42 protein-coding genes and 1 riboswitch are annotated in these 57,671 nt (G+C 45.3%); of the genes, 21 read left to right on the top strand and 21 right to left on the bottom strand.

Going from position 1 to position 57,671, the window contains the following annotated elements:
• Positions 1–332 precede the first annotated feature (332 nt).
• Positions 333–2,312 (top strand): glycogen debranching protein GlgX, encoded by a 1,980-nt coding sequence (gene glgX, locus RXX31_RS11880; protein ID WP_317589581.1) that lies wholly within the window; start codon positions 333–335, stop codon positions 2,310–2,312.
• A gap of 321 nt (positions 2,313–2,633) precedes the next feature.
• Here glgX and RXX31_RS11875 read toward each other — a convergent pair whose 3' ends face one another.
• A complete protein-coding gene (locus RXX31_RS11875; protein WP_317589579.1) occupies positions 2,634–3,620 on the bottom strand; it encodes a LacI family DNA-binding transcriptional regulator in 987 nt (328 codons plus the stop codon).
• Between the two features lie 388 nt (positions 3,621–4,008).
• Between RXX31_RS11875 and RXX31_RS11870 the strand changes: the two genes are divergently transcribed.
• From RXX31_RS11870 to RXX31_RS11860, 3 genes are all read left to right on the top strand, one after another.
• Positions 4,009–5,448: a sucrose-specific PTS transporter subunit IIBC gene (locus RXX31_RS11870; RefSeq protein ID WP_317589577.1), complete on the top strand. Its 1,440-nt coding sequence runs from the start codon at positions 4,009–4,011 to the stop codon at positions 5,446–5,448.
• Positions 5,449–5,705: 257 nt separating this feature from the next.
• Positions 5,706–6,350 carry a recombinase family protein gene (locus RXX31_RS11865; protein ID WP_317589576.1) on the top strand — a complete coding sequence of 215 codons (645 nt, stop codon included), beginning with the start codon at positions 5,706–5,708 and terminating at the stop codon, positions 6,348–6,350.
• Entirely contained in the window at positions 6,347–7,558 is a 1,212-nt protein-coding gene (locus RXX31_RS11860; protein ID WP_317589575.1) for a multidrug effflux MFS transporter, read from the top strand. The genes RXX31_RS11865 and RXX31_RS11860 overlap by 4 nt, the downstream gene beginning before the upstream one ends.
• 72 nt (positions 7,559–7,630) lie before the next feature.
• On the opposite strand, the gene RXX31_RS11855 is transcribed toward RXX31_RS11860, so the two are convergent.
• Positions 7,631–9,661, bottom strand: coding sequence for a TonB-dependent receptor domain-containing protein (locus tag RXX31_RS11855; protein ID WP_317589574.1), 2,031 nt, complete (start codon positions 9,659–9,661; stop codon positions 7,631–7,633).
• 137 nt (positions 9,662–9,798) lie between these two features.
• On the bottom strand, positions 9,799–10,737 hold the full coding sequence (locus RXX31_RS11850) for a LysR family transcriptional regulator (RefSeq protein WP_317589572.1): 939 nt from the start codon (positions 10,735–10,737) through the stop codon (positions 9,799–9,801).
• Between the two features lie 197 nt (positions 10,738–10,934).
• Between RXX31_RS11850 and RXX31_RS11845 the strand changes: the two genes are divergently transcribed.
• From RXX31_RS11845 to RXX31_RS11815, 8 genes are all read left to right on the top strand, one after another.
• Positions 10,935–11,855 (top strand): siderophore ABC transporter substrate-binding protein, encoded by a 921-nt coding sequence (locus RXX31_RS11845; protein ID WP_317589570.1) that lies wholly within the window; start codon positions 10,935–10,937, stop codon positions 11,853–11,855.
• Between the two features lie 89 nt (positions 11,856–11,944).
• The gene (locus RXX31_RS11840; RefSeq protein WP_317589569.1) at positions 11,945–12,901 is read left to right on the top strand and encodes an ABC transporter permease; all 957 of its coding nucleotides are present in this window, start codon (positions 11,945–11,947) and stop codon (positions 12,899–12,901) included.
• Complete coding sequence (locus RXX31_RS11835) at positions 12,894–13,844, top strand: iron chelate uptake ABC transporter family permease subunit (RefSeq protein WP_317589567.1); 951 nt, start codon at positions 12,894–12,896, stop codon at positions 13,842–13,844. The genes RXX31_RS11840 and RXX31_RS11835 overlap by 8 nt, the downstream gene beginning before the upstream one ends.
• A gap of 11 nt (positions 13,845–13,855) precedes the next feature.
• Positions 13,856–14,617 (top strand): ABC transporter ATP-binding protein, encoded by a 762-nt coding sequence (locus RXX31_RS11830; protein WP_317589565.1) that lies wholly within the window; start codon positions 13,856–13,858, stop codon positions 14,615–14,617.
• Between the two features lie 348 nt (positions 14,618–14,965).
• Positions 14,966–15,040 carry a tryptophanase leader peptide gene (gene tnaC, locus RXX31_RS24825; RefSeq protein WP_411197981.1) on the top strand — a complete coding sequence of 25 codons (75 nt, stop codon included), beginning with the start codon at positions 14,966–14,968 and terminating at the stop codon, positions 15,038–15,040.
• 276 nt (positions 15,041–15,316) lie between these two features.
• The gene (gene tnaA / locus RXX31_RS11825) at positions 15,317–16,777 is read left to right on the top strand and encodes a tryptophanase (RefSeq protein ID WP_317589563.1); all 1,461 of its coding nucleotides are present in this window, start codon (positions 15,317–15,319) and stop codon (positions 16,775–16,777) included.
• Positions 16,778–16,844: 67 nt separating this feature from the next.
• Positions 16,845–18,059 carry an aromatic amino acid transporter gene (locus tag RXX31_RS11820; RefSeq protein WP_317589562.1) on the top strand — a complete coding sequence of 405 codons (1,215 nt, stop codon included), beginning with the start codon at positions 16,845–16,847 and terminating at the stop codon, positions 18,057–18,059.
• Positions 18,060–18,343: 284 nt separating this feature from the next.
• Complete coding sequence (locus RXX31_RS11815) at positions 18,344–18,691, top strand: RidA family protein (protein WP_317589561.1); 348 nt, start codon at positions 18,344–18,346, stop codon at positions 18,689–18,691.
• Between the two features lie 57 nt (positions 18,692–18,748).
• Here the strand turns inward: RXX31_RS11815 and RXX31_RS11810 are convergent, their stop codons facing one another.
• Positions 18,749–19,174, bottom strand: a complete 426-nt coding sequence (locus RXX31_RS11810; RefSeq protein WP_317589560.1) for a DoxX family protein — start codon at positions 19,172–19,174, stop codon at positions 18,749–18,751.
• Positions 19,175–19,346: 172 nt separating this feature from the next.
• Entirely contained in the window at positions 19,347–20,234 is an 888-nt protein-coding gene (locus tag RXX31_RS11805; protein ID WP_317589559.1) for a LysR family transcriptional regulator, read from the bottom strand.
• 95 nt (positions 20,235–20,329) lie between these two features.
• Here RXX31_RS11805 and RXX31_RS11800 point away from each other — a divergent pair, with 95 nt between their 5' ends.
• Complete coding sequence (locus RXX31_RS11800) at positions 20,330–20,644, top strand: multidrug efflux SMR transporter (RefSeq protein ID WP_317589558.1); 315 nt, start codon at positions 20,330–20,332, stop codon at positions 20,642–20,644.
• A 70-nt stretch (positions 20,645–20,714) separates the two neighbouring features.
• Here RXX31_RS11800 and RXX31_RS11795 read toward each other — a convergent pair whose 3' ends face one another.
• The gene (locus RXX31_RS11795; protein WP_317589557.1) at positions 20,715–21,548 is read right to left on the bottom strand and encodes a LysR family transcriptional regulator; all 834 of its coding nucleotides are present in this window, start codon (positions 21,546–21,548) and stop codon (positions 20,715–20,717) included.
• Positions 21,549–21,666: 118 nt separating this feature from the next.
• Here RXX31_RS11795 and RXX31_RS11790 point away from each other — a divergent pair, with 118 nt between their 5' ends.
• A complete protein-coding gene (locus tag RXX31_RS11790) occupies positions 21,667–22,314 on the top strand; it encodes a glutathione S-transferase family protein (protein ID WP_317589555.1) in 648 nt (215 codons plus the stop codon).
• A 65-nt stretch (positions 22,315–22,379) separates the two neighbouring features.
• On the opposite strand, the gene RXX31_RS11785 is transcribed toward RXX31_RS11790, so the two are convergent.
• Entirely contained in the window at positions 22,380–23,876 is a 1,497-nt protein-coding gene (locus tag RXX31_RS11785; RefSeq protein ID WP_317589554.1) for a CoA-acylating methylmalonate-semialdehyde dehydrogenase, read from the bottom strand.
• Positions 23,877–23,901: 25 nt separating this feature from the next.
• Entirely contained in the window at positions 23,902–25,242 is a 1,341-nt protein-coding gene (locus tag RXX31_RS11780; RefSeq protein WP_317589552.1) for an aspartate aminotransferase family protein, read from the bottom strand.
• Between the two features lie 83 nt (positions 25,243–25,325).
• On the opposite strand from RXX31_RS11780, the gene RXX31_RS11775 reads away from it, so the two are divergent.
• Both RXX31_RS11775 and RXX31_RS11770 read left to right on the top strand, forming a co-directional pair.
• On the top strand, positions 25,326–26,240 hold the full coding sequence (locus tag RXX31_RS11775; protein WP_317589551.1) for a LysR family transcriptional regulator: 915 nt from the start codon (positions 25,326–25,328) through the stop codon (positions 26,238–26,240).
• 263 nt (positions 26,241–26,503) lie between these two features.
• Complete coding sequence (locus tag RXX31_RS11770) at positions 26,504–27,703, top strand: type III PLP-dependent enzyme (protein WP_317589549.1); 1,200 nt, start codon at positions 26,504–26,506, stop codon at positions 27,701–27,703.
• A 121-nt stretch (positions 27,704–27,824) separates the two neighbouring features.
• Here RXX31_RS11770 and RXX31_RS11765 read toward each other — a convergent pair whose 3' ends face one another.
• Positions 27,825–28,712, bottom strand: coding sequence for a LysR substrate-binding domain-containing protein (locus tag RXX31_RS11765; protein WP_317589548.1), 888 nt, complete (start codon positions 28,710–28,712; stop codon positions 27,825–27,827).
• Between the two features lie 137 nt (positions 28,713–28,849).
• On the opposite strand from RXX31_RS11765, the gene RXX31_RS11760 reads away from it, so the two are divergent.
• Both RXX31_RS11760 and putP read left to right on the top strand, forming a co-directional pair.
• The gene (locus tag RXX31_RS11760; protein WP_317589546.1) at positions 28,850–29,236 is read left to right on the top strand and encodes an ectoine synthase; all 387 of its coding nucleotides are present in this window, start codon (positions 28,850–28,852) and stop codon (positions 29,234–29,236) included.
• Positions 29,237–29,285: 49 nt separating this feature from the next.
• Complete coding sequence (gene putP / locus RXX31_RS11755) at positions 29,286–30,737, top strand: sodium/proline symporter PutP (RefSeq protein WP_317589544.1); 1,452 nt, start codon at positions 29,286–29,288, stop codon at positions 30,735–30,737.
• 224 nt (positions 30,738–30,961) lie between these two features.
• Here putP and RXX31_RS11750 read toward each other — a convergent pair whose 3' ends face one another.
• The 5 genes from RXX31_RS11750 to RXX31_RS11730 all read right to left on the bottom strand — a co-directional run bounded on the left by RXX31_RS11750 (position 30,962) and on the right by RXX31_RS11730 (position 36,950).
• A complete protein-coding gene (locus RXX31_RS11750) occupies positions 30,962–31,885 on the bottom strand; it encodes an OmpA family protein (protein WP_317589542.1) in 924 nt (307 codons plus the stop codon).
• Between the two features lie 631 nt (positions 31,886–32,516).
• Positions 32,517–33,917 (bottom strand): APC family permease, encoded by a 1,401-nt coding sequence (locus tag RXX31_RS11745; RefSeq protein WP_317589541.1) that lies wholly within the window; start codon positions 33,915–33,917, stop codon positions 32,517–32,519.
• 52 nt (positions 33,918–33,969) lie between these two features.
• On the bottom strand, positions 33,970–35,262 hold the full coding sequence (locus RXX31_RS11740) for an FAD-binding oxidoreductase (protein WP_317589540.1): 1,293 nt from the start codon (positions 35,260–35,262) through the stop codon (positions 33,970–33,972).
• Positions 35,263–35,355: 93 nt separating this feature from the next.
• A complete protein-coding gene (locus tag RXX31_RS11735; protein WP_317589539.1) occupies positions 35,356–35,775 on the bottom strand; it encodes a RidA family protein in 420 nt (139 codons plus the stop codon).
• Positions 35,776–35,810: 35 nt separating this feature from the next.
• Positions 35,811–36,950, bottom strand: a complete 1,140-nt coding sequence (locus tag RXX31_RS11730) for a tyramine oxidase subunit B (protein WP_317589538.1) — start codon at positions 36,948–36,950, stop codon at positions 35,811–35,813.
• 253 nt (positions 36,951–37,203) lie between these two features.
• Between RXX31_RS11730 and RXX31_RS11725 the strand changes: the two genes are divergently transcribed.
• On the top strand, positions 37,204–38,037 hold the full coding sequence (locus RXX31_RS11725) for an AraC family transcriptional regulator (protein ID WP_317589537.1): 834 nt from the start codon (positions 37,204–37,206) through the stop codon (positions 38,035–38,037).
• 156 nt (positions 38,038–38,193) lie between these two features.
• Positions 38,194–38,652, top strand: a complete 459-nt coding sequence (locus RXX31_RS11720; protein ID WP_317589536.1) for an exoribonuclease R — start codon at positions 38,194–38,196, stop codon at positions 38,650–38,652.
• A gap of 236 nt (positions 38,653–38,888) precedes the next feature.
• On the opposite strand, the gene RXX31_RS11715 is transcribed toward RXX31_RS11720, so the two are convergent.
• The 3 genes from RXX31_RS11715 to RXX31_RS11705 all read right to left on the bottom strand — a co-directional run bounded on the left by RXX31_RS11715 (position 38,889) and on the right by RXX31_RS11705 (position 46,794).
• Positions 38,889–42,665 (bottom strand): S8 family serine peptidase, encoded by a 3,777-nt coding sequence (locus tag RXX31_RS11715; protein ID WP_317589535.1) that lies wholly within the window; start codon positions 42,663–42,665, stop codon positions 38,889–38,891.
• A gap of 858 nt (positions 42,666–43,523) precedes the next feature.
• Positions 43,524–45,146: a glycoside hydrolase family 32 protein gene (locus tag RXX31_RS11710; RefSeq protein ID WP_317589533.1), complete on the bottom strand. Its 1,623-nt coding sequence runs from the start codon at positions 45,144–45,146 to the stop codon at positions 43,524–43,526.
• 73 nt (positions 45,147–45,219) lie between these two features.
• Positions 45,220–46,794: a glycoside hydrolase family 68 protein gene (locus tag RXX31_RS11705; protein ID WP_317589532.1), complete on the bottom strand. Its 1,575-nt coding sequence runs from the start codon at positions 46,792–46,794 to the stop codon at positions 45,220–45,222.
• A 264-nt stretch (positions 46,795–47,058) separates the two neighbouring features.
• Positions 47,059–47,143: riboswitch (cyclic di-GMP riboswitch) on the bottom strand.
• Between the two features lie 591 nt (positions 47,144–47,734).
• Between RXX31_RS11705 and RXX31_RS11700 the strand changes: the two genes are divergently transcribed.
• Positions 47,735–48,832, top strand: a complete 1,098-nt coding sequence (locus RXX31_RS11700; protein ID WP_317589531.1) for an AarF/UbiB family protein — start codon at positions 47,735–47,737, stop codon at positions 48,830–48,832.
• Positions 48,833–48,890: 58 nt separating this feature from the next.
• On the opposite strand, the gene RXX31_RS11695 is transcribed toward RXX31_RS11700, so the two are convergent.
• From RXX31_RS11695 to RXX31_RS11680, 4 genes are all read right to left on the bottom strand, one after another.
• Positions 48,891–51,644: a M16 family metallopeptidase gene (locus tag RXX31_RS11695; RefSeq protein ID WP_317589530.1), complete on the bottom strand. Its 2,754-nt coding sequence runs from the start codon at positions 51,642–51,644 to the stop codon at positions 48,891–48,893.
• Between the two features lie 181 nt (positions 51,645–51,825).
• The gene (locus RXX31_RS11690) at positions 51,826–53,844 is read right to left on the bottom strand and encodes a polysaccharide lyase 8 family protein (RefSeq protein ID WP_317589529.1); all 2,019 of its coding nucleotides are present in this window, start codon (positions 53,842–53,844) and stop codon (positions 51,826–51,828) included.
• A gap of 107 nt (positions 53,845–53,951) precedes the next feature.
• Complete coding sequence (gene gnpA, locus RXX31_RS11685) at positions 53,952–56,138, bottom strand: 1,3-beta-galactosyl-N-acetylhexosamine phosphorylase (protein ID WP_317589528.1); 2,187 nt, start codon at positions 56,136–56,138, stop codon at positions 53,952–53,954.
• 66 nt (positions 56,139–56,204) lie between these two features.
• Positions 56,205–57,374, bottom strand: coding sequence for a glycoside hydrolase family 88 protein (locus RXX31_RS11680; RefSeq protein WP_065303149.1), 1,170 nt, complete (start codon positions 57,372–57,374; stop codon positions 56,205–56,207).
• Positions 57,375–57,671 lie beyond the last annotated feature (297 nt).

The raw sequence follows: 57,671 nt of genomic DNA, 5'->3' as shown, positions 1-57,671 counted from the left end.
ACACAATCGAGATTACCGGAGGCGTACAAGGATGACTTCCTCCGCCCTAAACTAAATTAAGGGGGATGAGAAAGGCGTAGAAAATATACCGCATGGCGTTTCATCTAGCTATATCACGGATATAGGGCGTAGTTCGTAAGTATTTTCATTTATGGACAGGTACAAAATGATAGGAAGGTCAAACTTTAAACAAAAAAGTGATAAATTAAAGTAATTAAATTACATGAATATTTTATCTTGTTTTGTAATTAAGGCTGTTGACCTTAGTAAGACAAAGTTTTTAACTTATAGTTTCCTATAGGTAGCAATAATTATTAAATAAAGAATCTCAGATGACGCAAATTCGATCTCGCCCATATCCCTTGGGTGCAACACTGAATAAAGAAGGCTGTAACTTCGCTATTCACTCGCCCGAGAATAAAGACATAAAACTGGCGTTGTTTTCCGACGACGGCAAGTACACGCTGTACGATCTACCTGGCGAATACGCGGGTATACGGCACACCTTTATTCCAAAAGTTAAGGCTGGTCAGAAGTACGGCTACATCGTCTCCCATAATGACGAACCGCTGCTCATCTCGGACCCTTACGCCAAATCCATCGATAAGGCACTCCATTACCAACCGCCTTACTCTGCAAAGAAAAGCTTTGATATGCCAAAGTGTGTGGTTATCAAGGATGACTTTGACTGGCAGAAAACAGAACACCCACGTATCCCAAGAGAAGAGATGGTGCTATTCGAGACCCACGTAAAAGGTCTGACTCAGCTAAACCCGAAGGTCGAAGCGGCTAAGAAAGGTCGCTATTTGGGGTTATCCTCTCCAGAGATGCTCGCTTTCTATAAACAACAGAACATTAACACGTTGCAGCTGCTACCTGTCGCCGCGTGTATGCACGAGCCTCATCTTTTGGAAATGAAGAAGGTAAACTACTGGGGCTATAACCCTTACCTGTTTATGACACCAGACCCTCGCTATGCGAAGAAAGACGCGGTCAACGAGCTAAAAGAAACCATTCGTGAATTGCATAAAAACGGCATCGAAGTCATTCTGGATGTGGTCTATAACCACACCGCTGAAGGTGGCGAAGGACCAACGATTTTTAACCTGAAGGCTCTGGATTCTCGTTTTTACATAAAGCATGGCACTCACTTTGCTAACTATACCGGCTGTGGCAATACCGTTGACCTCACTTATCAGCCGGCATTGAACTTAGTCATGGACACGCTTCGTTACTGGGTGAGTGAATTCAAAGTGGATGGCTTCCGCTTCGACTTGGCCGCGACACTTGGACGTCAGGGAGACAATTACAATCCAGAAGCGGCGTTTTTTAAAGCGGTGGCGCAAGATCCCGTTCTCCGTGAGACAAAGTTAATCGCTGAGCCCTGGGATATCGGCCCTAACGGCTACCAAGTGGGTAACTTCCCCTTTGGCTGGAATGAGTGTAACGATAAGCTGCGTGACATCTCTCGTAGCTTCTGGCGCGGCGACCAAGGCTACTTAAAAGAGTTTGCGACACGCCTAATGGGATCAAGAGATATTTATAGCGCCGCCAATTGGCCTTACAAACTGACGGTCAACTACATCACTTATCATGATGGCTTCACACTGCAAGATTTAGTGTCTTATAAGCACAAACATAATGAAGCCAATGGCGAAGAAAACCGCGATGGACACGGTGATAACCGTTCAGAGAACTACGGTGTCGAGGGTGAGACGGAAAACTTGATAGTCATTGCGACTCGCGAAAAGCAAAAACGCAATCTTATCGCAAGTTTGTTGTTTTCATTTGGTATTCCTCACATCCTGACGGCTGACGTGTTGTCTCACACACAGGAAGGCAATAACAATGCCTACTGTCAGGACAACGAAACCAGCTGGTTAAACTGGGGCCAAACAGAACGCAAACAACATTTCAAAATCTGGATGTCGCAAATGGTTGCTAACCGCAACAAGTACATGGTGCCGTTTATTCGCTCATTCAGTGGTGATAACCGCAATAACAACCGGATCTTCTGGCGAAGAACGGATGGTCACCTAATGGAGCACGACGACTGGAACCGCCTTAGCTCTGTGGCACTACACCTTGGGATTGGCAAAGATGGCCAAGAGCTGGTGTACTTAATCAACCAGACCAATGCGACTGCACGCTTTAAGTTGCCAAATGACCGTAAACAGAATTGGGTTACGATTTGTGATACCAACGTACGTAACTTAAATCCTGGCCATGCTGAGGGCGAAGTGCTACTTTCACCGACTTCCATGGTGATACTGCATTACCAGCCAAACTCTAAAGCGAAACCCACTGTGTAATGATAATGCCAATCGCTTAACGACTTCATCTGTGTCATTCCAGCGAGCTCTAGCGAGACTAGGAATCTAATAGCAGCGCGCTGACCAGTTAATGAAATAATTTCGACCATAAAGTGCTTGGAAATTAGATCCTGAATCACACTCCTTCGTCGTTGTTCAGGATGACTGGAGGCTTAAAGACACCGTTAGCTGCTAAACGAACGGCATTTCTGCGTAATGAGCGGTTCTTTAGGGTAGAACGAGAAGCAAAAAGCCGATGCTTTTAAGCGCATCGGCTTTTTATTCTCTTGCCAAGGGAACGTTCCCCAAAATTATAATCGGCTAACAGGTTTCACGTTCGATGTTTTGGAAAGTAAGCACCACTTTGCTCATTTCCTCGCCACGACCTTCAATACGTTCAAGCAGCATTTTTGCGGCATTTTCCCCTGCTTTATCAAACGCATAGTTAAACGTTGATAAGCTTGGAATACTAATGCTCGACAGTTCGTCATTACCAACGCCGAGCACGCGTACCTGCTCTCCGACCTTAACGCCCATTTCACGCAGCGCCTTCACAGCACCCACGGCAATACGGTCAGTCGCACAAAACAGACCATCGACTTGCGGGTAGTTTTTTATCAACTCTTGCGCTTGCTGGTAACCAGACTCTATGGTGAAGTCACCTCGTGCATGGGCGAGCAATGATTGCTGGTGAAAAGATAAAGCCTGCTCAAGACCCTGCGAGCGCTGTACATCAACGGCAATATCATCACCTTGAACGCCGATGAAAGCGACGTGTTGACAACCAGCTCCAATCAGGCGGTTACCCGCTTCAAACCCCACACGTACGTCGTCATGAACAACACTTGGTACATTATGCAATGAACCATCCTGCCCGACGAGGACAACCGGTACATTGGACTGCTGAATCGCTTTAATTAATTTTGAGTCTAAATGCGTCGCGTAGAGAATAATGCCCTCAACCCGCTTTTGGTTAAATATCTGAATATATTCAACTTCTTTTTCATAGAGCTGGTGTGTATTGGCCAATAGAACGTGCTTGCCAGACTGCTCAATAACCGCGGTTAACCCATCAACACCCTGAGAAACAGCATGAGAAGAAACGCGAGGTACGATCACACCAATAAGATTTGTCTTTTGTGATTTGAGATCCTTGGCCACTTGATTCACTACGTAGCCACACTCTTCCACCGCTTTACGCACTTTAACTTTAGTGGCTTCCTTTACCCCATACTCGTCGTTTATCACGCGAGATACGGTAGATTTCGATACACCAGCCAAACGCGCAACGTCGTGCAAACTTGCCATATTGCCCCTATTCCACTTATTTATTGGGATTGTTTGCAGAAAGCTATCTGTATCCCGAGTCAATTAACGTGATTTTACCCTCGTTAAGCGGAGTTTTGTTAATCAATATAGGGATCACACTCACATATTTCAGTCTTATGCTTTGACCACTTATGAATAATCATCAAAAATCCACTTTGCAAACGTTCCCAAAAATACAAAAACGATAAATCAGGTGCTGATAGGTACTCAGACCACAAAGCTAACTGGGTTTGAGTATCATAAAGTCAAATATCCCCTCGATATTAGGTGGGGAAGCAGGTGGGTCGGTAACAGCGAGCAATCTGTACTATTGGCGTATGCACTTGGATACATTTTTAAATTTCAGTAATACCAATCGGGGTGTGCAATGAACTATCCAGTCATAGCAAAACAATTACTCGAGCACTTAGGCGGTAAAGATAACCTTCAAGCCCTCGCTCACTGCGCAACGCGCCTGCGCCTAGCGCTAAAAGATGAAGACAAAGTTAATGAAGAAGCCATCGGCAACTTAGACGGCGTAAAAGGCCAGTTTAAAGTTGCGGGCCAATACCAGATTATTTTTGGCTCTGGCATCGTAAATCAGGTGTACGCTGAACTGGCGAAACAGACTGGTTTAGCTGAAATGTCGACGAATGACGTTGCATCGGCTGGAGCCCAGAAACAAAATATCGTTCAACGTGCCGTGAAGGGTCTGTCGGATATTTTTGTTCCAATTATTCCGGCGATCGTTGCGGGCGGTTTGCTGATGGGTCTTTTCAACCTACTTACCGCACAAGGCTTGTTTATTGAAGATCAGTCCATCATAGAGGCCTACCCGGGTTTGGCTGATTTAGCGAGCATGATCAACACATTCGCCAATGCACCTTTTGTTTATCTACCTGTTTTACTGGCATTTTCTGCTTCGAAGAAATTTGGCGGCAACCCATTCTTAGGTGCTGCACTTGGTATGCTAATGGTTCACCCAGACCTGTTAAATGGTTGGGGCTTTGGTAGTGCATCGGTTTCGGGCACGGTCCCAACCTGGAACATTCTGGGCTTAGAGATCCAGAAAGTGGGTTACCAAGGTTCAGTACTACCGGTTCTCGTCTCTGCGTTTATTCTGGCAAAAGTTGAGATCGGTCTGCGTAAAGTGATCCCTTCAGTACTGGATAACTTGCTGACGCCGATGCTGGCTATCTTTATTACCGGCTTCATTACTTTCACTCTCGTAGGTCCGTTTACTCGCGACCTTGGCTTTATGCTTGGTGACGGTCTGAACTGGCTATACGATTCCGCAGGTTTCGTTGGCGGTGCGCTGTTTGGCTTTATCTACGCTCCATTTGTTATTACCGGTATGCATCACAGCTTTATCGCGATTGAAACTCAGCTACTGGCCGACATCGCAACTACTGGCGGTACCTTTATCTTCCCAATTGCAGCCATGTCAAACATAGCCCAAGGCGCAGCGGCACTAGCCGTAGGTTTCACAACTCGTGATACAAAAATGAAAGGCATCGCAGTGCCATCTGGTATCACTGGCCTTCTTGGGATCACAGAGCCGGCCATGTTTGGTGTGAACCTGAAACTTCGTTATCCATTCCTGGCGGCAATCGTAGGTTCAGCTGTAGCGAGCGCGTTTATCACTCTATTTAACGTGAAAGCACAAGCTCTTGGTGCGGCAGGCTTGCCAGGTATTATCTCAATCTCACCAGGCAAGATAAGCTACTACATTGTCGGCATGATTATCGCCTTCATCACAGCATTCGCCCTGACGGTTGTACTGGGCATGCGTGAGAAAGCAAAACAAGGTAAACAAGCAGCTGCTTAAGATTGCTAGCGTCTATGTTAACCACTGTCCCATCTTCGTTTCTCGCTCCTGAGGTATGAGAACTTAAATCAGATGGAAACAGCCCCCACGCCATTAGGTTTTAGAACCAAGCCAGTCAGAAGTCTTCTGACTGGCTTTTTTTGTTTCTTCCGGTCGACTTCTCAATGGCTCATTTGGTGTTGTAAGTATTAATGAACCCATGTATATTTATGAACCATTACATTATGTGAACCAAATTCTTTATCAGGCAAATGACCATGACAACCTATCTTTATTCACGCTATTCGCCTCGAAACCGAGCTTATAGTGAGAACCTTCCAATATTGAAAGCTGCCGCCCCTGAAGCGATGCATTTCGAAGATCAGGGACGTGGCTGTATACCACCCGCTGAGCGTGAGGCATTTCAAAAGTTAATTGATACCGTCAAACCTGGTGATACGGTCATCATTTGGTGGCTAACGACGTTTGGACGTGATTTCAGTCAGTCACTCAATACCATCGAACTGTTACTCAATAAGAATGTGACACTGAAAACGGTGTGCGAACCGCTGTGCTTCGAGCCAAACTCGCTCGAAACCCAAACCATGATCGCACTGCTATCTGGCTATGAAAAAGTGCAAACCCAACACCGCTTGTTTGCGGCGGAACAAGGTCGACGTGCGCTCAAAGGCGAACCAGAAAGGTGGAAGAAGAAATTCCGAGGTCGCCCAGCGGATAAGGAAAAGCATCAGCAAATCGCGACACTACTGCTTGAAGGTAACACGCTACAAAGCGTTGCCCAGCAGTGTGAAGTTAGCTTATCGACCGTAAAACGTGTCAAAGCCAAACTGAATGAATTTGATGATGAAGGTGGGCTGAGAACACGCGGGAGAGCGGGTCTTGCAAATGGTGAATCTTCATGAGAAACGCCATTAACTTTCGTTCCATTTTACTCGCATGCTTGATTATCAGTATTGGTCAGTTGAGTATGGGACTGGTTATGCCATCCCTGCCATGGATAGCGAAAGACTTTTCTATTTCACTCGATCAAGCCCAACTATTAGTAAGTATTTACTTACTTGGCTTTGGCCCATCCCAGTTTATCTATGGCCCGATATCTGATGCACTAGGCAGAAAAAAGGTCTTGTTAACCGGGTTGCTGATTGCCATGTCCGGGCTGCTGATGATCATATTTATGAGTCAGACTTTTACTGGCATGGTCATGGGGCGTTTTCTGCAAGGGCTTGGTACTGGCTGTTGTGCCGTGTTAGCTCGTGCCTCTACCCGCGATCGCTTTAGCGGAAATGAACTTCCGGTCGCGATGTCTTACATTGCAATGGCGGCTTCAATCACGCCTCTTATGGCGCCCGTGATTGGTGGTTTCATTAACTTCCATTTCGGCTGGAGTATGGTGTTTATTTCGTTGTTAGGTTATGTCTCGATTGCCTGGATTATTATTGCTTTTCGATTTACAGAGACAATACCAAAGCGTACTTCCATTCCATCACCTAAGAGGATGTTACGTCAGTACCGCAACCTATTGACCTCTCGTTACTTTATGAGTTTTGCTAGCATCAGTTGGCTTAACTTTAGCTTGATGATCACAACCGTATCTGTCATGCCATTTATTATGCAGGATCAGATCGGAATGACTTCGGATGAATACGCCATGTGGGCACTCATCCCTGCCCTTGGTATGTTGGGTGGCACAACCATTTGTAACCGTGCTCGTCCAATTATCGGCAATAAAAAGATGCTGCTATGTACCCCGGCGTTACATATCAGCGCAGCGTTATGGCTATTCTTCTGCCCGGTAGAGCCTTTATACTTAATGCTTGGGCAACTGCTGATGATTTTAGGTAATGGCATTGCTCTGCCATGTGCCCAAGCCTTGGTCATGCAGCCGTATAAGGAGCAAGCAGGTACCGCAGCCGCAATGTCTGGTGGCGGTCAAATGATCGTCTCTTCACTGGTCAGTTTGACGCTGGTTCAGTTTGGTTTGAGTGAAGCCTGGCACCTTTCACTGGTTATCGCCCTGTTCACTGCCATCACATTAATGAATATTCTGCGGGGATTCAGTACCTCGTTACCTGCTGAGCAGACGGTTGACCAAGTCACTCAGTCAAGCTAGTCATATTGGTTATAAAAGAAAAGGGGCGCCACAGTGTACACTGCAGCGCCCCTTTATCATTTGAGTTGCTATTTAGAAGTTAGCCGTCATACCAACATAGTAAGTGCGTGGTGCTTCTACATAGCCAATGTTTTCAAGCTCTTTCGAGACACTTTCATCGGTCAGGTTGGTAACACCGGCACGAACGCGCAGTGACTCATTCACATGGTATACCGTACCCATATCTAGCGTTGTGTAAGAGTCTTGGGTTAACTCTGAATCAATCTTACGCTCACCGCGGTAACGAGCACTTGCAAACAAGTCCAGATCTTGAGTTGGGTACCAATTCAGGCGAGCAAATGCTGAGTGCTTGTAACGCTCATTAAGCTCTTCGCCTGTCGATTTGTCTTCAGTATCCAGGTAAGTGTAGTTACCTGACATTGCCCACTGCTCAGAAAGCTGGATGTTACCGGTCAACTCTACGCCTTGAATAACCGCTTTAGAGACATTTTGAAATGACTTGTATGGATTAGAAAGCTCACGGTCGATTGGGTTACCATTTTCGTCGATACAGCTCATGATCGAACTTGACCACGTTCCTGTTTCACAGAAAACATCAGTTTGTTCAATCAGGTTTTCAACCTCGTTACGGAATAACGCGGTTTCAATATCCCAGTTACGAGCACTGTATAGTGCAGAAAGCTCATAGTTGATGCTGGTTTCAGCACCAAGATCTTCATTACCCTGAATGTCACAGTTACCTTTACAACTGATCAATTTAAAGTCTGAGTTATTCTGTGTCATGGTTGGCGCTTTAAATGCTTTACCTACGCCACCTTTTAGAACCAGTGAGTCTGTGGTTTGGTGTACAAGGTAAACACGCGGGCTGAATTCTTCACCGAATTGCTCATGCTTGTCCAAACGGCCACCAATGGTTGCGGTTAACGTATCCGTCACTTCCCACTGATCCTGAGCAAACACTGCACCTTGGTAGGCTTCTGCTTTGTTATCAACCAGGTTTTCCGGGTTGCTTAGCTCGCTATTCTGATAATCCATGCCGAATGTGAACGTATGGCTATCGCCAAAATAAGTCGTCGCCGATGCTTCAACAATTTGTGTCAGTTCTTCAATTGAATCCACACCATCGTTCGCGGCATCAACGTTATCCACGTTTTCACGCGAGTAACGCACTTGAGTATCACCCCAAGACCACAACCCTGTGTGTGAGATTGCCTGGCTATCACGTTTAACACGAGACTCAGAGTAAATTACTCGTGTTGCACTTTCCGCCGCGGTATCACGTTCATCATTACTGAAGCCTAAATCCAGATCGATAAACTGGTTCTCAGCTAAGTGCCATGACAATGTACCAAACAACGCCAATGTGTCACGCTCTTCTAACGCCGTAACCTCAGAACGATCGTAGTCAACGCCTCTTACCGTTTTAATACCTGAGTAAGGTTGCCACGCATCGCGGCTGGTTTGTGACACGGATAAACGTGCAAATAATGTGTCATCAATTAAAGCACCTGACGTGGTTAGGCCAACCGTATATTTCTGCCCGCCGTTGCCGTCATTTGGTGTCGCGTTATCCAGGCTTAGCTGAGAGCTCCAGTCGTTTTCAGGCGACTTAGTAATGATATTGATCGTACCGCCCATTCCATCAGAGCCGTAAAGCGCAGACATAGGACCACGGATAATTTCAACACGTTCAATTGAATCCATTGGAATGGCAGAGAGATCAAAGTCGTTACCACGAACAATCGCACTCGCAGAACTCATACGACGGCCATTCACCATGATAAGCGTGTATTTTGAATCCATACCACGGATAGAGATCTGCTGACGCCCCGCTCGAGTGCTGTCGTAATCGGACTCGACGCTGGTCTGGTTTGCTACGATATCCGCTAATGTAATACCAGGATCATTCTCGATATCTTCTGCGGTAATGACGGACATCGATGCCGGCGCATTTTTCAACTCTAACTGAGTACGAGTTGCCGTCACAACCATCTGTTCATCGACGTTGGTTGGCGTGGTATCAGCTGATACTGACATTGAGGCGCATAGTGCACCGATCACCACTGCTAATGGCTTTGTTGCTAACAGAGTAGTCTTAGGCATAATAAAACCTGTTATTATTATTGAAAGTTATAATGATAATAGTTCGCATTAAATAGGTTTTATTTAGCTAAAACAAGTCCCCCTGCATCCAATGAGCAAATTACCACTATACACAAAGTGAATAACAAGAAACTCGATCATTCACCTTCAATAGGTTCGTATATTTCTTTGAATAAAGACTTAACCCAATTACACATCGGATCGTTGTGATAGCGTTTATGCCAATACAGATAGACTGACTCGCTATCAAGACGAATTGCTTCTGGTACCTTTTTTGTTACCAGCTTGCGGCCAAGGCATGCTCCCTCTGCAAATGGGGTGGGTAAATGAAATACCACATCCGTTTCTTCCGCAATGGCAGGCGCCGCATTAAAATTAGACAGCTGTATGGGTATCGACAGTCTGCGATTTTTATCCACCACACCAAGCTCGGCGAACCGGTGGTAAATTGACAACGTTTTTCCTCCCTGCAGGGAGATCTGGCCAAAATTGCATTCCAGTAACATGTCTATCGTTAACTCTTCGACATCGGCCAATGGATGAGAATCGCTCATTAAGAATCGATAGTCTCGATTGGCAATTTTCATGCGATACAGGTTTTGCTCAGAACTCGGGGGAGAAGCGGTAGAAAGCACAAAATGCACATCACCAGTAATCAAATCATCGAAATGCCTTTTGGGGATAGAGTCGATATCGACAATCATGTTCGGAGCTTCTTCTCGAATGCGTGCAATCACACTAGGTAACAACATCGTCACTTGAGGCACTAAACCATAAAAGCGTATCGTCCCTTTGCTCTTCTCTGGCACAAAAGACTGCCCATGCATTAGCTTTTCTAACCCAGTTAGTACGGAGGTTAAATCCTGCTTGATGACCTCAGCTTTTGGTGTCAGCTCATAACCATGTGCGGTCCTAACCAGTAGTTCATCGTTAAATAAATTTCTAAGCTTTTGTAAAGACCGACTCACGGATGGCTGGCTCATATTCAGCAAAACCGCAGTATTAGACACGTGCTTTTCTTCAAGTAAGTTCTTGAGAATAAACAGCAAGCTTAAATCCATTTGACTTAAATTCACTTTTTGAATACTCACTATTCTGACAATTCAGTTGCTGGTTATAACCTATCTGATAACGTGTCTGCAATCAATAATCATTCTTATTTGTTTTAAATCAAATTAAGTTTCAATACTTTTCAGCTCATCTTTTGCTCTGCTTTCACGTTTAAACGCTTTCCAGTTAGATGGCTGACTTATAGACCTTTTTGGGAATCATTATGTTTGGTAAAACTTCTCTTCGTGTAGCAACAAGTGCGCTACTACTGGCATTAGCGCCCATCGGGGCCATCGCAAAAACCTACCAACACAGCATGGGCTCGGTAGAAATTAATGAAGTACCGAAACGCGTCGTCGTCCTCGGCTACGGTAGTCTTGATTTCGTCGATGCTCTTGGGATCACGCCAGTGGGTGTGCCAAAGACACTACTTCCAACCACACTGGAGAAGTACAAAAGCGACTCCGTGGTAAACACCGGCAGTGTAAAAGAAGTCAATTTCGAAACGTTATTTACGTTGAAACCCGATCTGATCATCGCAGAAACCCGCATGGCTGAGATCTACCCAGATCTGAAAGACATCGCTCCGACTTACATGTTCGAAATTGATACGACAGACTACTGGAAAACCACGCAGAAGCACTGGCAGGCATTAGGCGAAATCTTCGAGAAGAAAGACCAGGCGAATCAATTGATAGAAGATGTTCAAGGTCAGATCGATGCCCTGCATAATAAAGTTGTCCAGAACCCACCACGTGCTTTAACCGTTTCGAACAGCGGCAATAGCTTGGCGATGTTCGGGGAAAAAAGCCGTTTCTCATTTGTGTATGATGAAGCAGGCTTCAAGACATCAACTTCTGAAAAGGTGAAATCCGTCGCTGGCAGGCACGGCAATCTGATTTCATTTGAGTACATAGCAGATGCGCAACCAGAAGTATTATTGGTGCTTGATCGTGAACAAGCAATTGGTCAGAGCAACGGTAAAGCAAAAGCGTTATTTGACAATGAACTGGTGAAATCAACACCAGCTGCTAAAAATGGTCGTGTGATGTTTATTGACCCAGCGGCTTGGTACTTGACTGCAGGCGGTTACCATTCAACTCAAACCATGATTAAAGAGCTAAACCAAGTCGTTGTTAACTAAAAAGCCCTCTTTACTCACCGTATAGAAAATGACCTTTCCGCTTTGGGTGTGAAAGGTCATTGTCGTATATATAAAGCTGTATCTGCACTATGAAATTACATCATGTTTTGGCGTTTGCTTTGCTCATCTTACTCGCTGGCACCTCTTTGCTGGTCGGAGTAGCAAACGTATCTCTCACGCAAATTTTGTCTGGTGACAGCCATAGTTTGAATATTTTGTTAGTCAGTCGACTTCCGCGTTTACTAGCCATTGTCTTAGCTGGCGCAGGTTTAAGTATCGCCGGATTGATCATGCAACAAATCGTTCAAAACCGCTTTGCTGCACCATCCACCACAGGTACCGTCGACTGGGCAATGTTTGGTTATATCATTGCTTTGATCTTCTTCGCAGATATGAGCAGTTGGGTCCACCTCGTAACCATCTTCGCTTTTTCGGTGCTTGGTACGGTCATTTTTGTACGCTTCCTGCAGAAGTTGAAGTTCAAAAATACCGTTTTAGTCCCATTGATCGGCATCATGTATGGCAATGTGGTCTCTTCGATGACGACCTTTGTCGCGTATAAATATGATTTAGTTCAGACACTTGGTTCATGGACGGTTGCGAATTTCGCATCTGTTTTACGCGGTAACTACGAGTTTCTATATTTGGCGCTCCCTGTATCGGTACTGGCTTACGCTTATGCCAACCGCTTTAGTGCCGCTAGTGTCGGTGAGAGTTTCGCCAAAAACATCGGCTTAAATTACCAACGTATTGTACTTATTGGCGTTATCTTAGTTGCGGTGTTGTCATCATCGGTTGTGATGATCGTGGGGATGATTCCTTTCCTTGGCCTTATCGTGCCAAACCTGGTGTCGATATTTATTGGCGATAACATGCGTCGCAATTTGCCTTGGACGGCTTATGCAGGTGTGATTCTGGTGCTGACCTGCGACATTTTAGGCCGTCTGATTATCTTCCCTTACGAAATCCCTATTTCGATGATCATCAGCATCTTAGGCGGTACTGTTTTCATTTACCTGGTATTGAGAGACAAAGCGAATGCGTGATTCCATTAAAGTCATGGTACTCGCGGTTGTCGCAGTACTCATTTGTGCCGTATTTATCGGCAAAGGTTTAACACCGGACAACTACCAATTTTTCTTGTCTCGTCGTGTACCTAAAGTCCTGGCAATTGTATTAGCGGCTATCGCCATTGCCTCCTCGTCACTAATCTTCCAGACGATCACCAATAACCGAATCCTGACCCCGTCAATTCTCGGTTTTGATTCCCTGTATGTGATGATTCAGGTGGTATTGGTGGTGATGTTTGGTGGTCTGAGTGCTCTGGTCATCAACAGCAAACTCAATTTTGTTCTGTCTACTGGCATCATGATTGTGTGTGCGATGACCCTGTTCAGCTTCTACTTTCGAGGACGTCAGCGCAACATCTTCACCCTGTTACTGATTGGTATCGTGCTCAGCAGCTTGTTCAGTAGCATCACTGGCTTTTTCACTATGGTGACCGACCCGGACGAGTTTAACTTCATTCAGGGCTCCATGTTTGCCAGCTTTAATAACATCAACAGCGAGCTGGTCTACTGGTGTGTCGTGCCTATGCTGCTATGTGGCGGCTATTTAATGCGTATCTCAAATAAACTGGATGTGATGTGGCTAGGTGTGGATAACGCTAAGAGTTTGGGCGTGAACACGCATAAGCTAACGATGCAAGTGATGTTCATCATCACGCTGATGGTCTCTATTTCAACCGCTCTGATTGGCCCAATCCTGTTCTTTGGTTTGATTGTGGTGGCGTTAACTCGTCAAGTATTTACTGGATACCAGCATCGCCTTCTGATTGTCGCAAGTTCTGTGCTGTCAGTGGTTTTGCTGTCTGGCGGCCAGTGGGTAGTCGAAAACCTATTCGATTTCGATACCACGATCAGCGTAATCATCAACTTTATTGGCGGCGGTTACTTCCTAGTTCTGCTTATGAAAAATAAATTCGACTAAAGGTTTATCACATGATCCGTATTCAAGGTTTAAGCAAAAAATACAATGAAAAATACGTGGTAAAAAATGCGGATGCCCTTTTTCCACTTGGTAAAGTAACCAGCATTATCGGCCCAAATGGCGCCGGTAAAAGTACCCTGCTGTCGATGGCAAGTCGCCTGACAGAAAGCGATGCAGGTACTGTCGTGATCGGTGATAAACCGCTTGATCAATGGAACACGGAAGATTTGGCCAAGCGCCTTTCCGTGCTGCGTCAGTCCAACAACATCAATATGCGTTTTACTGTGCGTGATTTGGTCGCGTTTGGCCGTTTCCCCTACTCTCAGGGACGCTTAACAGCAGAAGACAATCGCATCATTGAAGAGTCTATGCAGCATCTGGAAATCGACCATTTACAAGATCGCTTTATTGATCAGCTGTCTGGTGGTCAGCGACAAATGGCTTTCATTGCGATGGTTGTAGCACAAGATACCGACTACATATTCCTTGATGAGCCACTGAATAACCTCGATATCAAACACTCTGTCGATATCATGAGTACACTGCACAAGTTGGCCAAACTGAAAAACAAAGCGGTCGTGATCGTGATTCACGACATTAACTTTGCCTCCTGCTATTCCGACCATATCGTCGCAATGAAGCTGGGTGAAGTCATTAAGGCAGGTACAGTAGAAGAGGTCATTGATGAAGCGGTATTAAGCGACATCTATGAGATTCGGTTTATCGTCCAGGAAATCGATGGGAACCGTATTTCTTTATACTATCGACGTTAACTCTATCAGCACACGAAATGGCGGCCTCGGGTCGCCATTTTTGTTTTAAACCCAAGACGGTTAACAGCGACACCGCTCCCTTGTGAGAAACAGCGTACGTAACACCATAATGCCTCAAATAGGAACATCTGTGTCTCAAAATAGTGCAAACATTCTGTCAACACCTAGAAAAACATCAACTATTCATATAAAAACAACAACTTAAAAACTGGTCTACATTTTGCTTTGTATATATAGAATCGATGCTTCGATATAGATGCATCTACCACCAGCAACTCAAATGACGCTCGCGTTATAGTTGCTTAGTTAGATTGTTTTGTTTACTTAGTTCTATCAAGGTGACTTAGTATGTTGTGTACAAACCATATCGCTAATTGGATAACCCTCGATTTTAAAATCGCCTTCTTTTTCCCTGCGCAATAACACTTCGTATTGGGCGCACAGCAATGTGCTCTGTACTGCTATTCGTTCAAACCAGCAGTACCACTCGATTAGCCCAAACCAAATATCAAGCATACAGAACGGTAAATCACACACTTATCTTGTTCGATAACTCACCTCTGTTGTCGCTCAATCATAGGTAATGTGTTTGCTGCAGTGCGTTTATTTCTGAATTTAAGATTTGGGAAGGCACTATTTTATTTCAATCCATCTGTATGCCTTAAAAATATTCGAAAATTATCTTTTAGGGAAAATAACATGGAAAACTTTAAACACTTACCTGAGCCGTTTCGTATTCGAGTTATTGAGCCAGTAAAACGCACTACACGTGAATATAGAGAAGAAGCGATTCTAAAAGCGGGTATGAACCCTTTTCTTCTGGATAGCGAAGATGTGTTTATCGACCTTCTTACCGATAGTGGTACAGGTGCTATTACGCAAGAGATGCAAGCCGCAATGCTACGTGGCGATGAAGCATACAGCGGCAGCCGCAGCTACCATGCACTTCAACAAGCCGTTGAGGATATCTTTGGCTACCAATACACCATCCCAACTCACCAAGGGCGTGGTGCAGAGCAAATTTACATTCCGGTACTGATTAAAAAACGCGAGAAAGAGAAAGGATTAGACAGAAGCAAGATGGTTGCGCTGTCGAATTACTTTTTTGACACCACACAAGGCCATACACAATTAAACTGCTGTGTTGCGAAAAACGTTTATACCGAAGAAGCCTTTGATACTTCAATCGAAGCAGACTTTAAAGGTAACTTTGATCTGGAGAAACTAGAACAGGCGATCTTAGAAGTCGGCGCTGCGAATGTGCCTTATATTGTTAGCACCATCACTTGTAACTCCGCCGGTGGCCAGCCAGTATCGCTTGCTAACCTAAAAGCAGTTTATGAGATTGGTCAGAAATACGATATCCCAGTCATCATGGACTCGGCGCGTTTCGCAGAGAATGCTTACTTCATTCAACAACGCGAACCTGGCTATGCTGACTGGTCAATCGAAGCCATCACCAAAGAGAGCTACAAATACGCAGATGGTCTGGCAATGTCAGCTAAGAAAGATGCCATGGTACAAATGGGCGGTTTGCTTTGTTTTAAAGATGATTCGTTAATGGATGTATACACGGAGTGCCGCACGTTGTGTGTCGTTCAGGAGGGCTTCCCAACCTATGGTGGACTTGAGGGTGGCGCTATGGAGCGTCTTGCCGTAGGCCTTTACGATGGTATGCGTCAGGACTGGCTGGCGTACCGAATCGGTCAGGTTCAGTACCTGGTTGATAAGCTGGAAGCGATTGGCATTGTTTGTCAGCAAGCGGGTGGACATGCTGCCTTCGTTGACGCAAGCAAACTCCTGCCACACATTCCTGCAGAGCAATTCCCGGCACATGCACTGGCGTGTGAGCTTTATAAAGTCGCTGGTATTCGCGCAGTAGAAATTGGCTCTCTTCTATTAGGCCGTGATCCTGCTACGGGCAAACAGCACCCATGTCCGGCTGAGCTACTTCGTCTCACCATTCCTCGCGCTACTTATACACAAACGCATATGGATTTCATTGTCGAAGCTTTCCAGGCGGTAAAAGAAAATGCAGCCAATGTAAAAGGCCTGGACTTTACTTATGAGCCAGAAGTTTTACGTCACTTCACCGCGCGTCTAAAAGAGGTTGAGGCAGAGACTCAATCTCAATCCATCACGACAGCAGAAACAGTATAAAAACTAAAAATTTAAGCGCAGCGTGGACGGTTGCGCTTTTTATTTATTTTGATAAAGGAATAGCATCATGAATAAAACCCCATCTTTAGTTGGTGGCTCCTGTATTATTGCCAGTGTCTGTGTTGGTGCAGGTATGCTTGGCCTGCCAAGCGCCAGTGCGGGCGCCTGGACCGTGTGGTCCATCCTCGCCATTTTATTAACCATGGTCGTGATGACAATATCGGGATGGATGTTGTTGGAAGCGTTTAAAGAGTACGATTTAAAAGTTTCTTTTAATACCGTAACCAAAGAGCTACTAGGTAAAAAAGTTAACTTTATTAATAACCTAACCGTATATTTTGTCGGCGGTATTTTACTTTATGCCTATATTACGTCTTCTGGGTTAATTATTCAGAACTTGCTTGATATCGATAGCAAAAGCGCTTCGGTTATTTTCGTGGCCGTATTTTCTGCTTTCGTATGGCACTCGACCAGAGCAGTAGACAGAATCTCAGTTCTGTTGATTCTGTTCATGATACTTAGCTTCGTATTTGGTGTCTCGGGACTGGCAGCCAATATAGACACCTCTATTCTGCTAGACACCATCAGTCAGGAATCACAGTACGCCCCTTATGCAATGGCCATTTTACCTGTGGCTCTGACTTCATTTGGTTACCACCACTCCGTGGCTTCTATGCGCGCCTATTACGGTGAAGAAAACAAAGCTAAAAATGCAATTTTGGGCGGTACGGTCATCGCTTCTGTTCTGTATTTATTATGGCTGACTAGCATCTTCGGTAATTTGCCTCGCGTTGATTTTGGCCCGGTGATTGAACAAGGTGGTAACGTAGATGTACTGCTAAGTGCACTTGGCTCTGTGATTGAATCAGAAAAAGTAAGCCAGGCAATTAACAGCTTTTCAATGGCAGCGATTCTTTCTTCTTTTATTGGTGTTGGTTTAGGCGTGTTTGATTTCCTTGCCGACCTGTTTAAATTTGAAGATAACCGCACTGGCCGCGCAAAAACGTGGGCCGTGACTTTTGTCCCACCTCTGGTTTTATCTTTGCTGTTTCCATTTGGATTTGTTAGCGCCATTGGCTATGCCGGAGCCGCTGCAACCGTATGGACCTGCATCATTCCGGCACTGTTAGTGAGAAAATCGCGCAAAGCATCCAGCACTAAAGAAGGGTTTAGAGCTCCTGGTGGGCAAGTAATGCTAACGGGAGTGCTCGTTTTTGGCGTAGTGACTGCTGCTTTCCACTTTATGACGATGGTGGGAATGCTACCTACGTACACGGGGTAGAGTTCCTCATGCTCGGCACGACAATCACAGTATACTTACAGGAACGTCCGTAAAATCATAAGAAAAGTCCGAAATGATTGACCAACAAGAAACGATCACTGTTAGAAAAGACTGATTTTGTTAATATTCGTTTTGAGTCGACGCTGACGACGACACCAACCTGAATAAACTGCCACGTGATGGCTCAGAGCCATTCACGTGAGCAAGACTCATTAAGTCACAATGTTAGGTTGGTGTATCATAACTATCACTAAATCTTAAAAAAATCAGTCAAAAGGAAAACAATGACAATTGAAAGAATAGAATCCACAGAGCGTATGAGCCGTATTGTTAAGCACAACGGTACCATTTATCTTTGTGGCCAGACAGCCGGTGATGCGGCGTGGGATATTACCGAGCAAACAGAGCGCTGCCTCGCTAAGATTGATGCCTTACTTGAAACCGCGGGCAGCCATCGCGACAAACTCCTATCCGTGACTATCTACCTTCGCGACATGAAAGACTTCGCAGAGATGAACAAAGTGTGGGACGCCTGGGTTGCCAACGGAGAAAAACCTGCACGTGCATGTGTTGAAGCTCGTATGGCAAGAGATGTTATTTTAGTTGAAATGTCGGTCGTTGCAGCTCAATAGATAAAATAACGCCGGACATTTGCCCGGCGTTTTTTGAGAAGAATTCAGAGTAAATCTTTACTGTGCGTCTGGCTTTAATGCGTATTTTCCCGAACCAAGAAACATAATCGCAATGGAAGCAAACAAATAAACACCTATGCCTTCAACCGCCCAAGCACCAAATTTATTTAAGGAGAACAAATCCCCCATATTTAAAAGGTAGATAACCATTAAGCAAGTGCCAGCAACAACAACTGAAGCCAAGCGAGTATATAAGCCAATAATCATCAAGATGGGCGCTACCACTTCTCCTAAATACACCCCATATGCGACAAAAGCCGGCAAACCGTGATCGACCAACAAGCCTTGTATAAAGTCGGTACCGCCAATAACTTTATGGATGCCGTGCAACAAAAATAGGAATGCAAAACTGACACGCAACACCAATTTACCCACGTCGGGTTTCGCCAAAAGTCTATCGATAAAATTTAATAGTTCACCCATAACCACTGCCTTTTCTTAGTCTAATAATACTCACTATAGAGGTCAGCAGAGGTAATTATCAGCGTAAAACATTAACTAACTCCATCAATTTTTCCGAACAACATCATTGACATAAATCAATCTGACTATAAGGAGATTACGATATAAGGAAAAGTCTGTGGCGTCTCAGCATTTAGGTTGTAGGAGTGAATATTTGTTTGAGCTCGTCAAATAACCACTGAAATACCGGTCCGTTCATCCTGCCCTTTTTAAATACCAAATCGACAGGTGCATTCCACGGCTTATGGTCAAACGCGACTTTAATCTTGTGTAGTTCACCCGACTCGATTAAATCATTCACTAAAAAAGAGGGCAAATAGGCCCAGCCTACCTGCTGCTTGACTAACTCCAGCGCACTGTAATGACTGGAGCTCCACCAGACTTTGGGCGCGATGCTGATCAATGCTTGAGACTCGACTTTGGATTTACCCCTAATCGCAAGTTGGCGGTACGGAGCAAGATCGGATTGCAACTCGACATCAATATCAGCCAACGGGTAATTAGGATGACAAACAGGAAGGTAATCAATGCTTCCCACATAACAAAAGTCGACTTGCTTTAACTGTTCAAACTCGGTGAACATCACTCCGATATCGACATCACCATTTGCCACTTCAGTGGAGATATCGCCAGACGCCAAGCTCAGTACATCGATCTGAATCGTCGGAAACTCTCTATCTAGACGCTTAAACAAACCAGCAAACTTTGGATTATACACGCCATCATCGATAGCTATCGTTAACTGACTTTCTTCCATTTTTTCAATAGATTGAGCGATTTTTTCAAACTCATCGGCCTGGGCTAACAGGTTTTTCGCACTGCGTATCAACCGCTCCCCCGCTGGGGTAAGCTTAGGGCTTCTGGCAGAACGATCAAACAATTCGATGCCCAAATCAATCTCTAGGGTACTGATACCATGGCTAACCGCAGATTGCACCTTACCCATTTTTCTTGCACAAGCAGAAAAGGATCCTAGCTCCGCAGAGAGTACCAACATCCTAACTTGTTCCAAACTCAACATATGAAAAAAAATCGATAGTTATTAACTTTTATCCATCATAATAATCGATACCATAGCCTGCAAATGTTTTTCCTTTATCTAATTAGGTGGAAATTATGAGCTGGTTATATTTAGTTTTAGCTGGTCTTACGGAAATTGGATGGCCGGTTGGATTGAAAGTTGCTCAGTCTGGGCACAAGGTGTTAGGGATAACAATGGCAGTGGTCTTCATGGCGATCAGCGGCGCGTTGCTGTTTGCGGCACAACGTGCGATCCCTATGGGCACCGCATACGCAGTTTGGACAGGCATTGGCGCAGCGGGGACATTTCTTGTCGGCGTTTATTTCTACGGAGACCCGACCTCCATGATTCGCTACATCGGCATTATGTTGATCTTGTCTGGTGTGGTGATGCTGAAACTTGGCCATTAATTTAATACTAGCATTAACGCAGCCCTTATCGTGCCTGCGTTAATGTTTAGATCCCCCCACTAAAAGTCCTTTACTCCATCACAGAGAAGTCTGCTGTTTTCAAGTCGAAAGCGCTGAGCAGAGGGTGCGGAGTGACTCCGGTTACTAACACAATATCGACGGCCGGTAACGGAGGCATATCGGTGAGAATCTTGAGATCATTCGAGACACTTAAGCGCCCCATCGCACCTATGGCCAACCCCTCCCGAACAATCGCTCTTTGAGCAGATGCGGTATTGCAACAGGCTAACAGTTGGTAAGAGATGCCTCTTTTGGTTAATCCATCTATCGCCGCCGCATGGTATTTACAGTCAGGCTGGAAAAGCGCAAGCGGGAGAGGCTTGGAGCGATCAACGTCGTAGTCCTGACTAACGATCCACACGCCCTTATCGTGGGCAAGCCAATGCCCTTCTTCACTTTCTGCGGAACGCGTCAGTATCGCGGCGTCAATTTTACCTTCATCCAGCCACTCCCTTAGTGTAACACTGGGTTGGCTGAACACTTGAATAGAACATGTTGGTTCAGCCTTTTTTAGAATTGCGATGACTTTTGGCAGAATAGTGTCGTTGTAGTCTTCCGGGCAACCTAACCTGAGAGGTTGCTTATCCTGATAACGACTCACCTGTTTGACGGCGTTATTATGCAAAGCGACTAATTGCTCAGCATGGGCTCGTAGCGTAAGTCCGGCCTCACTGAGCACCAGATTACGTCCTTCTTTCACAAACAGACGAATCTTCAGTTCGTCTTCGAGCTTACGCATCTGAGCGCTAAACGCAGACTGGGTTCGGTTAATTTGCTTCGCGGCTCGGGTAAAACTGCCCGTTTCTGCAAATGCCAGAAGGCTTCTTAAAGCATCAATATCCATACTAAGCTTATCTATCGGTTTTATTAATATGTTCCATCAAAACTATCCGTTAGTTTTCGATAAAACAATCTATTACCGTAAATGTTCTTAAACATGGCTCAAAAACAAGGAAGTACGGATGAAACTGTATATCGGCAACCAAAACTACTCAAGCTGGTCTCTCAGAGCATGGCTTATCTTCATGCAATACGACATCGACGTTGAGATCGAGAAAATCAAACTGTTTACGGACGAATTTTACAACACACTGGAGGACATTACACCGACCGCCAAGGTACCAACTTTAGTTTGTAGTGATGTTACCGTGTGGGACTCGCTGGCGATTCTCGAGTACGTAAACGAAGCTTTCTTAGACGGTAAGGCGTGGCCACAATCTCTTACTGAGCGAGCCAAAGCAAGAGCTATATCAGCTGAAATGCATTCAGGATTTATGGCACTACGTAACGAGATGCCAATGAACTGTCGCGCTAAGAGGTCGGTAGCTTTGAGCAAAGACGCGCTTAAAGACATCGAGCGTATTGACCAAATCTGGTCACTGCAAATGGAACAATACCCGGATGGTTGGCTATTTGGAGAATGGTCGATTGCAGATGCGATGTATGCACCTGTGGTACTGCGCACGCTTACTTACGGCATCAAGCTATCAGAAAAGGCAACCCAATATCAGCAGAAAGTCTTGAATAGCGACACCATGCAGCGTTGGCTAACGGAAGCCAGCCTTGAAACGGACATCGTCGAAGAAGATGAAGCGGGTGAGCCGATCTAGCCTGCTTATCACCTATCCCCCAACTAAAAAGCCAGGGGATAGGTAGTTAACGAAGATAATTAGCGCTAGTTGTTACTTGGAAAAGCAAATTGCGCCGCTTCGTTGGTTTGTGGCTTTGGCCATTTCTGAGTAATGGATTTACGGCGAGTGTAGAAGCGCACGCCGTCAGGGCCATACGCATGGAGATCGCCAAACAACGAACGTTTCCAGCCACCAAAGCTATGGTAAGCCACCGGGACAGGAAGCGGTACATTGACACCAACCATGCCAGCTTCCACTTCGTCGCAGAATATCTCAGCCGTTTCACCATCGCGTGTAAAGATGCAAGTCCCGTTACCAAACTCGTGTTCATTAATGAGCTGAATGCCCTCTTCAAGAGAGTTCACGCGCACAACACACAACACAGGGCCAAAGATTTCGTCGGTGTAAATCTTCATTTCTGGTGTCACTTTGTCGAACAAGCTGCCACCGATAAAGTAGCCAGCAGAGAAATCAGGAACCGAAAGCCCACGACCATCCACAACTAATTCAGCACCAGCCTCAACACCGCTTTCAATATAACCGGAAATCTTCTCTAAATGCTCTTTCGCAATCACTGGTCCCATGTCCACCGAGTTCTGAGTAAAGGCTCCGACTCGCAATTCTTGGATAAGCGGGGTCAATTCTTTCACCAAGTTATCTGCGACTTCATCACCCACACACACCGCAACTGAAATCGCCATACAGCGTTCACCACAAGAGCCAAATGCCGCACCCATCAGTGAATTGATGGTGCTCGAAACTTCGGCGTCCGGCATGATGATCGCATGGTTTTTCGCGCCACCAAGTGCCTGTACTCGTTTACCGCGCTTAGTGCCTTCCGAATAAATATATTCCGCGACAGGCGTCGAACCCACGAAGCTCATCGCTTTCACTTCCGGAGCTTCGATCAACGCGTCAACAACCTCTTTGCCGCCATTTACCACGCTTAATACGCCATTTGGCAACCCTGCCTTATGCAATAACTCAACAATAAATAACGTTGAAGCCGGTACCTTCTCTGACGGCTTGAGGATAAAACAGTTACCGCAAACAACCGCAAGTGGATACATCCAAAGCGGCACCATTGCAGGGAAGTTAAATGGTGTAATACCAGCGACGATGCCGACAGGTTTGTGATCACTCCATGCATTAATGCCCGGCCCGGTTCCTCGGGTGTATTCGCCTTTTAATAACTCTGGTGCACCACAAGCGTATTCCACATTCTCGATACCACGCTGCAGTTCGCCGAGAGAATCTTCTATCGTTTTACCATGCTCTTCACTGATCAAACGCGCAATCTGATCTTGATTCGCTTCCAAAAGATCCTTGAACGCAAACATGATACGCGCTCGTTTTAGCGGAGGCGTTTTACTCCAGGCTGGATAGGCACGTTTCGCTGATTCTATTGCCTGATTCACGGTTTCAGACGTACCCATTTCTACTTGGCGAATCGGCTCACCTGTCGCCGGGTTGTAGACATCAATCGTCGAACCTGAGTGTGAGAACTTGTCTCCGTCAATAAAGTGAGAAATAACTTCCATGATCTGACTTCCTTCCTTAATTTTTTTAATTTAGTTGATTCAATGTCTCGTAAACCGCGTCGAATAAGCGCTCTAGATCTTCAGCTTTGGCATTAAAATTTGGACCGAATTGAATCGTGTCGCCACCAGAACGTACATAGAATCCTTTTTCCCACAGGTCTAATGTACATTCGAGCGGCCTAATCGTTGGATCATTGTCTCTCGGTGCGATCTGAATCGCTCCGGCTAAGCCGCAATTTCTGATGTCGAGAACGTGGTTTGCACCTTTTATCGCATGCAGTTTATTTTCAAAAATCGGTGCCAGCTCGCTCGACTGTTGGATTAACGCGTCTTTTTCCAACAGGTCTAATGTTGCCAACCCTGCGGCACACGCGACGGGATGAGCGGAATAAGTATAGCCGTGAGCAAACTCGATCATATGAGGAGGTAAATCCTGCTCCATAAATGCCTGATAGATTTCATGAGACGTAATCACTGCGCCCATTGGGATTGCACCATTGGTAAGCTGCTTCGCGGTGTTTATAATATCTGGCGTCACGCCAAAATACTCAGCACCAGTCCAGCATCCCATACGCCCATAGGCAGTAATCACTTCATCAAAGATCAGCAGGATGTCATGCTGATCACAGATTTCGCGCAGACGCTGTAGGTACCCTTTCGGCGGCACAATCACGCCCGCAGAGCCCGACATTGGTTCTACAATAATTGCGGCAATATTGGATGCATCATGAAGCTCAATGAGTTTCAAAAACTCATTCGCAAGTTCCACTCCACCTGTTTCCGCACAGCCTTTTGTGAAAGCTAATTCAGGCTGTAAAGTGTGAGGAATATGGTCGGCATCAAACAGCTGACCGAATGTCTTTCTATTGCCGCCAATGCCACCCAGACTGGTGCCGCCAACGTTAACGCCATGGTAGCCACGGGCGCGACCAATCAGCTTAGTTTTCGACGCTTTGCCTTTGACACGCCAGTAAGCTCTTGCCAATTTGAGTGATGTGTCCGCACATTCCGAGCCCGATCCGGTAAACAGCACATGATCGAGCCCTTCTGGCATCTTCTCGACGATTTTATCTGCCAGTTTAAAGGAGAGCTCGTGACCAAATTGAAACGCAGGTGAGTAATCCAGGGTACCTAGCTGCTCAGCGACCGCTTTTTGAATCTCCTGACGACCGTGGCCAGCACCACATGTCCAAAGCCCAGAAAGCGAGTCGTAAATATCACGACCATTAGCATCTTTCAGCCATGAGCCTTGAGCTTGAGTGATGATGCGTGGGTTTTGGTGAAAACTGCGGTTGGAAGTAAATGCCATCCAATGAGCAGAAAGATCTGTATCGATTCCGTCTTGTGCAAATTTATAGTTACTCATCGCTATACCATCCTTGTAGTGACTAGACTTATTTTTAGCACATGAGTATGTTAAGTAGATTATAAATTTACTTTACGTTAGTTATGAAAAAGCTCAACAATAAAAACCGAAGCATCATTAATCAGATCACCGACTTTGATATCAAGCTGATCCGCCTGTTTAAAACCGTTGTCGAGTGCGGAAGTTATACCGCCGCTGAACCTATTCTTGGCATTACCAAGTCGGCAATATCGTTACAAATGAGCGACCTTGAGAAACGTTTGAATATGAAGCTTTGTCATCGAGGACGAGGCGGAATCACACTGACCGATGAAGGCGAAGCGGTCCTAGAATCTGCCCACATTCTGCTGGCTTCAATTGAGCAATTTCGCAATGACGTCAACCAAATCAATAACGAGCTGCGTGGCGAGCTCAATATCGCGCTAGTCAATAATTTAGTTACTCAGCCACACATGAAAATAACCCGCGCGCTAAAACACATCCGCAAGATGAGCGAAAAAATCAATATCAACATCACAATGTCGACACCAGCGGATATAGAAAAAGGCCTGATCGACGGACGATTTCATGTCGGCGCGTTCCCTACCAATAACCAGAGTAGCAACTTCAACTACCGAACACTGTATAACGAAAGTTACTTTCTTTACTGCAGCAATGAGCACCCATTTTTTATGGACAGCGATCAGGATATAGAACGCCTTAAACAGACCAATTCGGTCATCACAAGGCATAGAATGTCTCCAGAAGTCACCGACCTATATCAAAAGCTCAGATGTTCAGCAACGGCGTCCGATCATGAAGGTATCGCGTTCCTCATACTGACAGGGACTTACATCGGATTTTTGCCCCAGCACTACGCCGATTACTGGAGCAATAGCGGTAAAATGCGTGCGCTGTTTCCCGATGTTTTCCATTTCAGCTCAGATATTTCATTAGTGACCAAAAGCGGGTTAAAACACAACCAAATACTAGATAAATTCTTAGAAATCATAGAGTAAACATTAATTAATAAATGTTATCCTGACGATAAAAAACTTGTTCTTTATTTGCTGTATTTTTTATTGCGCGTGAAAACTTATGACCTTAATATCGCGCTGCTTCTTGATGATAGCCAATCCGAGTACATCACAGCAGTTTTGTGGCAAGGCGATAGAGCAACTATCCAAGAGTTTCTTTGACGGCGGTAACCCCGCTCTTATTGACGCTCCACTTTTCATCACAATGCCCATGAAAAGTGTCTACTTAACTTTGGAGGTTTGCGATGGCTCATTCTGCGTCTGTACTAGGTTTTCAATCTTTTTCTTCTCCGGCTTTACCAGCGGAGACGGTCGATCTTATTCAAACATCTGTTGAACAATTTGGCGCGCCATTGTTAATGCTCGACTGCGATATGATTCGTAAAAATTACAGAGCACTAAGCCAAGCATTACCGAATGTCACTCTACACTTTGCATTGAAGCCATTGCCTCATCCAACGGTGGTTAAAACCCTATTGGAAGAAGGCGCAAGTTTTGATTTGGCGACATCAGGTGAAGTTGACCTGGTAAAACAGCAAGGTGTCCCTGCTGATCGCACGATCCATACTCACCCTATCAAGCGTGACCGTGATATTCGTGATGCGTTAGCGTATGGCTGCAATGTGTTTGTTGTTGATAACCTGAACGAGCTTGAAAAGTTCAAAGCATACAGCCACAAAGTAGAACTACTTGTGCGTTTGAGCTTCCGTAACTCAGATGTGTTTGCCGACTTGTCGAAAAAATTCGGTTGTACGCCAGAACAGGCACTCAACATCATCGAAACAGCGAAAAAGTGGAATATTCGTATTAAGGGACTGTCGTTCCATGTTGGTTCACAAACGATGAACCCACAGAAATACGTTGATGCAATCCGTACTTGTAAGCAAGTGATGGACGAAGTTGTGGCTCGCGGTTTACCTGCATTGAGCACACTGGATATTGGTGGTGGCTTCCCGGTTTCTTACTCAGAAAAAGTGATGCCAATTGATGAATTCTGCGTACCGATTAACGAAGCGTTAAACGAGTTACCAGAAACAGTACAGGTCATTGCAGAACCAGGTCGCTTTATTGTTGCAGAGTCAGTAACCAGCGTGGCATCAGTGATGGGTCAGGCAGAGCGTGACGGCCAAATGTGGTACTACCTGGATGATGGTATCTACGGCTCATTCAGCGGTTTGATGTTTGATGACGCGCAATACCCGTTGGTAACGTTGAAGCACGAAGGCGAGTACTTACCAAGTGTGTTGTCTGGCCCAACTTGCGACAGCATTGATGTGATCGCAGAAAACGTAATGCTACCAAAACTAGAAAACGGCGACTTGATCATTGGCCGTATGATGGGCGCTTACACCAGCGCTACAGCAACGGATTTTAACTTCTTCAAACGTGCAGAGACCGTTGTTATCAACGAATTTGAAGAAGACAGCCAACGTATGTTTGGTTAAAAACAAATAGAGATAGAACACAAAAGCTCCCAACTCTGGGAGCTTTTTTATTTGGTAAAACAAAAAATTAAGCCTCATCCACGAGCAACATCTAAACGATCCGATATCACGCTAACGCATATTACTTACACACATCGACAAACCACTCGACAAAAGACATCACGTCTTTGGATGCATCTTTCCTTTTGCAGATGTTGTAAAACTTATCGGTATTACTTGCGACATCAAACAGTGTGACCAAGTCGCCTCTTTTGATTTCCTCGCGGAAAGCATCAATAGGGCAAAGTGCGATACCATGGCCTGCGATAGCGGAAATCACGAGTAAGTTAAAATCGGCATAGGTGTTGCCTGGAAGCCCCCCCTCCACATCGACTCCAGCCAATTTGAACCACTCTGTCCAACCTTCTTTGTTTTCATCGTGAATGACCTCGGAACGGAGTAAGTCTTTTGGTTCATCAAACGGGCCATTCTCTTCTAAAAACTTAGGACTGCAAACTGCGTAGGTGTTCCTTGAGATGAATGGAATTTCAATCACATCATCCGATTCCTGTTCGATGTAGGTGATGAGTACGTCATAGGTACTTCCCGCCAGTTGATCCCGCATATCCACATACAAAACCTGCACTTCAACGTCTGGGTAGAGCTTGGTAAAACTTTTCAGGTTTGGAACCAGCCACCGAGTAGCAATCGAAGGAATACACCCGACGACTAACGAACTTTTCCTGCCTCTGACTTTAAAATCCGTCGCAATATCCGCGAGCTCATCAAAAACACGCCCGGTTCTATGCTTTAGCTCATGTCCGGTTTGGGTCAGCGTAACGCTCCTGCCTTTTTTCTTGAATAATTCAACTCCAAACCACTCTTCGAGATTTGATATCTGATGGCTGATAGCCGTACTCGTGACATGTAACTCCTCGGCAGCTTTAGAAAAATTCTCATACTTTGCTGCACAATTAAATGCTTTTAGAGCATTAAGAGGAGGTACTAAAAACCCTTTATTTTCACTCATAAATAGTCAACTTTTTCTCATCATTCAATCTAGATTTCATCATTTGTTTACAAAAAACTCAAGTGATAGCATTGTTTTCGTAATAAAAACCAGCCAAAGCCAACAGGATTGGTGAATTAATTTCATAAGGAAAACACATGTTTGTAAGAAGTTTAAAAGACGTAGCTACGAGTGATTACTTTGTTGATTGGGGTAACGGTACGAGCCACCGACTGCTTACTGAGCAAGATGGTATGGGCTTTACGGTTTGCCACACCGTTGTTGCACAAGGTTCAGAGTCAATCCTTGAATACAAAAACCATCTAGAAGCATGTTACTGCATTGCTGGCGATGGCGAAGTTGAAGACATGGAAGGCAATGTCTACAAAATCTCTCAAGGCGATATTTATGTTTTGGATAAGCATGATAAGCACTACCTGCGAGCTTCAGAGAAAAATGACATGGTTCTAGTCTCTGTGTTTAACCCACCACTAAAAGGCACAGAAAGACACAACCTTTCTGGAGATGGCTCATCAAGCTACTAATCTCAGCGCCCCTTAAATAACAAACAACTACATTCAGGGAGGAATGTCTATGGGTTATCTATATACAGCCTTCATTCTCTACTTACTGGGAATGCTGGCTATTGGGTACTACTTCTACAGAAAAACGAATACGGTATCCGATTACATATTAGGTTCTCGTAATCTACCACCAAGTGTTGCGGCATTAAGTTCAGGGGCTTCTGATCTGAGTGGTTGGGCGTTGATGGGTTTACCGGGGGCGCTTTATGCCGGCGGCCTCGGCTCCGTATGGATTATTGTATTTACCCTGATGGGTGTTTACCTCAACTGGAAGCTAATCGCACCTAGGCTGCGTTTAGAGACGGAAAAACTAAACGACGCTCAGACGATTCCAGAATATTTACACAACCGTTTTAAAGACAATACCAATGTTCTGCAACTTACGTCCTCGCTCGTCACTTTGCTATTTTTTACCCTTTACGTAGCAGCTGGACTCAGTGGCGGAGCGGTTCTCTTTGAAAGTACATTCGGCTTAAGTTACGAATCGGCCCTAATTATTGGCTCGATTGTTATCGTCTCTTACACCTTTATGGGTGGTTATCTTGCGGTATGCTGGACGGACTTTTTCCAAGGGTTAATGATGGCGTTATCGCTGTTCATTACCGCTTTAAGCCTATATTTCCTGTTTAGTGCTCCGGAACAAGGCGTCAGTTTTAGCCAGATAATGAGTGAGATTTCGCTGGAAAGCTTAAAACCATCTAATGGCTGGTTCTTGGGTCTTTTATCTCTCAGTGGTTGGTGTATTGGTTATTTAGGACAACCTCACGTACTCGTCCGCTTTATGAGTGTACGTAGCGTAGAAGACGTGAAAGTTTCTCGCCGAATTGCCATGATCTGGTCAACCATAACCATGATGTCTGCAGTCGTTATTGGTGTGCTCGGGTCATACTATTTTGAGCCAAAGCTTGATAATGCAGAAACGGTATTTATCGCATTAGCTCAGGCATTCTACCACCCATTAGTTGCTGGGCTGATTATTGCCGGTGTACTTGCTGCAATCATGAGTACAATAGATTCGCAGTTGTTAGTATGTTCAACCACAATCTCTGAAGACCTATACAAAACCTATCTGCGTAAAAATGCATCTGACAAAGAGGTGTTACTGGTTGCACGCCTTGGTGTCATTGCTGTCGCACTAATTGGCCTTGCGCTGGCATTCAACAAAGCGGATCAAACACTATTAAGCATGGTTGCCTTCGCCTGGGGTGGATTTGGTGCAGCCTTTGGTCCTGTCATCTTACTGAGCTTGTTCTGGCCAGCAATGACCAAAGCGGCCGCTATCTTTGGAATGATAACAGGTGCAGCAATTGCATTAGTTTGGGAAATTTTGGACGGAGGTATTTTTGATATCTTTGGTGTCGTGCCAGGCTTCCTAATGTCCACAATAGTGATTGTTGTATCAACCTTGCTGTCAGCCAAAAACGACGGTAAAGAAAGCGAGACATCATTGCAATTTAAGTAAAGTAATCAGGCTGCTCTTGAGTCTCTAGAAAACTACCTTCAGACGAAGGTGGTTTTTTATTGCTGGAAGACTCTGACGACACAGTAAATCAAGTTACAAAACTCCCAGCACAAAAGGGCATCAACCGTTCCCAAAAAGGCGAATTACTCTTTCCTGTATAACAAAGAGGTGAGCACTATGACTCACCTCTTGAATTCTGACTTTTGGAGAAAGTAATATTTACATTAGTTCAATGTGATCTGAACAGAACGCTCAAGTTGTGCGTTACTACCATTCGTTAAAGGCTGTTGATCTGCAACACCAGATGTGTGGATGCGTTCAGCGTCAATACCTTGATCGATCATGTATTGTGCAACATGCTCTGCACGCTGCGTTGAAACACGTTCATTAGTAGCAGCAGAACCAGTCGCATCCGTACGGCCTACGATTTCAGCAGTCAACTCAGAGTTGCTACGCATTGTCGTGATCACTTCATCAAGGTTGTAACGACCGTAGTCATTTACATCAACCTGACCCACTTGGTAAGGCAGTGTGTAAGTAGAACGAGAAGTTTGCGTCACTTCTTTTACGACTTCTACTGGCACTTCAACTTGCTCTTCCACGACTAGAGGCGTTTCAGGTTGGCCGAATTTGTACGTCATGCCCCAGTACACTTGGCTTAGGTCAAGGTCATGGCCATTTTTCGCTTCAAGATTGTTGTAGTAGTCGTAACCGATTTTTGTCGTTACAGCATTAGTCAGTTGGTATTCAAGACCCACACCTGCAGTACCGCTAAAGCTGTCAGTTTTCAGTTCGCTACCATCCGCAAAGATGTAGGTTGCACCAAGCTTACCGAACATCGACAAGTTGTCAGTGAAGTACAGGTTTCCTTTCATACCTAAAGTGCCAAGGTGCAGTTCTGCATCGCTTAGGTTATGCATGTAATCGTAGCTGCCGTATAGACCAAAATGCTTGCCGAAATCGTAACCCATTTCAAGTTTAGGGCTCAGTACTTCGCTTTCTCCAGCATCAGTATCAGATAGACCCATACCAGCTGCTGCACCCAGCCAAAATCCAGATTTATCGATATTTTGATCTAAGTCCGCTGCATTTGCTGCCGAAATACCACCAGCCACAATAATTGCTAGCGTTGCTACTTTTAGTTTCATATATTTTCTGCCTTTTTTCAATTATTCGATATAAAATTAAAATCGATAATTATCGAAATAAAAATAATCAATTAACTGAGTCAATAATGTGTAATTTAATTAAAACAAGGAACAACTAGTAATAAGAATGAAATTACATGTTATATGAATGCAGGTTTTTAATTAACAACTCAAATTTATCTCTGTCATAAATGACATTTATAGAATCCGGTCACATTATATTTACTAATTCATTTCAAAATCATTAATTCACGAGATGCATAAAACCATACCATTTCGCTCAAAAATCAAACTAAATTAACAAATTACCTCTCTATAGAAAGAGAACGCCTCATTTTTGAAATTATATTTTCCATAACTGTAACTACATGAGTTTCAGATAGTTCTTACATAAACCATAAATCAGAGGTTATTATTTAATCATTAGAAGGAGATTTTGGTGATAAATTTAAAAGCTAATTGAGTTTATTCTTCCTAAAATTCTTAGCTAGCAGGGAGATTTTAAATATTCCGTATATACGAATATAGGGATTTAAAAATTCTCCAATAAAAAGGGCGTATTATTTACGCCCTATGTGTAGTCCCTTTAATAGTGGCAGTAAAAACTAGCCAGTTATATTGCTTGGCTTCACTAGGTCATATCTGGTTCAAACAATTTGCGTTTCATGTAAAACTTCACCCAAACAGCACTTATCGCTATCACTAAAGCCAAAATGCCTCCAGTAATGGTGTAAACCAGCGATGTCATCTCCGGTGAAGGTGAGTTATTCAGCGCGACATAACCCATCCCGATAATCCCTAAGATCTGCGGCAGTGGGTAAAAAGGCGTTTTGTACGGACGCTTGTGTTCCGGCATACGTTTACGCAATACGATGACATTGATATGAGCCACCATGTAAGCCAGTAACCAGCTTGTGGTTGCCGCAATCACCAACACAATCAGTGAATCGATATCGAGAAACAAGAACGGAATAGAGGTACAACCAACCATCACCACGATGCCTACCCAAGGCACATCAAAGCGATTCAGCGCTTTAAACTGTGGAAATACCTGATCTTGCATCGCCATTCCGTGCAGCATTCTTGGGATAGAGGCCAAAATAGTATTCACGGTACTACAGGTTGCAGCTAGCGCCATCACCGTTGCAATCACTAAACCAGCTTGCCCGAAGACAGCATTGATGTAATCAAGATATGGGATTGGTGAGCCCACTAACGTATCCACGTTGAGATAAAGGCTGGCTCCGTAGGCAAAAGCGAGAAATATTAGGAAGATCAACAACAATGAAAGGTGCATAGAACGGGGGATATTTTTAACAGGATTTTTCACCTCTTTGATCATCGGGCAAATAAACTCGACGCCGACCATCAGCCACATTGCTAACGCAACTAAACCAATAAAGCTGCCATCAATCACACCACCAAAGCTCCAATCTACGGTTGTGCCTGATAACTCAGGGTGTGGCTCACTTAATCCGGTAATCGCGCACAATCCGACAAGGATAAGCGCGGCGACCAAAATAAACGCCAGCAGGTTCTGAACTCGGGCAAAAACATCCGCGCCCACCATGTTTGTCACACTGAGCAAAACAAGGATACCTAAAGGCACCACTTTTTCAGGCAGTACACCCGGTAATAGCTCACTCAGCATGGCATCGACCAAGAACAGCTCCACGGGTAGCGCCAAAACAGAAACAACTACATACCCGGCGAACACAGCAACAATGGCCGGGAAATGTCCCATCGCCTTCTGCGTGTAGGTGGCGAGAGAACCCTCCTGGGGAAACATCAGAGATAATTCTGCAAAACTCATTGCATTAAACTGGGCCAAAACAAAAGCGGTAAACATCGCTGCAATGAAAGCCATTCCTCCAAGACCAATGCCCTGAGTCGCCGAAATCATCGCCCCCTGAACAATAACTAGACCAATACAGATCGCCATCATGGTCATGAGGCCAATTTTTAACTTTTGATTCTTAGTCGCTGATCCTTCAGCTATATGAATGCTGTTACTTCTGACTAATTCGTTCATAACCCTATTCCTTAGATTACTTAAATCAAAATACTCATTTAGCTTGGTAAAGCTACAATCGCGCAAACCGGTATGGCTCGGGATTAATAAGTGGTGTCGTGCCACTAATCAGATCGGCTGCGAGCATCCCTGCAGCAGGCCCTGTGCCAAACCCATGACCGGAAAATCCAGTAGCAATAGTCAATCCAGGTATGGCATCCAGCCTGTCGATAACGGGCTTGGAATCTGGCGTGATATCAATCAGCCCGCCCCACTCTTCAGCAATTTCAGCTTGCTCAAAATCAGGCCACGCTTTGCGCAGGTTTTTCAGTGCTTCTTGGTTTAAACCAGAGTTATGATCCGGGTTCATTACGCGAATCTGTTCGAACATGGAAGATTTGTTGCGTGACCAGCGTTTTGAAGCTTTAAGATCCTCAATGAAATGTCGCCCGACCGAAATTCTCAGTGCATCACGTTGCTGTTTCAGCTGCCCTAAATAACGGTGTCCAATCAGGAAGTGATCAAGCGTCAGGCGTGCTTCTATCGCACCGCGCTGCATGATGACAAAGCCGCCATCCAAGTGTTTACGAAATGAGAAATCAGGACCTGCAACGGCGATATCCGTTGGCCCATCCATCGGCTTAGAACGCATAACGGAGCAAATCAAAGGCAACGAAGGCAAAGATACACCGTGGTGACTCAAGAAAGCTTTAGACCATGCCCCGCCAGCTAGCAGTACTTGCTCACAACGAATCTCACCCTTTTCAGTCACCACGCCGCTGATTTTTCCTCCTGACAAAGACAAATTACGCACCGCGCAGTTCTGGATAATCACCGCACCTTTATCAATAGCGGCTTTTGCCATCGCACTGGTTGCGATGGATGGTTCAGCTCTGCCATCTGACGCGGTATAGATTCCGCCGAGCCATTTACCTTCACCACCAGGCACCATGGATTTGATTTCGTCAGCGGTTAGCAACTTAGAGTCAAGAGAAAGAGGTTTAACGGATTCAAGCCACGACTCATAAGCACCCATCTGCTTTTCGTTATCAGCCAGGAACATGATGCCACTTTGCTTGTAATCCACATCACGGTTGATTCTTTCTGACATGCCCGCCCATAACTGGTCAGAAGCGAGTGCCAAAGGAACATCTTCCGCATGACGATTGGTTTTACGTATCCAACCCAAATTGCGTGAAGATTGCTCCGCGCCAACGAAGCCTTTTTCAATCACAACAACTGGAATGTTTCTCTCAGCTAATGTCAGTGCCGCATTAATACCAACAATGCCGCCACCAATAATCACGACGCTTGTCGATGTTGGTAGCTCGTTTGGTGTCTCTACAAATTCGAGTGTTTTTATCATGTCTACATCCCTTTAATAACCTAAGCTGGGGACACTCAAAACTCAGTGCGTTTCTTGTTCCAGCTCAGGTTAAAATGATAAGAATCTGCCTTGTTAGCCGATAATGCGATGTTCGGTATCGCTCTTAGAAGCACCTCGGTAAGCCGTCACTTCCAACTCAACTTTGTAAATACTTGAGCCCAGAGGAGGACACGTGACCGTGGTCGTAGGATCGATTTCTTTAAACTTGCTGCCGATGTGTTCCATCACAGCGCCGACGTCGTCTGGATTTTGAATGAACACTTTTGACGTCACGACATCGCCCAAGCTCGCGTCTACAGCCGCAAGAGCCCGCTCAATATTGAGAAACACTTGATCAGTTTGCTCGAACACATCGTCTGGCATTGCGTTGGTTTCCGGGTTTCTTCCCGCAGTGTTGGAGACGAATATCCAGTTATCGACAGTCACGACACGTGAGTAACTCGCAATCTCTTCGAATCGGGAGCCAGTTTTTACCTTGATTATTTTTGCCATCTCTACATTTCCTTTGTTCTGTTATGCCACTCGATTTAGCTAAGTACTGGCTCATCCCATAAATTCAGCGAAACACCAATGCCTTTCTCAACAGCGTTGCGGTAAATTTTGGTTGCCCAAGCCACATCTTCGACTGGCATGCCACCCACTGACATCACGATGATTTCTTCGTCGTTTTTACGCCCCGGAGTAACACCTGCGACAATCTCACCCAGATCTTCTAGTTCACTTGCAGACATTTTTTCAGCGTCGATCATATCCATAAAGCGCATTCCAACCAGAGGGATGATGTTGTGAGTCGGCTTGGGTACCTCTTCAAACCACGCCTCATACAGCCCTTTGTTATCCATTACTTTGCGAATATCAGACTTTTCCATCCCTTCATCGAGACGACAGCTGGCTGGCATCGCAAGAAATGCCCCCGGTTTTACCCACTCGCGTTTCACTTCTGGATAAGTAGACGGATCACCGGTCTCACCTGAGTTGCAGTAAGTCACCAGATCGGAGTCTCGAACCGCTTCTTCAACGGTATCGACAATCTGTACATTGGTGATTTGCGGGTAAGAAGCGGCGAGCCAAGTCATAAAGCTGTCCAGGCTCTTTGTGCCACGGCCTTTAATTTTGATGGTGTCAACTTGCGGGCAGGCAGCGATGAACGCAGCGACAGTGGTTTTGCCCATTACACCCGGGCCAAGTAAGCCAATCACCTTGGCATCTTTTCTCGCAAGATGGCGCGCGCCCACACCCGGTACTGCACCGGTTCGATACGCTGATAGCAGGTTTGCTGACATGTACGCCAGTGGAGCACTGGTCTCAATATCATTCAGGATAAACATCAGAATCGATCGAGGAAGACCTTTCTCTCGGTTGGCGATGTTCGAGCCATACCACTTCACACCACACGTCTGGTAATCACCGCCCAGATAAGCAGGCATCGCCATCAAACGCCTGTCTGCCGTTGGTTTTGGCATCATAGGGAAAGGCGATTCATCAGGGAATGTTACCATTGCGCCGTGCGAGTCATTGTTCGCACCTGCCATTCGGTAGTCACCTTTATGGAGTAATGCAAACATCTCCTCCATGGTATCGACACACGCAGGCATATCCGTTACGCCTGCTTTAATCATGTCCTGCTCTGAAAGGTATATAAAATCAATTTTTGTGCTGTCTGACATAACGCCACCTATATCCGTATAGTTTGTTATTTAATGCTTCATGCATACCTAATCAATGCGCTCCGGAAGTCCGTGATTTAAGTGCCGGCCACTTCCGTACTGAGCCATTACTTTCGATACTATTAGGCAATTTTTCCGGCGTATTGAATTTTTGCGACATTGGGAAACACGGGGCTTCTCGTACAAATATGGCACCTTACTTGCTCTACTTGCTTACTTTGGCGGCTTATCGCTGATCAGTGAGGAAAAGTGAATGGTGGCTTCATCAATGATGTTCAATATTTCGGGAATTCACTCAAAACAGCCTTGGTTTGTCTTGAGCTCAGAGCAGTTTCTTACCCGGCTGTCCTCCGACAACCCCGAAGTATCACACTTCTACAGTTTTAAAGCTGGGAGTTCGGAAGCCCCGACGACTGCGATTCCGGATGGCTGTATTGATATCGTCTTTGATTGTGATGCCGATACATCCGGCGCTTTGGCCTACGGCACAAGGTTAGAGGCATCATCGGTCAAGTTTGAACGTGGCCACCGCTATTTCGGTGTAAGGTTTAACCCAGGTGTAATGCCAGACTTTTTACATGCTTCAGCAGGTGAACTCACCAATAAAGAATATTGTTTACAAGACGTTATGCCACACTCTGCACAACTCATTGATTACGTTTTAGAAGCAAAAGATTTTTCGAAACAAGTAGAGGCTGTAAGCCAGTTTCTCAACAGTAACATCCAGCGAAACTCGGCTAACGTAACACGACAGATCGTAGCCAAAATTTGTCAGCATAAAGGGAACATTCAAGTTCAGGAATTAGAGCGGTTTTCGGGATACACCAGTAGAACTTTGCAGCGAATGTTCAAGAATGATATCGGCTTGTCACCGAAAGGATTTAGCCGCGCAATTCGTTGCCAATCAGCCGTTTACGATATCAATCACAGCAACAACCTCACGTTTTCTAACCTAGCAACAGATTTAGGTTTCAGCGACCAACCCCACTTCCTGCGAGAGTTTAAGAAGTTGGTGAATGTTACCCCACTCGAGTATCAAAACAGAGTAAAAGAAAAGACTTACCTAGAGCGAATTCATTGCTACTAAAAGCACTTTAATGGTGCGCTTTGCTCTAAATTTGTACACTTCTGCGTGTTTTTCTCACAATAAAAGTCACTCGTAAACGAAAATAAACAGTGGTAATCGAAATCTCAGCACTTAGAATGCACCAACAGAAACTGATGACCAAACTAGAGAAATTTTATGCTTCGTGATTACACCTTCGATTGCCTTGTAACCATGCCTCGTCATGAGCTGGAAGAGTTTAGTGCTCGCATGATCAGCAAAATGGTGCCAGAAGACGTGATGAATGAGCTGTTTACTTTTGATCAAGAAGAAGTGGATAGTGAAGACCGCATGTTGTCTGCCCGCCTTGATGCGATGCTGCGTATGACGGCTATTGCGCTGAGTGAAGTTCAACAAGCTTTTGATGACTCAGAAAATGCGAAGCAAAACAGCGAGAGAATGACGCGGCTGATCCTATGGCATTTCTATGCTATCTCATTTCGTTTGGAAGAAGCCATCACTTTGGAAACGCATTGTGAGCAAGTAGAAAAACTGCTTGAAAACACCCCGACGGATGTCTTTGTATGGGTTAAAACACTGACAGATCTTCTGCATACTTATGCTGAGCTCAATGCGAAGCAAACCCCGCAAGACTAAGTTCGTTTTACTCTATTCAGGTTAATTGGAACAAAGTAGATCAACGATTCACCTTCTTCCATCGCTATTCTAAGTCACTGCCAGTTTAATCAGGACTGCCTCTACCTGGCAGAAAGTAACGTAGGAAAGTCATTATTTAATGGCAAAAAACAAAAAGCTCCTTGCGGAGCTTTTTGCTGCTTTATTGAAGACCATACTGTGTCAAAGTAGAAAGCAGTTGGTCTTCTCAATAAGCACTATTTTAGCTGGTAAGCACGCAAGGTTGTTACTTGCGCTGAGCTAGAGCCTTCGTCGCTCATCACGACACGTAAATGAACAAATTCACCGGCTTTAGCGTCATTTGGCACAGTCGCGACCCACTGACCATCTTCATGAGCCACTTCTGCGTTGACCCAGTCAGATTCATTCAGTTTGTCGCTAACCGGGCAGTATGAGTAGGCAGATACGTAGCTCACCACACATTCTTGACCGTAAGCGTACTGCAGAGTTACTTCTGACAGGCTGACATTATCAATGCTGTCCATTTCACCCGATAGCACAATCTTCGCAGGCTCGCCCGCTGGATGGCTGTTGTGAATATCCACTGGCACATCAAGTTGCGGAACCAAAATAGGCTGTGCTCCCTGAATGCTCTGATCAGTCATAAAGGTAAAAATACCCTGATAGAATGAACCCAGCTTGTCGCCGATCGGAGAACGCTCCGCCACACCGCGGTTATAGTTTCGTAACTCTAGGCGAACTTCAGCACTTTCAACAGGCACGGTTAAAGAACCAGCATCCAAGTAAGTACTCTCACCATTCACCCATAAACCATACGCTGAACGGCCATTTTGACCTGCAATCGCATCGTGACCAGACGCATCCCCGAACTGCGGGAAGTTCCAGCTGATCACATTGGTATCACGGTAACCAACAGCATAATCGCTAGTATTCAAACTCGCACTTTTCGGTCCTTTCAGCCAGGTTGTCTCTTCTTTCTCACCAGCAGACATAATTCGTGGACCGTCGAAGTACGCGCCATCCGATTGAATACGGCTGCCTGGCATGACAATGTTGGTCCAGGTGTTTTTGCTAGTTGCTGTGTAGTATTCGTCACGTACAACCGGTGCAATTAACAATTGTGGGCTACCCGTTGAGTAGAACTCACCAGTACTATTGGTTTGTGCCATCATGTCACGGAACACAGGTTGCTCTGTACCTTGGGCGTGATATGCAGCACTGATGTGATACAAGTCTTTATCATGCACGCGAATTAAGCCACCTTTGTTGTGACCATCGGTGATGTGATGTAACTGATAAGTATAAGGCGTTTTGTCAACCGCAGTACCCGACCAGCTTATCTTGTTGCGACCTTGCTGGATTTCAGCAAATAGCATTTCACCTTCTTCGGCACTTAAACCCACAATGGGCTTCGTCGGAATACCGGTAAAGGCTGTTTTAAAACGACCATTTGTGCCCGGGCGATAGAAAACCACACCTATCGCACCTTTATCCAGCGCGCCTCTCACCATATAAGATGTAATACTGTAAGAGTTCTGGATCAGCGCAATTTTACCTTCTAAATCAAATTGGCTCCAATCAGTGTTATAACCGCCTTCACCAACCGGTACTACTTCTGCAGTGCCCTCACCATCAAAACCAACGGCAAGACCTTGTGCAACAGCATGTAATTTCTGGCCATTTTCCATACTCAACACAGTTTCAGGCGCGGTCGCATGAGTGGAAACGAATGAACGGAAACGGCTGTCGTAACCTTGTGACCACAAATACATGTGTTCCACATAGTCTGGCATCAAATCAATCGCCGCGAGCTTGGCGACTTTGTTGTCATCCAACGCGTAAGTGAAACCAAAGGAGAAACCCTGAGTATCGATTGGCTTGTCCGCTTTAAACTCCACTTTCTCTGCCATACCAGCATCGAACGTCAGTACGGTATCTGACGTGACTTTGTGGTCAAGGTATGCCATCTGCGCCGCTGACTCAGGTAGACCACCAAAATCAGAGTCATTATCGTAAGTTACAATGTGTGAAATAACGCTGTAGTTACCTTTCGGCAGGCTAACACTGGCTTGACCATTGTTAAAGTTAACGGCTTGACCCCAATCATCTTCTTCATTGATGATATAAGCTTTAGAGAAATAGTTTGCAGGCTTGCCACGATTGTCGTAGGCATACATCGTCAAATCTACTTCCGGCGGTTGGATCATGAACGATACCGGCACGGTAATTTGATCATCAGATTGACCAGTACTCACGCCTTTAATGCGTCCGGTAATGGTGCCATACGCGCCATCTCGTAGCGCCACTTGTGGTTCAATCCACACAGGCACATCCACTGAACCATTCGCAGGCACCGTCACTGATTTAACCCCTAAACCGGCCAGAGTCGCTGGCAATTGCGTTTTACCATCTTCGCCAATCAGATCCATGCTCAGCTTATAGCTCACGTCATTGTCGCTAATGTTAGTCAGAGTCACATATGCGTCTACACTGACAGCTGACGCCACATCAACGAAGCGGCCCAACTCAACGTTTGGCGCGGCAATAACGGGTTGAGTAATGGCGCGGTTTACATCCATTGGGCCTGCACCTTGCTCTAACACATGGGCGTCATTGTCAAATACTGAAGAAGTCAGAACACGTTTCAATTGTACCGGGGAAAGCTCAGGACGCGCCTGTAATACAATCGCTGCACCACCTGCAACATGAGGTGCTGACATTGATGTTCCCGACAAAGAGCGGTATGCATTGAAACCCACACCACCCGACGCCGCTGCCACTACATCGACACCCTGTGAGCCGATATCTGGTTTCGCAGAGTGTCCATCGGGTGACGGACCACGTGAAGAGAACGCGGCCGTCTTGTTTTCACGATCCAGCGCAGCCACCGTTAAGGCACTTGGCGCACAACCCGGTGAACCCACTGTTTCACGGGTGAAGCTGTTACCGGCAGAGATAACAAACAGGGCTTGATCCCTAAATGCTTCAACCACATCAACCATTGGGCCTTCACAGGCAGTTGCTGAACCACCCAGTGACATATTGACAATGTCCGCGCCATTTTCGACCGCCCAGATCATGCCATTAATAATACCGTAGGTACTGCCGCCGCCACTGTTGTTCAGCACTTTACCGACTAAAAGGTCTGCGCCAGGCGCCATGCCTTCCCAGTAGCCATTCGATTCAGCCCCCGTACCCGCAATAGTCGAAGCCGTGTGGGTACCGTGGCCATTTAAATCATCAACGCCGTTTGAAGAAAATGAAAAGTCTTGTGAGCCAATCACCTGCCCCTGTAAATCACGGTGTTCAACATCGTAGCCTGTATCCAATACCGCCACTGTGACGCCTTCACCATTAAACGTAACGGCTGACGGACCTAACGCGCCTGTTAAAGGCACGGTCGGAGTCAACGTAGTGCCAACAGATTGCTTATGACCGTGGATCACTGCGTCAAGCCAGACCCCTTCAATACGTCCGTCTTGTGTCAGGCTTTCCCACACTTCAGCGGCTTTATCTTTTGCGATACCAAATGCTGCGCTGTCAATTAATTCAATTTCACCCGTTAGTGAAGTGCCCTCAATCACAGTCGGAGTTGCAGCGCCTGCGAGTAAACCATCGGTGTATTCGATAATGACAGGGAGATTGTCTGTGCTCGCATCATCATAATTTGACTGATATAACTTATTGATATTAAACAACTCTAAATCAATAGCGCGTGAATCAACAAAAGGCTGTGCCTTTGCTGGTACCAAGTAGGTATCGTTACCGCGTTTGAACACAGAAGTAACAATTTCCACACCATCTTTATTCAGCATACGAATACCGCCGAGTTCACCGGTATTACTCACAACAGCACTAACTTTGTCGCCAGTAATAAGGGTAAACTCAACCCCTTTTGCCCCACCTTGGACTGCAGCCAATTCCGTTTCGGCTTGTGTACAAAGTGACATGCTTGCACCTAATAACGCTAAACAATGCACAGCAACTTTGCTGCGCTTAAAGCGACTACTCATAAATTTCCCTATATCTAGATTTATATTTTTATAGTTCGCCCGCATTTATTTCCTAATGATTACGAACTAAATCTCTTTATTTAAAACGCAGTACATACAGCCCCTGAGAATTAGGAAAAATTATTAACACACTACTCATTTTAGGTAAATAAAATGTGAAGCCTTACGACTTCCGGCACGACAATCGTATTATTTTTGAGCGTTTTAAACGTATTTTTATGGTTTGTGAAATCATGAGTATCTACCGTGAAGGATATGAATTACAAGCTATTGAAATAATTAAATTATTACCATTTTTTAAAATAGAAAAAGTGTCTATTCAGGCTGGAAACTCCCACTGCCGATAATGATCAATTCATCATAAATTCAGCAAAGATAAGTATTTAACTAGGTAATTATCTGAACAAAGATCAAGTTATTAGATGTAATATTAAATAAAAAATAAAAACGATCGTTTAAAACGCATATTTAGATTACTCATCCAGATTTACTTAGTTCCATTTTGATTGACAAGACTCTATCTGAACAAGTTTTACAGGGAGGTGGTTCTTCTCCACATCATTTGATCATAACGCTGCCATCCAATGAATATAATATGTTGATTTAACTAATTTTAATCTTCAACAAATGAAAAATATCTTGACTCAACGACTTTCTCATCTGGCCAATATTCAAGGACAAAAAAATCTCCGCCATTAAAGTGGACGAGTTGACACAGAGCGACGAAATATTAAGTTCTATTAATCTGTAAAAATAACATCTATTACAGAATAATATTTTGAAAAATAATTGATGATGAATATCGAAACATGTCAATCCGCATTATTACTCGTGCTACAAAAGTGATATCTACTGAAATTATTCATCACTATTATCGCGTTTAACTGGAGCCACTTTTAAAGGCGTAAGCTTTAAATTATTCAGTACGCTGTTTCCCTCAACTGAGAAAACTGAAATATCATTATTTGACTGACCAACAAAATAAAGATTAGAAAGCGAGATCTGACCATCGTTAACAAATACTTCTATAGAGAACGTATCAACAATAATATCTAGCTTCAGACTACCGTTGTTGGCACTAACGACCGCCTTACGTTCCTCACTATATACATTAGGCATCAAGCTTGCTATTGCATCATGATCACGTCTGATAAACACCGTTTTATCTGCAAAGTTATATCCAACGATGGCGTATTGACCCTCCTTTCCCATAAGGCGAAATTGAAGCTCGCTAGCATCAGAATCCGCGTCAATATCAACATTGATTCGATACGCATCCGAGTTCGGTTTAGGTAAGACTGTTTTTGTTGATTCAGAGACTTCGACGGCCGAGCGAGTATAGGCATTCCCTTCCAACTCAGAAATGGCCTCAATAGGCGTGGATAAAAGCACAGGCTCTCCATCGACCGTTCTGAGTTGTATTTGACGTACGATAGAACTCGCTGCGCCATGCCATTCCTTTATAGGCAATTTTGTTGCGTAAGCCCAATTATTTAGCCAACCGATTGCATACCGAGAGTCAAGACTTTGTTTCGTTTCCTGGTCTGTATTAGCCCACGATACCGTCGCATAAAAGTCAGCTCCAGAATCAAGCCACTTGGGTACATTGCTTTCTGGTGTAAAACGTTTTCCATCCCAATCACCAACCCAGTAAACGGTGCCTGTGGTTTTTCCTGTTTTAAAGCCGTTCGCTCCGGAGGCCAGTACCCAGCGAGTATTATTAGGATCACCATCAAGCGAGAGCTGAAACAGATCAGGGCACTCCAAAAGACCCAGATCGTCACGCTGGAAATCAGATTGATACGTCCAGTGTTTAAGATCAGGAGAAGTATAGAAGCCGATTTTGTGTCCTTCCGCGAGCGCCATTAGCCATTGACTATTCTCCTCATCCCAGATGACTTTTGGATCTCGCCAATGTTCCGCTCCAGGATTATCCATGATGGGGTTGCCTTTATACTCTTCAAAGTGGTAACCACCATCCGTCGAGACAAAGAGCGACTGTCGCTGAACCCCCTCATGCTGTTGAGTGACTATTGCAATCACTGCGTCTTTACCAAAACCCGCCGTATTATTGGTATCCACGACGGCGCTGCCAGTCTGAATATCCCCAAGGCCGTTTTTGTATTTGTGGATGGCAATCCCCTGCTCCTGCCAGTGGACAAGATCGGTTGATGTCATATGGTACCACTCTGTGCCATTGCCATTCGGGTAGTCAGCGTTATACAGATAGTAGTAATGCCAAACACCATTGATGCGCAATGGACGCTGAGGATCGTTCATCCAGTGTCGGTTGGGAGTAAGATGTATTGCAGGCCGATAGGGTGACCATTTAAGTGGACGAGTAAAGGGAGACAATTCTGAAGAGGTCTGCTCAACAAATGGTGGTAAACAGCTCACAACACCAGATGCTAACAGCGTACAGAGTGTGAAAGTAGTCCTGACAGGCTTTACGCCCAAGAATGAATTTAGTTTAAAGCGCATAACCCTACTAATGATCATAGAGGGGCGGAAAGCCCGCCCCTCTAAATTTATGCAATACAGAAATCAGTGAATTCTACTTAAGCGGTTTTCGGATAACACCGCTCGGATTCACGTTCACATTTGAAGGGATATCAGCCCAGCCACCTAATCCATTCGTTCCGTAAGTGTAATCAACCTCTGATGAGTCCCCATCAATCAGGACTTTGACTGTTGGTGCCAACGTGCCACCACGTCGGAAGCCTTCTTTAAAGCCGACTGTATCTATGAATGATTGAACCAAACCGCCAGGCATCACATAGTGTGAGTAAGACTGGAAGTGACCTGCAGGTTGGTTGTAGTCCGGATCGAAAGGTGTGCCTGGGTAGAAGTTCAGGTTAGTTGGGTTACCAAGCACTAAACCAGAGCCTTGGTTCATTGGTTGGTAATCACTGCGGATACCATCACCAACAAAGCCATAAACGCCTTCTGGGCCTGTGATACCATTGGCAAACGTCGTGCTGTGGCTAATAGTGAACAGGTAGTATTTACCATCTTTCTGATAGATTTGAGGACGTTCGGTCTGGTCAGTAACACAGTTAGCCGACAGGATAGGTGGTAAAAATTCCCACTCAGTAAGGTCTTCATTCGTCGCTCGTGCTAAACCAACGTTACCAATTTGGAAAGTCGCACCCGAAGCATTCACTTCTCGCACAGTTTCTGCGTAAGGGTCACCCACTTGGTATCCGAGATCTTCTGCGGTACATTTTGCCGAGCCCCTTTCCATTGCAGAGTTCCCCTCAAACACCATAAAGGTTTCACCTGGGTGAGCAGGATCTTCAAAGGTGAACGGGTCACGGAAGTTAAAGTAAGGGTTCTGTTCAGCAGTTTGATAGTAAGTACCGTCAGCTTCCAGAAGATTAATCACTGTATCGAATCCAGTGAACTTCACGCCATTTTTATTCGCGTGTATCTTACCGACACTGAGCGCAATACGTGGATCATATGGCTTCACATCATTGCCTTCTGAGTCGCGATAAAACGCAACATCAGTAAAGAAAAGTTTGACCTCGCCACCTGGAAAAACTCGTGCAGAACCAGACCATTGTGTTTGATGACTGTATGATTGGTCTTCAAAGATTTCCCCGGTTACCCCTTCATCAAAAACAAGACCACCATAGGTCCATCCACCATTTTCCGGACGCTCTTCCGCTGGGATGCCCGCAGGGCGATAGAAATAGCCGATCTTCGCAAACTGGTGGCGTTCATCAAAACCTAGGCTTCGATCCGCAACAAGCGAAAAAATGACTTCCTGACCATTAATACTGTATTGGTTCGCATCTGCATCAGTTAATGGCCATGAATCCCACACCCATACCTGGTCGTTAGACATGTCCGGAAAGTCCTGTGGAACACTCGGCATGGTATACTCTTGTGGCATTGAGTTTTCACGCGATCCCGCCATAGGGTCAGACAAGCGCTTAAGTTGGCGCGCGTCAGCTCTAGTCCACTTAGCCGTAAAGTTACTATCAGGAGAGTAAGCTTCTTGAGTGTGTACTGTAGGCTCAGGACCTGGTTGAAGCTGAGCTGCAAAACTCGCCGGGCTCACCGCAGCTGAGCCGATTATCATGCCTAATATTGGCACTCCCGCTTTAATTTTTGTTGAACGCATTTTACTTACCTGTTAATAAAAATATCAAATATTCAATTTTCCAAAGTGGTTAACCTTCAGCAATGTCACGAACTAACAACTTCAAAATCCATTCTAAATATCCTCAAAACACTAAAATATTTGGTAACGTTCCCTAAAACAGGTAAAACTCAACCCTTCACTTCCAAATCACCGTTAAGAGCGACTGGATATGTCCGTGAACGAGAACATCAAAGCAAAATTTGGGTTTGCGAGACGAATAAATTTAATTAGTCGGCATACAAAACTGGCGGTCCCGCTATCATAGGAAATATCCGTTAGATCGGAGACTTTGCGTCACCCCCTTTCAGAGGTTTTGCCTTTTCAGTCAAGCATCTTACAAAAGGATAGATGACAAACTGATCGTGGATAAGCCTTTGCTGTCCACGTGAAAAATCATAGCAATGAAATATTACAATTCAAGAACAACAAGGTTAAACCTATAAACTCTGACAATAGCTTTACGCCAAAACGCGTTTATCTATGAATGTAATATCCTAGCCAAACCTTACGGGAACTGACTTGTATCCGGTTACAATTAATCTACACAGAAAATACCTCACGCTTTCCTACGCAAATTAAACTATTTGCATAAAAATCAAGTTACTATGACAAAAGATAATTTATAAACAAAACAAGACCAAAAAGTAGACACGAAACAATTTTCTATCTCAATTTTATTTAAAATGATGGGAACGTTACCGACAGAGATTAGACTAACTCATCGCTATTCAAGCAACGCCCGCCATTTTCACTTCGTCAATTTTTTCTGGATGTTTCTGATACGGCTACGCTGAAACATCTATGAATATTTGTATGTCTGCTCCTCAAAACTCAGCCTCGTAATTTATGAAGTAAGGAGGATTTACAAACTGGCATTCTTGATAAAATAATCAGAATCAATAGGAAGGTGGGCATTCACATGGACAAACGTCAAAAGCAGCAGATGCAATTTGAAAAGAGCGGAGAGAATCTCATCGTTGGCAATATTGACGATTGTCCGATATCTCCGGGACAATTGGCTCGGACGACGGAGGCTTCTCCTTATGTGGTGGAAGCTTTTCAAAGTGGATTAACGGCTGAAGTATTTCGGGTTCGGTTTGGCGGAAAAGACTACACTCTGAAAAAGAAGCGCCCTGAAGCCAAGGTACAAAATCTTAATGGACAGTTGTCGTTCCTGAATGAAGTGCAGCGTCGTTCTGATTTGCAAAAGCAGAAAGATTCTACGCACACCTCCGTGGACTTCGAATGCATCGTGCCGACGGTGTACGCTGATTATCGCTTAGGCATCATTCTTTCTGAGTGGATAGAAGGGAAACCCATCAGCGATGTATCTTCCTCATTGCTTTACCAGCTATTCTCAACCTTATCTGCGTGTGAAAAAATTGGCCTATTCGAGTGGGACTTGTGCAGTGGCAATCTGCTCGTAGATGACGATCATAAGCTCTGGCTGTTCGACTTCGGGTACATGTACCCCTTCGACCCGCTAACGGAGCTCAACAGTGACGGCCTTAATGCGCCTATCTTTCAGTTTTGTGAGCGCTTTGAAACTCGATTCCTTTCGGGCTGGCTTGAGCAGCAAGGTTATTCTCACCAAGAATCATTAACCCTGTTCAAAAACGTGAAACATGAAGCACTTAGCGTCTTACTAGAGCAATGCAAGTGGCTACGTCTTAACCACGCCAGTTCAGCCGTTTTAAACCACAAAGAAGCGCAAGTGACCAAATACCAAACCGCCCTTCAGAATGAAAAAGCCTTAGAGGACTTATTCATTGTTGAGATGTTCCGCTCGCATGTTTTGGATATCGAAGATGATATTGATGGGAAAAGTTGTACTGCAACGACGCTAAAGCGCGTTAATACGGTTGTTGAGATGGTAAACGATCATTTTGATTTCCTCCGCGAACAAGGTGCACTGTTCTACCAAAATGAAGGGAAATCAAAGCAAGAACTTATGGACTCCTACCGCGACAAACTTGCTTTGGTGAAGGAATATCAGCTCAGTAAAAACCACCAGTAACCACTGAATAGCCAAAGTAAAATGTCCATCTTCTCACTTGGGCTAAGTGACGATTGTGCTACTTCTTAATCGGATTAAGAATGATCGTTGTGCGTTTTGCTTTCGGTCCAAATACTGATCGCGCACGCGACTTAACCTCTTCCAAAGTGATGCTTTTAGCCGTTTGTTCCACATTCAGCAACAGATCCAGCCCATAATTATGCACCAGATAACGACCATATGCCCATGCTCGCTGGCTAGGTCTGTCCTCCATTCCTTGCATGGCGACCACCAATTGTTTCGCTGCGATATCGACCTCTTTCTGGTTAATGTTTTTCGCCAGATCATCAAAAATTTTATTTAACTGACTGTCCATGACCGCCACATCTTTTGGGTCGACTTGCGATTCAAAGATCCAATCCGAGACTTGCTCACGATCCTGTATCATCGGGTAAATACTCGGACTGTAATCCAGACTCAGATCTTCACGTAATTGAGCCATTACGCGTCCAGCACTGATGCGCTGTAAAATGTCGACAACCATCGTGTCCCGCGCGCTTTGGGTAACATCATTGGCGTTGGTCAAACGCTGTAAATAAAGTGAAGACGGCTCATGACCATCCGTCATTACAGAGCGACCAGATGCCTGCGGATTCAAAGCCACGTGGTAATCAATAGGCTCACCAGGTGTCATTTCAATAGAAGCAACAAACTTGGTCAACAGAGGTTCAAGTTGCTCTGGTTCTATGTCCGCAACCACCACCATTTTGTAGCCGTTATTGAACTTAAACAAACGCTTGTGTACCGCCAGTATCTGTTCTGCGGTAACGCTCTCGACACCATCGCTATCCAAAATACGATGGCGACTTTCCGGCAGATAAGCATTTTGATTGGCTTCCTGAACCAGCTTTCCCATTGGTGATTCAAAAAACGCGCGACGCTGCTGTTTAAATTCTTGCTTTACCGCTGTCAATTGGCGCTCATCGACCTTAATTTCTGTGCTCAGGTTATAAATTGCATTCAATGCACTTTCCAACTGTGCTTTTTGCGTGGTGACTTTTACGCCGTGACTGGTGGTATCTAACATCGGAACAATAGATGTATTGTTGCTACGCAAGTAACTGTCTAACTCCGAACCTGAAAAGTCCCCGAGCCCGCTTCTTACCGCTGCCATGGTGGCGATCTCGTAAGCTGGGTAAAGCGGCTTATCTACTGCCGCTTTTCCGCCTTGGCTTGCAAAGTAAATGTAAGCGCGCCCACCCGCTTTTTCGTCTTTTTGAAACCATACATCTACGCCATTAGAGAGTGTGTATACCTCAAACCCTCCCGCCTCTTTGCGAGCACTGATAATGCTGCCTTCCTTAACTGGCTGAAGGAAACCACCCGCTCTCGCTTCCATCGACAATGGTTTTTCTCCGGGTTGGAAATAAGCCGTATTTAGAGATGAGAATACATCGGGAAACTGCGTGCGCGTTTCGTTTTTGCTCATCCCGATAGAAAAGCTCGGCGGCAAAGATAACAGCTCTGTAATGTGAGCATTCACACTGGCTAACGTGGCGTTGTCGAGAAACGTTGCCAGACTATGAGCATAACTTGATTTGGACTGGCTGACGCTGTTTTGCTCTAACTGGAATACACGCGCATCAGCGTAGCTATTAGGTTTACGCTTGCTCCAGTCCGAATCCAGATTGGTGAGTTCACCTTGCCAGTTAGCCATAACACTGTCTAATTCTGCTTGGGTGACGCCATAACTCCGAAGCGAAGTTAGCGTGCTGATAAACAGGCGGTGCATTTTTTCGCGGCGCTCTGGCGCAAACGCAATACCGGCAGACATCATCCGGTGGTAGTTAGAATAGTAAGGTTGAGCGTACGCATACTGGAAAGGAACGGCAGCATCATTGAGATCCGTGATCAGTCTCTGCTGGATCAATTGTCCAGCGACTTCATCCAGCCATTCTTGATGCTGTTGTTCGACGGTTTGGCGTCCTATCGCGCCTCGTTCAACAACAAGATGCAGGCTGGGTGACTCAATGGAGTTACTTGGCAGGATTTCATTATTGATGTTAACGCGAATATCGCGGCGTTTTTTAATCACCACATCTGACGTGCTTTTCCAGCTGGAAAAGGTCTTGTTAATGTCTTCCGCAAGAGCGTCGACATTAACATTGCCGGTCACGATAAGCTCGGCGTACTGCGGTTGGTACCACTGTTGATAAAAGCTTTTCAGCGTAACTGGCGTCGCCTTTTCTATCGAATCTCGAGTACCAATAGGATCATGCTCGCCATAAAGTGTCCCCTCCACCGAAGCTTGATACGCATTTAAAGCAAAAGGCTTATCATCCGGGTTCGCACGACGCCACTCACCTAAGATCACGCCTTTTTCTTTTTCCACTTGGGTTGGTGAAAAGGTCAGCCCGTCGCCAATATCGCGCATCCAGATTAGTGCGTCTTGCAATTGACTTGGGTTTGCGAGCTCCAGTTTGTATCCTGTCTGCTGATAGGTCGTGAAAGCATTGATGTCCGCGCCAAAACTCCCTCCGGACTGCTCGAATAATCTTATCGCCTCATTACCAGAAAAGTGCGTACTGCCATTAAATGCCATGTGCTCAACAAAATGTGCATAACCTTTTTGGCTTGTTTGCTCTTGGAACGAACCAATGTTCATCACCATACGCACAGAGATCTCTTGGTCTTGTGTCGGGTAAATATGATATTTCAAACCATTCGGTAACTGATTAACGTACCAGTTGGTGTCAGCTTGAATATTTGTCGAGTTAGGGGTAACAACACAGCCCGACAATATTAAGGTCGAGGCTAACAAACTATAGCGCATAGCAATGTTCCGAGATGATGACCATGCAATTCAAACTCTTTCTAGTCGCATAGCCTTAATATACGTGATGGGGCCTTCGGCTTAAATCCATGCTCCAGACCCCGCTTTAGCGGTGGCTTATATCCAATTGAAGTCCAGGTGCAAGACTCAAAGCGTAGCCACCAGCTCAAGTTAAAGAAAACTAATGCAAGTGTAGGTCAAAACGAACACTCTCTCCGAGTCGCTCAAGCTTGTCGGAAGTCTCGACAAAAAATCGATGACGCTCCCCTTTAGAGTGAAGATCTAAGTTGACTCTATCACCTCTTCCGGGCGTTGATACGGCAAACTGAAAGCCTGTCTGTGTTTCCTCACAAAGCAATAAACACGGCTTATCGACCTCTAAAGTGACACCTTCTTGCGTATCAGACTCAGGTATTTCAATACGGCCCGGATGACGAAAAACACAACCAATATGGCCTTGATAAACCACCGCCTGAAGCGCAGGCGTATTCTCCAATACCTTAACATAAGGTTGAGCGGCATAACGTTTCGTCTCTGCTAATGAAGACCCAGGCAACAGCGTATATTCATAACAGGCATTTTTAGGTTGAACACCATGGTCAATTGACAATTTAAACACCCTGCCACTCACTTTGTCTGCACTCAAGTGGGCATTAATTCGCTGCCAACTGCCTTGTTGTATGTGACTATGTAAGTGAGCATTCACATTACCTAGAACGTAACCCACATTTGCATGATGCAACCAACTTTTGGCTTTAACCAGCGTAGACTCCCCATTATGGTATGCATCAATTACACACGCTGGGAAATCATAGTGGCACTGGTTAATCGTGGTCATTACCGGTTCAGGGTGCGTCGAACTTATCCCCGCACCAAGAGCGATAATCGCGCCCTCACAAAAGAACCACGATTTTAGCCCCTGGGTTTGCATCACATCCAGCTCGAAACTAGTGATCCCCCAACGGCGATTGCTGACGCCGCCCGTCCAGTCGGTTTGTTGTTCTATTCTTCCCCATTCGTGGGCTGGCATTACAATTTGTGGACACGTCACACCCGGAATCTTAGCCCAATCCCAATAAGGATAAATATCGTGGTACTCGTTACCCGTCACCCCAATATTCATACTGCCAAAACCCAACCAAAAACCCGTCAGATTTTCCTGATTACCAGTTTCAATCGGCGTGATTCGACAAGAATTGGCTTTCACAGACACGGCGTATTTATTATTAGCCATAACCGCGTAATCAGAACGCCAGAAGTGTTTAAACCCAGAAAAAGGGTAGTCATGCCCCTGAAGGTGTTCGAGATATCTTTGCAACTGAAGGCGATAATCAGGGAACAAAGCCAACAACATCTTCGCTTGAGTTGTCAGCATGGTTCGACAATGCGGTTTTTCCAAATCAGGTTTGGCGATAGCCCGGCCACAAGCGTTGTAGTCCCAGCGCCCGGTCCGAGTCATCCATACCGAGCCTTGGAGATAGTAAGTCAATAACAAACGTTGTTGCTGTGATGAAAAACGGAATCGAGTCTGCGCGCAAACATAAGCCCAGGGAAGCGCAACATTGATAAACGATTCACCATAGCCACCATTTTGTAATTGCGGACCGTGCTGTTGATAGGAGAAATCAGCCTGTATGCCCTCTTCCTGAGTGATGGCAATCGTTTCTGCTATCGCTTCCATCGCCTTTGCAAAAAGTGATTCATCCCTTTCTAACAACCCACGATAGGCTATTCCATTGGCAAGATCGACTCGATTAGCGCCTGTCATTGACGCGTTATTGGGCAGATCTTCTATCAACTGCTTGATTAACGTTTCACTAAGCTCTTCACTGAGCAACAGAGCGATTGGCCCCATCAGTCGTTGCTTACCGATTTGGTTCCACCACCAGTTCCAGTTAGTTGGATTTATTTGATACCAATACGCCAAGGCCTGTTCAGCAATAGTATGCGCGTTTAAACAGCGCTGACGTTTAAATTGGCAAGCGAGAACCAGCACACGCTGTAAATAAGCATGGATGATTTGTCCATCCTGTACGGCGTCTGCCAACTGGAGATCGGGCCAACCTGAATGGGGAGAAAAAGTGGCTTGCCACTGCGCTACTTGCCGTTGCCAGACTTGTTGTGTTTGAAGAGACAATTGCTGTTCAACAATTGTGTGTGACACCTTATGTCGGATCTGCATCAAATGTTGTGAATACACGATGCGAATAACTCCTTAATTCAGCCAGAAAGGGGGATGCAACAGTCAACCTTGTTCACTGTCAGAAAATAAAAAAAGAAGGTGCTCTCACACCTTCTTTGACTTGATTAGTTATCGAACCAACTCCACTCATATGGCTGTAATGCCAATTGTTGTGGTTCACCTTGTGTATTGAATACCGTGACCTGCTGAGCTTGATCCGTGAAGTTCACGGCCGCGGCTTTGTTGGTCTCAGGATAAAAAGCAACATCGACGTACGGGTTGTTAGACAACCATGCGTGAGAAACCGCTTCCTGCTGGGTCAGCCACAACAGAATGTGTTGTAGCAAACGCGCGTTTTCCATACTGAATGGCAAGTTACCCAGATACACAGCTCGACCAGCACCGTATCCGCGCGCGGTTAACGCCAAATGTTGTCCCTGTGCTGCCAATACCGTCAAGTCATCCGCTTGTGGGTACACATAGCTTGGGTTACCGAAGTCTTCGTCACCCTTAATGAACTGACTTAAGTAATGGTTTTCCGCGATTTGCAGTGGCATCGCGACGCGTCCCATCGTCAGGGAGGTTTCTTTCTCTAAACCAAATACATCGCCAAGCTGGAAGTAACGGCCATTTTTCTGCCATGCAGAAGGCTCAGACACACCCAGTAAGCCACCGCCTTCAGCAACAAACTGACGCAGTGCAACGATGACTTTTGGATCGTTCCAACACTCACCACCACTCCATGCAGAGTTCGCATCACCCGTGTTGATGATAACTTTGATCTCCGGATCGATGCCTTTTTCTGCAATGTCATCAAAGCTGATGAACTCAACGTCAAACGGCAAACCAGACAGACACTCAAGGATGTTGTTACCTACCAGTTCCATCACATCAGGGCGAGGCGGAACGTAGAAACGCTGGTCTCGAGCCTGGTTTTGCAGCCAGCTACGTGCCGCGCCCCATGCGCTTAACACGGCAACTTTTCCTGCTACTTTCTTCGATTCACTGCGTTGTGTGAACTCAAGGTAGTCACCGAACTGACTTGAGATTTCCGTCACATGGTCAATAAAGTGCGGGAACTGGTTCGCGAGTGACAAGTAGCCACCATAGCCAATACGGTCCAACGGTTTTTGCAACATCGCACGGCGAATCTTGGTCCAGTTAGACATAGATTCAACCACAGGATCATTCCCCTCGCGGAATACATCCGGGAAGAAGTAAGGATAAAAACGCGCTTCACGAATCTGATCACCGCCTGAATCCGTTAAACGACGCAGGGCTACGCCATCTTCTACCGCGCCGACATTGATATCGATGCCAATCTTTTGGTAGCTCTCAAGGAACGGTTCTGTGCCAATCCAGTGGTCACCCTGGAACATTGCGGTCTTTTTGCCTGCTTGATGAGCCATGTTGACCAGCTCTGCGGCAAACTCCACAACGAATTCCTGGACAAAGGTCATCCAATCTTGGTACTGCTTAGAAGGCACTTTATAGGTACCGTTGTAGTAACCGGCATCAACAAAATCTTCTGGAGACAACTTGTAGCCAAAACGCTTTTCAAAATCTTCCAGCGCTCGTGGGCTCACGGTTTCGCCATAGCCCGTCCAATCGCGGTAAATGTCTTGGTTCTTTTCACCCGTATCGATAACAAACAAAAACGCAAAGGTGGTGAATCGAACTACTGTGGTATTTGGATGCGTTTCTAACCAGTGTGCAAAATGGTTTAACAAATGTGCACGACATTCCGGATGGTATGGGTCAAGACTCTTAATACGAGGACCTTTCCAATCGTTAGTCAGCGCGTTGTACATAGAAACGCTGTCCCAAACCTGGCGCGCCATAAAGGTAATGGTGTACTCGTGATAAGGGATCGCATCAAAGATTTCAATACGTTGATGTTCCGCATCAAATTCCCACTTGTCAGCCGGAATCACTTCGTTCAAGGTACGGTTTCTAACTTCCCACCAAAGCTTCGGCTCACTGTCATCATCCAGTTCATATTTGTCTTTGCTGTAACCATTGAGTGGGTAAATCTCAACGCGATCACTCATCGCCGTCACAGGGAACGACATCAGATATTTACGATGTAAATACTCTGGATGTTGGTTCGCGTATTCCTGATCAGCACGAACAAGGCACATCACTGAATAGATGTCGCTGTCTTGCTCAGCTAATGAATCTGGCATGGTTGTACCATCGCTGTCGCGAAGTGCATCCGCTTGCCAACGCTGATATAAATCCAGTACTACTTCTTCCTGCCCTTCTTCGACAGGCAGGGTCATATGACCTTTACGAGAGGCAACTTGGGTCATGATAGGCTCCAAAAAGTTGGGAGAGACAGGGGGCTTTCATCCCCCTGAATGGATATTCGAGTGTGCTTACCAGAAGAACTTCTGATAACCGTTTGCGCGCATCAAAGCTTCTAGATAATAGTAATCACCGTACGGCAACATGTTGTCGCACAGACCAACTTTGACAAACGAAGCGCCATGCGCAAGCAAGCCAAGCGCAGATTCATCGCCCGTTAAATCACAGCTGTTCATCAGACCTTGCAACAGGAAGTTACCCCAATCACGGTACTGCTTCGCTTCTTCTGGATCTTGAATACACTGCGAAATCAACAGTAAGCCCGCAGCAGTAATCGCGCCTGCTGAACTATCTTTATACTGAATTTCGTCACTTGGTAGCGAGTAATCCCAAACAGGAACGCCATCGTCTGTGATTTGCTCTACAGCGTAGCGAGCTAGCTTCTTCGCCAGCGTTAGGAATTTCTCGTCTTGAGTGTACAGATAAGTTTGAGCGAAACCGTGGATTGCCCATGACTGTCCGCGAGCCCAACAGGAATCATCCGCGTAACCTTGGAACGTCTCACCTTTGATCGGCTCCTGAGTGACTGGATGGAAGTTAAATGAGTGATACGTTGAGTAATCCTCACGCACAATATGCTTCGCTAGCGTCTCGCTGTGTCGAGTTGCGGCTTGCGCATAAACAGGAGAACCTGTCACTTTTGACGCCCAAAATAGTAACGCCGTATTTTGCAGAGAATCGATGATCGATTTGCCTTGCGTAATTTCAGGGCCAAGAGGATGCGTGTCATTCCACGCAACGATATAACCACCAATCTTTCTGAAACGATGGATAAGGTGATCAGCGGCGCGAATTGCCATCATTTTTGACTCTTCATCGCCCGTCAATTTGTAATCGGCCACGCAGCTTAAGCTGTATTGGAAACCTAAGTCGTGATCTAACCAGAATGGGTCAAGCAGCATGTCGGCAAAATATTGTTTGCGCAACTTGGCACTGTTTTTAAACTGCTGATCAGCCGTCATTTGGTAGCAGAGCCATAACTCTCCAGTCCAAAAAGACGATACCCAATCAAACTGGTCACAGTAATCCCATTGATGCTCTGACGTACCAATTTTTGGATTACGCTCACCAATTTTAGGAATATTGCGCTTAATCGCTTCTACTACCGTGGTTAGATGGTTCACCACTTTTGTTTCGTCCAGTGTGCCTGGCAACGGACGCAAAGTAATCGTTTCACTCATACCGAAATTCTCTTAAAACCTTTGTAATGCAAACTCAGGGTTATGCTCGATGATATATCTATAGTTTACAGTGATACTTTTCTATAAACGCATAACTCGCTCACATTTTTAAAACATCATTTCATTTTAAATATTAATTTCAAAAAAAGCTGATTTTCAGCTTTCTATTACAGCGAATGGTCAAACTCGCCAACCGCCAACTACCTTTATGATTCAGCGGTTCGGAGAAGCGTTTCTTCTCCGAACGTCGCACAACTAGTCTTGCTGCTTGTAGTGCGTCTCTGAAGCGTTGCGTAG

The organism is Vibrio sp. EA2 (genome assembly GCF_033042495.1).
Lineage (GTDB): Bacteria > Pseudomonadota > Gammaproteobacteria > Enterobacterales > Vibrionaceae > Vibrio.
The sequence above is the reverse complement of the archived record's forward strand: the minus strand, read 5'-3'. Positions and strand labels throughout refer to the sequence as shown.

What these genes read in the sequence shown, in the direction of transcription:
- RXX31_RS11765 (WP_317589548.1), bottom strand. Translation starts at nt 28,712, where the DNA reads ATGAGTGAAAATAAAGGGTTTTTAGTACCTCCTCTTAATGCTCTAAAA.
- RXX31_RS11750 (WP_317589542.1), bottom strand. Translation starts at nt 31,885, where the DNA reads ATGAAACTAAAAGTAGCAACGCTAGCAATTATTGTGGCTGGTGGTATT.
- RXX31_RS11805 (WP_317589559.1), bottom strand. Translation starts at nt 20,234, where the DNA reads ATGTTGAGTTTGGAACAAGTTAGGATGTTGGTACTCTCTGCGGAGCTA.
- RXX31_RS11730 (WP_317589538.1), bottom strand. Translation starts at nt 36,950, where the DNA reads ATGTCAGACAGCACAAAAATTGATTTTATATACCTTTCAGAGCAGGAC.
- putP (WP_317589544.1), top strand. Translation starts at nt 29,286, where the DNA reads ATGGGTTATCTATATACAGCCTTCATTCTCTACTTACTGGGAATGCTG.
- RXX31_RS11830 (WP_317589565.1), top strand. Translation starts at nt 13,856, where the DNA reads ATGATCCGTATTCAAGGTTTAAGCAAAAAATACAATGAAAAATACGTG.
- RXX31_RS11715 (WP_317589535.1), bottom strand. Translation starts at nt 42,665, where the DNA reads ATGAGTAGTCGCTTTAAGCGCAGCAAAGTTGCTGTGCATTGTTTAGCG.
- RXX31_RS11725 (WP_317589537.1), top strand. Translation starts at nt 37,204, where the DNA reads ATGGTGGCTTCATCAATGATGTTCAATATTTCGGGAATTCACTCAAAA.
- RXX31_RS11790 (WP_317589555.1), top strand. Translation starts at nt 21,667, where the DNA reads ATGAAACTGTATATCGGCAACCAAAACTACTCAAGCTGGTCTCTCAGA.
- RXX31_RS11710 (WP_317589533.1), bottom strand. Translation starts at nt 45,146, where the DNA reads ATGCGCTTTAAACTAAATTCATTCTTGGGCGTAAAGCCTGTCAGGACT.
- RXX31_RS11770 (WP_317589549.1), top strand. Translation starts at nt 26,504, where the DNA reads ATGGCTCATTCTGCGTCTGTACTAGGTTTTCAATCTTTTTCTTCTCCG.
- glgX (WP_317589581.1), top strand. Translation starts at nt 333, where the DNA reads ATGACGCAAATTCGATCTCGCCCATATCCCTTGGGTGCAACACTGAAT.
- RXX31_RS11855 (WP_317589574.1), bottom strand. Translation starts at nt 9,661, where the DNA reads ATGCCTAAGACTACTCTGTTAGCAACAAAGCCATTAGCAGTGGTGATC.
- RXX31_RS11810 (WP_317589560.1), bottom strand. Translation starts at nt 19,174, where the DNA reads ATGGGTGAACTATTAAATTTTATCGATAGACTTTTGGCGAAACCCGAC.
- RXX31_RS11860 (WP_317589575.1), top strand. Translation starts at nt 6,347, where the DNA reads ATGAGAAACGCCATTAACTTTCGTTCCATTTTACTCGCATGCTTGATT.
- RXX31_RS11745 (WP_317589541.1), bottom strand. Translation starts at nt 33,917, where the DNA reads ATGAACGAATTAGTCAGAAGTAACAGCATTCATATAGCTGAAGGATCA.
- RXX31_RS11760 (WP_317589546.1), top strand. Translation starts at nt 28,850, where the DNA reads ATGTTTGTAAGAAGTTTAAAAGACGTAGCTACGAGTGATTACTTTGTT.
- RXX31_RS11700 (WP_317589531.1), top strand. Translation starts at nt 47,735, where the DNA reads ATGGACAAACGTCAAAAGCAGCAGATGCAATTTGAAAAGAGCGGAGAG.
- RXX31_RS11875 (WP_317589579.1), bottom strand. Translation starts at nt 3,620, where the DNA reads ATGGCAAGTTTGCACGACGTTGCGCGTTTGGCTGGTGTATCGAAATCT.
- RXX31_RS11835 (WP_317589567.1), top strand. Translation starts at nt 12,894, where the DNA reads ATGCGTGATTCCATTAAAGTCATGGTACTCGCGGTTGTCGCAGTACTC.
- RXX31_RS11795 (WP_317589557.1), bottom strand. Translation starts at nt 21,548, where the DNA reads ATGGATATTGATGCTTTAAGAAGCCTTCTGGCATTTGCAGAAACGGGC.
- RXX31_RS11865 (WP_317589576.1), top strand. Translation starts at nt 5,706, where the DNA reads ATGACAACCTATCTTTATTCACGCTATTCGCCTCGAAACCGAGCTTAT.
- RXX31_RS11870 (WP_317589577.1), top strand. Translation starts at nt 4,009, where the DNA reads ATGAACTATCCAGTCATAGCAAAACAATTACTCGAGCACTTAGGCGGT.
- RXX31_RS11780 (WP_317589552.1), bottom strand. Translation starts at nt 25,242, where the DNA reads ATGAGTAACTATAAATTTGCACAAGACGGAATCGATACAGATCTTTCT.
- RXX31_RS11800 (WP_317589558.1), top strand. Translation starts at nt 20,330, where the DNA reads ATGAGCTGGTTATATTTAGTTTTAGCTGGTCTTACGGAAATTGGATGG.
- RXX31_RS11820 (WP_317589562.1), top strand. Translation starts at nt 16,845, where the DNA reads ATGAATAAAACCCCATCTTTAGTTGGTGGCTCCTGTATTATTGCCAGT.
- RXX31_RS11720 (WP_317589536.1), top strand. Translation starts at nt 38,194, where the DNA reads ATGCTTCGTGATTACACCTTCGATTGCCTTGTAACCATGCCTCGTCAT.
- RXX31_RS11680 (WP_065303149.1), bottom strand. Translation starts at nt 57,374, where the DNA reads ATGAGTGAAACGATTACTTTGCGTCCGTTGCCAGGCACACTGGACGAA.
- RXX31_RS11705 (WP_317589532.1), bottom strand. Translation starts at nt 46,794, where the DNA reads ATGCGTTCAACAAAAATTAAAGCGGGAGTGCCAATATTAGGCATGATA.
- RXX31_RS11815 (WP_317589561.1), top strand. Translation starts at nt 18,344, where the DNA reads ATGACAATTGAAAGAATAGAATCCACAGAGCGTATGAGCCGTATTGTT.
- tnaA (WP_317589563.1), top strand. Translation starts at nt 15,317, where the DNA reads ATGGAAAACTTTAAACACTTACCTGAGCCGTTTCGTATTCGAGTTATT.
- RXX31_RS11845 (WP_317589570.1), top strand. Translation starts at nt 10,935, where the DNA reads ATGTTTGGTAAAACTTCTCTTCGTGTAGCAACAAGTGCGCTACTACTG.
- RXX31_RS11735 (WP_317589539.1), bottom strand. Translation starts at nt 35,775, where the DNA reads ATGGCAAAAATAATCAAGGTAAAAACTGGCTCCCGATTCGAAGAGATT.
- RXX31_RS11785 (WP_317589554.1), bottom strand. Translation starts at nt 23,876, where the DNA reads ATGGAAGTTATTTCTCACTTTATTGACGGAGACAAGTTCTCACACTCA.
- RXX31_RS11840 (WP_317589569.1), top strand. Translation starts at nt 11,945, where the DNA reads ATGAAATTACATCATGTTTTGGCGTTTGCTTTGCTCATCTTACTCGCT.
- gnpA (WP_317589528.1), bottom strand. Translation starts at nt 56,138, where the DNA reads ATGACCCAAGTTGCCTCTCGTAAAGGTCATATGACCCTGCCTGTCGAA.
- RXX31_RS11775 (WP_317589551.1), top strand. Translation starts at nt 25,326, where the DNA reads ATGAAAAAGCTCAACAATAAAAACCGAAGCATCATTAATCAGATCACC.
- RXX31_RS11695 (WP_317589530.1), bottom strand. Translation starts at nt 51,644, where the DNA reads ATGCGCTATAGTTTGTTAGCCTCGACCTTAATATTGTCGGGCTGTGTT.
- RXX31_RS11740 (WP_317589540.1), bottom strand. Translation starts at nt 35,262, where the DNA reads ATGATAAAAACACTCGAATTTGTAGAGACACCAAACGAGCTACCAACA.